Raw genomic sequence first — 57,671 nt, 5'->3', positions numbered from 1 at the left:
CCGTAGTGAAAATTAGAAAATAGCTTATTGATACGCAAGGAATCTATGTTTAGCACTTTTTTTCAACGAGAATTAAGATAGAGTATAGCGTCGTGCATCATACCAGGGCACTTTTGATGCCCTGGTATATCTTACCCTGTAAACCCCTTATAAGCTTTTACAAATATACTTCGTCATTACTTTACTCCTGTTTCGCCAGTTCTTCCATTTGATTTTCGGTATAGGGCAGATCGGGAGGAGTGGCACTTCCAAAGATTTTTTTACTGCACGAAGCATGAAAATCAGTTTCCGTTGTTCCTAAAAGTTGATAACAAGACAAACACCTTTTCATAGTCTTTCCTTCTCTTCAACAGGGTAGATGCTTACCGCTCCAATACAATCTCTGCAACAAGCCAGCAATAATCCCATTCGATCACGTGGATTGAGTTTCCAGTTTCTTTGGGCAATGTCCAGCAGCCATCCTTCGGGAATCAGGCCGTCGAAGAAGGGGAACAGTACTTTATCGGTAAAAGCAACCTGTTGTAAGGGCAGCTTAAGGCTGATCGGCTCGGGTTTATCTCCCTCCAAATACGTTTTGTCATATTCAAAATGATACCCGTTTTCATCCTGTATCAGCCACCCTGCGGTTAAAGCGTGGAATTTGACTTCAGCCTTTCTCCTCAGTCAGTAGTTTACGGTTAAGGGGTACCGCCCCTGTCTCATACCCAAATAAGTGTAACACTTGGTTTACCTTGTCCATTCGCAAGGTTTGTTTACCCTGTTCTAGTTCACGAATAAAGCGAAGGCCCACCCCAGCTTTCTCTGCCAATTCGGGCTGAGTCAGTTTGGCAGCATTACGCTTTTCTTTAACGAATTTACTTAAAAGCATAATTACAATATGTTTATACCTTTTAGGGTGTAAATACAATATTTTTGTTATTATTTATACCCTAAAAGGTATAAATAATAAATTGTCTTTGTCTAATTTATACTTCTCTATTTCTTTGAACTTTTAGTGCTTGATTCTAGCTCTCACCTTGGCAAGTATTTGCTTGATATTTTTGAAAGAATGGAGTTTTAACAATTATAATAAATTTTTAGTTGAATGTTGAAAAGCTAGGTGGTTTTACTGCGATCATAGGTCATGGAAAGCTTGGTCTCCACTTTTTTAAAATTACTCCATTGAATCTGTGCCACATCCTTGAAGTTCATCCCGGAGCAATAGTAACTGAATAAAAAGAATTGCTGAGTGTGATAAAGGCTACTTCCCTGTTCCAATTCCAAGGCTTCAATTTTCTTTATCTCTTCTTTTGTAATGGCGCGTTTGCGGGTCTGCTCCTTGAACCGAGATACCTTGTATTCGTCGTAAGGGTAGTAGTTTTTTTTTGTATATCCTTCTTTGATTGCTTTATTAAAGAGAGAACGCAGCATCCGAAAATAGACACCTATAGAATTTGGAGAAATCATCTGTTTATGGAAGTGATGTTCCCACTTTCGCAGAAAATTATGGTCAATGTCAGTAAAGGCAAAATCTTTGTTTTTGGTAAATTGCTTCAACACTCCTCGCAGGTCTTTGTGTGATGTTGCATAACTTACACGCCCTTCCTCAATAAGACGTTGAATAACCATTTCAAGATAATCAGGACCGTGTTTTTTTTAGTCGCAGCTCGGTATTTCTGCTCTACTTCCTGCAATGTGAAATCCCATTTTTCGTCTTCTAAGTTAAGAACGAGTTTTTGGGCTTCGTTTTTTTTGATGATGATGATTTCGAGTTGGGGGTAATTGGGATGTTTCCGTTTGGGGAGTTCTTTGGCAAAGTCCCAAAGATCGGAATCACAGTTACGGCCTACAGAAACATACTTGGGTTTTTGGTCTTTGATAAACGAATCATGATGGGATGTTCTCCGCTTTTGAGTATACTTTGTAGTATAGAGGGGCAGGATTTAGCGCCGATTTTGGAAAAAGTCCCCGATGAATTTTATGATTGGGTGAAAGAAACCCACACGCAACTTTTGACGAAATTTGCCGAAATTGAAGCAATCTGGAAAGCTAATTTTCGAATTTTAGAAACCCGCAAAGACACCACACTGTATTTTCAAACCTGTCGTTATCCGGCGGTTTTGTTCAAAATGTTTGACCAAAAACCGTATGACGAAATTATCTAGAAACAAATTCGGCCAACTTTTAAGAAGCCGTTTGCCAATTTATGATGTCTAAAAAATGAAAAAAGTAATTTTACTAAGAGGCTTGCCTGCGAGTGGAAAATCCACCCTAGCCCGACAACTGTTGGATGAAAATAAAGGCATGTACAAGCGGCTCAACAAAGACGAACTCCGCGCCATGCTCGACAACAGCGAGCATTCAAAACACAATGAGAAATTTGTAGAACGTGTCCGTGATTTAATGTTGGTGGAAGCCCTGCGTGATGGAAAACACGTCATTATTGATGATACTAATCTTTCGGAGCGGCCCGTGGAGCGGATTCGTCAGGTGGTGGAAAAATATACCAAAGACACGGGTGAGCAGGTAAAAATTGAGATTCGGGAAATGAACACTTCGTTGGAAGAAAGCTTGGCTCGGGATGAAGTGCGGGAGAAGAAAGTAGGCCGCGAGGTGATTTTGCGGATGTACAAAACCCACGTGTTGGGCGATGAGCGCGGGCCGCATTATCAGCCCCAAGACCCAAGTTTACCGCCTGCTATCCTGTGTGATTTGGACGGCACGTTGGCTATTTTGAGAAACCGAAGCCCTTACGATTCCATGTCGTGCGAATTGGATGACCTCAACCAGCCCATTGCCGAAATCATCAAAACGTATCATACCTTAGGCGTTAAAATTATCCTGATGTCGGGCCGAGAAGAGAAAGCGCGAACGCCAACACTCAATTGGCTGAAATACAACAACATCCCTTATCACGCGCTCTATATGCGTACGACGGGAGATATGCGCAAAGATGCAGTTGTCAAAAAAGAGCTTTACGAAGCGCACATAAAAGGGCAATATTTCGTACAGTTCGTGCTCGACGACCGCAATCAAGTCGTGGATTTGTGGCGCCTGGAGCTGGGTTTACCGTGTTTGCAGGTAAATTACGGAGATTTTTAATTCTGTGGAAGGTCAGACGATAGTCAGACCAGATAGCTCTGTGTGCTATCTGCCAGGCGCTGCGGATTCTATCAAGCTTAGTATTTTGTTTTGAAAGAGATACATCTAGTAGTTGGTTGCCAAAAAATGCTTTTTAAAAGCAGAAATAAACCAACGGCAACTCCATGATTCGGAACGTATCTATATTACTCTGTTTTCTGCTTTATCAGTCAGTTTACGCCCAATCTCCCAAACCCAACATTCTCTTCCTTTTTGCCGACGATCTCCGCGCCGATGCTTTGGGTTGTTACGGCAATCCTTACGTCCAAACGCCCAATCTCGACCAATTGGCGCGCAATGGTATGTTGTTCAGCGAGGCGCATATTTTGGGGGGTAATCACGGAGCCGTTTGTGCGCCGAGCCGCGCGATGTTGATGAGTGGAAAAGGCTTTTTTAGAGTAACTGACAAACTAAATGGCGTGACTACGTGGCCGATGCTACTGCGCCAAAATGGCTATTCTACGTTTATGACGGGCAAATGGCACAACGAACCCGCCGCCGTAGGAGCGAGTTTTATGGAAGCCAAAAACGTGATGCTCGGCGGAATGGCCGACCATTATCAAACTCCGATGTGTGATTTGAAACCCGACGGAACCTTTACGCCCCCCATCAAAAAAGGATTCTCTACCGATCATTTTGCCGAAACGGCCATTCAGTTTTTAGACAAACAATCGGCCAATAAACCTTTTGCCACGTACGTAGCGTTTACGGCCCCGCACGACCCGCGCTCGCCTTTGCCCGATTATCTCAAGCGTTACGGAACGGCACCGCTTCCGCCAAACTTTATGCCCGCGCATCCCTTCAATTTTGGCAGCGATATGACCGTGCGCGACGAGATGCTGGCCGCTTATCCGCGAACCACCGAGGTTATCAAATCACAGCTCACGGAGTATTATGCCATGATTACGCACTTGGACGAAGCCATTGGGAAGATTCTGGCGAAGCTGAAAGAGAAAGGATTAGACAAAAATACCATCATTGTTTTTGCCGCTGACAACGGCTTGGCGATGGGCAGTCATGGCCTACTAGGGAAACAAAATCTTTACGAACACAGCATGAGAGTGCCGCTGATTATGAGCGGAAAAGGAATTCCTAAAAACCAAAAAAGTGACGCTTTTGTGTATCTTTTCGACCTGTTTCCGACAATTTGTAAAATGCTCAGCATAGCCGCTCCCAAAGACTTAGAAGGGAAAGATTTGTCGGGAATTATTCAGAACAAAACCCCATCGGTGCGTGAGCAAGTCTTTACGGCCTATACGTTCTCGCAGCGCGCTATTCGTGATCGACGTTGGAAGTTGATTCGTTATCCAAAAGTTGATTTTGTCCAACTATTTGATTTACAAACTGACCCGCACGAACTCAACAATCTGGCTCAAAAACCCGAATACACTGCCAAAGTAAAAACAATGATGGAAGACCTAAGAAAACATCAACAACTATACGGTGATACTTTCCCGTTGACTGCAGCTGAGATTTCATCACAAGTATTTGATTACAAAAACGTTGTACGCAAACCCGATCAATGGCAACCGAAAGAAGTCTTGGAAAAATATTTTAAAGATTAATCTATCCTTGCGTCCATTGCGAAAAACCATGGCAGTTAACACTATTTTTTTTTCGCAATGGTTTAGAAAGGGGCGCAAAGTAAATCAATCCCTTATGAAACACTTAGTCTTCTATATTTTCGCCCTCTTTTCTTTAAAAGCAGTGGCTCAAAACCCTGATTTTAAGGGCAAAAAACTGCATCTGTATCTGCTCGTTGGTCAATCAAACATGGCAGGACGCGGCAAGGTGGAAGAGTCTGACCGCACGCCACATCCGCGGATTTGGATGCTTAACAAAGACAATCAGTGGGTGCCTGCCGTTGCGCCCATGCACTTCGACAAACCCGAAGCGGGCGTTGGGCCAGGGCTGGAATTTGCCCGCGTAATGGCCGACGCTGATACGTCTGCTGTGATTGGTCTGATACCAGCGGCTGTGGGTGGGTCGGCCATTGACTCGTGGCAACCTGGTGGCTACCACGACCAAACCAAAAGCTATCCCTACGACGATGCCCTTCGTCGGGCGAAAGCAGCGCTACCAGCGGGGAAATTGAAAGGCATTTTGTGGCACCAAGGCGAAAGCGACAGTAAACCCCAATTGGTAGGAAGTTACACCCAAAAATTAGAGGCGCTCATCAAGCGTTTTCGTAAAGAATTATCGGCCCGTAAGGTGCCGTTTGTGGTTGGTACGTTGGGTGATTTCTTCGTGAATCGTATTCCAGAAGCAAAAGACATCAATGAACAACTTCGCCAATTACCTAAAAAAGTTAAACACACGGCCTGCGTTGAAGCCGCAGGATTGGCGGAGAAAGGAGATAAAACGCATTTTGACGCACCTGCCGCCCGCGAATTGGGCCGCCGCTATGCGGAAGCGATGAAACGTTTTTAAATCAGTAAATTATATTAAATCAACCCTTTAACTCATTGAGTTTACAAAGCAAATTTAAAGACGCATGAACCGACGGGAAGTTCTTAAAAATGTCACCTTGGCCGCAGGTGGATTCGTCGTTTTGCCCACTTGGGCGGAAGCGTGGAGCCCGAGTAACATCCAAAGGTGGGCGTTAAATCTTTCGCCTCAACAAGAAGCGTTGCTAGTTTCGGTGGTAGACACTATCATTCCAACAACCGATACTCCTGGAGCCAAAGACTTGGGTGTGCCAGATTTTATCCAAAAAATGTTGGTGGACTGTTACGAAAAAGGCGTGCAGGAAAATGTCAAAAAAGGCCTTGAAAAGACCGATGCAATCGCCAAAGATCGCTATCTCCGGGCCTTCGTTGATTGCAACTCCCTCCAGCGTAAAGACGTTTTGGGTAAGGTAGCAATGTCGACCGACCAGATGCAAAAAGACTATTTGACACTTGTAAAATCACTGACAATTCTCGGGTTTACCACCTCCGAATACGTTCAGACCAAACACCTGAAATACAATCAAGCACCAGGGCATTATTACGGGTGTGTACCAGTTCAGTAGTGAGTATTGGGATTTTTCTCTTTACTGAAACCCCAATGTTAGTACTCAATACCCAAGACTTTATACCCCATGTTGTTTACTCAATACTCAAATGTCATATCTTAATATAGATTCCATCAAAGACCGTACCTACGACGCCATCGTGATTGGTTCAGGAATCAGCGGCGGCTGGGCAGCGAAGGAGTTGTGCGAAAAAGGACTCAAAACCCTTGTTTTGGAGCGTGGTCGTGATGTACAACACGTAACCGATTATCCAACCGCCAATAAACATCCGTGGGAATTTGAGCATCGCGGTCAAGTGCCGTTGGAAATCCGCAATCAATACCCCAACGGCCGAGCGAGTTTCATGCGCGAAGAAACCATGCACTGGGCCTTAAAGCCTGGTGAACAGCCGTTTGTGGAAGAACAGCCGTTTCAGTGGACGCGCGGCTACCACGTAGGCGGCAAATCGCTATTGTGGGCGCGTCAAACACAACGTTGGTCGGACTTTGATTTTGAAGGCCCCGCTCGCGATGGGTTTGCGACCGATTGGCCCATTCGCTACGCCGATATTGCGCCTTGGTACAGCCACGTTGAAAAATTTGCGGGAATTTCGGGAAATAAAGACGGTTTGCCAGAATTGCCCGATGGTGAGTTTTTGCCACCCATTGAATTGAGTTGCATCGAAAAACATTTTCAGGAGGCCATCACCAAAAATTACAAAGACCGCCACGTGATTCAGGGGCGTTGTGCGCACATAACCGATCCACAGCAAATCCACTACGACCAAGGCCGCGCCAAATGTCAGCACCGTTCGCTCTGCAACCGTGGCTGCCCGTTTGGTGGCTATTTCAGTAGCAATGCCTCCACTTTACCGTGGGCGGCCAAAACGGGCAACATGACTTTGCGCCCGCATTCGGTGGTCCATTCCATTATTTTTGATGAGAAAAAAAAGCGTGCTTCGGGGGTACGTGTTGTAGACGCGAACACGAGTGAGATGATAGAATTTTATGCCAAAATCATTTTTGTCAACGGATCGGCGCTCAACAGCAATTTGATTTTGTTGAATTCTATTTCAAGCCGTTTCCCCAACGGCCTGGGCAACGACAGTGGCACCTTAGGAAAATACATTGCGTGGCATAATTATCGCGGCCGCATAAACGCCGAATATGAAGGCTACTATGATAAAATGACCGACGGCAAAAACCCCAGCAACGCATACATTCCGCGTTTTAGGAATCTACACAAACAGGAAAGTGATTTTCTACGCGGCTATGCCACGGGCATCGGTGGCGGGCGGGGACGCCTTACGCGACAGGCCGAAATCGGCGAAGAGCTCAAAGATGCGCTCCTGCATCCGCAATTGGGCAACTGGAACATCAGCGCGTGGATGATGGGCGAAACCGTGCCCATTGAAAGCAATCACGTCCGTTTGGATCCCAACCTAAAAGACCCTTACGGAATCCCCCAGTTAGTGACGTCGGTGAAGTGGACGGAAAATGACGACAAAATGGTGAAAGACTACCTCGAACAACTCACCGAAATGTTTACGTTGGCGGGATTTAAGAACATTCGGGGGGTGGATACCCACGCTAACCCAGGTTCAGATATTCACGAAATGGGGGGTATTCGCATGGGTAAAGACCCAAAAACGTCGATGCTAAACGAATGGAATCAGGTACACAGTTGCAAAAACGTATTTGTCACCGACGGTGCATGCATGACCTCCACTGGCACCCAAAATCCGTCTCTGACCTACATGGCTATTACCGCCCGCGCGGCCGATTATGCCGTGAAGCAACTGAAAAAACGAAAGTTATAATCCCAATCCTCATTTCTCGGTGTAACTCCGTTTCTCGGTGGTAAAAAAAACAGTAACTAACTCAAAATGAATACAATGAAAAAAACAACCATTTTATTAAGCCTTGCTCTTTTACTTGTCAGTGCCATTGGCGAAGTTTTTGCCCAAAAAGGCAAATTATACACGTTCCCCATTGGAATGCAGGCGTACACCTACCGCGCCAGTTTTCCTAAAGGCGTAGCCGCCACGCTCGACACGCTTAAAATGTTGGGAGTCACCGAACTAGAAGGCGGAGCCGCCAAAGGCACCACGCCCGAAGAATTTAGAAAAATGTGCGAAGAGCGCAGCATCAAAATTCCCGGAACGGGCGGAGGCTACGAACAATTGGTAAAAGACCCCGCCGCGGCGGCCAAAACGGCCAAATTGCTAGGTTCTAGCTACCTTATGTGCGCATGGATTCCGCACAAAGTCAAAGGTGGTTTTACGTTTGAGGAAGCCAAAAAAGCCGTGGATGATTTTAATATGATTGGCAAAGTGCTGAAAGAAAACGGCATCACCTTTTGCTACCACAACCACGGCTACGAATTCCAGCCTTACGAAGACGGAACGTTGTTTGACTACATTGTCAAAAACACCAACCCCGAATATGTATCCTTTGAATTAGACATTCTTTGGGCATTTCACGGTGGAGCTGAGCCCGTTAGTTTGTTAAAAAAATACGGAAAGCGCTTCAAGCTCATTCACCTCAAAGACCTCAGAAATGGCGTAAAAGGAGATTTGACGGGCGGCACCCCCTTGATAAACGACGTAGTGTTGGGCACAGGGCAAGTTGACGTGGCTGGTGTAATTAAGGAAGCCAAGAAAATCGGTATTAAGCATTATTTCATCGAAGACGAAAGCCCCACTTGGTATGAGCAAGTGCCAAAAAGCATTGCGTATTTGAAGAGTTTATAATTCTCAATAGATTTTAAGTAGAGCCTCCTATACTCATTGATAGGGGGCTCTACTTTTTTGTTTTTATTGTATCCCTAAGTAGCAACAATTTTTAGGGATATTTTTTTTAAGATTAGAATTATTTCAATATTATTGCTCTCAACAACTCTCTAACAACAGCGTTAAAATCTTCTCTGGTTTATAGCCCCCTTGATTTCAAAACATTGAAGCATCCGCTTTTGTTTTTGAGTTGAGTAAACCATTTCAATATAAACTAAATCGTCAAATTCATGTTAAAATTTACCTATTTTTCGAAGGCAAGGCTAGTCTTTGCAACGGGGATGTGGTTACTAACCGCAATTGCCTTTGCCCAAAACCAAGTCAGCGGAACTGTCAAATCCGCTGATGGCTCCCCTATCCCAGGAACGAATGTCGTTGTGAAAGGCACAACAATAGGCACCACCAGCGGGGCGGATGGAACGTACTCAATTACGCTCCGTCAAAACAACGCGACGTTGGTCTTTTCTTCCATTGGTTTTCAATCGAAAGAGGTGGCTGTTGGCAACAACAGCACCATTAATGTAACACTCATCGAAGACGTTTCAAACCTTCAGGAAGTCGTTGTGACTGGTTTGGCGTCGAGCATCAAACGTTCTAATCTGGCCAACGCCGTAGCAACTCTTTCGGCCAAAGACCTCATGGGGACGACCCAAATCCAAACGGTCGACAACGCATTTTATGGAAAACTGCCGGGGGTCAACATGAACACCAACGGTGGCGCCCCAGGAGGTGGGGTTTCGATTCAGTTGCGGGGTATTTCATCGCTAGTAGGGGCCTCTCAACCTCTTTACATTATTGACGGAGTCTATGCCAACAACGGGGTTAATCGTTCGGGTCGTGCCTCGGTAACAGGCGCAGGGGCAGAAACCCAAGACGATGCTTCTAACCGTATTTCTGACTTAAACCCCAACGACATCGAAAACGTAGAAGTCCTCAAAGGGCCATCGGCGGCGGCTATCTACGGTACCCGGGCCAATGCTGGGGTAATCATCATCACCACCAAACGCGGTAGTGCAGGCAAAACAAAAGTATCGTTTGCCCAAGACTACGGATTTGCTACACCACAGCGCCTGTTTGGGGTGGACAACTGGACGGAAGCAAAAATAAATACATTTTTTGCCGCCGCTCGTCGCCCAATAGAATTAGAGCGTTTTCGCGCAGCCAATGGCCAAACCTGGGATTATGAAAAATATTTTTACGGAAACACGGCACCACTTTCCAACACTCGTTTGGGGATTTCGGGCGGGAGCGACAAAACCAAGTTTTTCATTTCGGGAGCTTTGACCGACGAAAAAGGCATTGTTCGCCGTACGGGCTTTAAACGCTATTCGTTACGCGCCAATATCGACCATAAACTGACCAACGATATTACCTTATCCGTAGGGTCAAACTACATCAATACCAACTCCGACCGGGGTTTTACGGGAAACCAAAATAACTCAGGGGCGAGTATTGGGTACAACATCGCTTACGTCCCCAATTATTATAACCTTTTCCCCGATGAAAGCGGTCGCTACCCCGACAACCCTTACTTTTCCGAAAATCCCATAGCAGTGACCGACCGTGGTATTAACAACACCAATGTCAACCGATTTATTCAGTCGTTTAACCTGACGGCGAATCTTTACAAATCAGAAAAATCACTACTGAAATTGGTAGGACAAGGAGGCTTGGACTACACCCAAGGAACTACTTTTGTTTACCTTCCCGAAGATTTGCAATTTCAACGCGCCCAAGGAAACCCTGGCGATGTGATTTGGGGGAAAACCGAAAACGTGAATACCAACTTTCAAACAGCATTGGTTTATAACTGGAACATTGGGAAAGTCAATCTTACGTCGCAGGCAGGTGCGGTGCGGCTTAACTTCCGCGAAGACCGCTTACTCAACCGCTCGCGTGGATTGGCAGGAGGTCAAACCAACTTACGTCAGGGAACAGTACAAGAAATTTTTGACCAACGTTTTCAGACCATTACCGACGTAGGGGCGTTTGTTCAACAAGAAGCCAACTGGGATGATAAAATCATCGCTACGGCGGGCGTACGTTGGGACAAATCAACCCTTATTGGCGATGCCGACAAGTTTTGGGCTTTCCCGAAAGCATCTTTGGCCATCAACATTGCCAACTTTGACTTCATTCGCTCGTCGAGCTTATCTTCTGTTTTCTCGCAAATCAAGCCACGCGTTGCCTATGGACAAACCGCTGGGGTACCAGGTTTTGGAACCACATTTACGCCGCTCAACTCGGCCAATATCGGCGGATTGCTAGGCTCGGTGGTGACCACTGCGGCGGGCAATACCGCCATCGAACCTGAACGGGCGGGTGAGTTGGAGTTTGGGTTGGATTTAGGATTATTTAACAACCGAATCCAACTAGAAGCGACCTACTACGATAAGCAAACCCGTAGCAATATCCAGAATTTACAACTTTCTCCGGCAGTGGGTATCAGTACAATACCTACTAACTTAGCCCAACTCCAAAACCGTGGCGTAGAACTTTCGCTGGGGGGGACCATTGCCCAAAAAGAAAAGTTTCGCTGGAGCTCGCGGGTATTGTGGTGGAAAAACGACATTCTGCTCACCAAGTTGGGGATTCCAGCCTACAACTCAGGCGCTTTTGGGGTAACTTTAGGGACGTTCCTGTACCAAGAGGGCTTTTCACCTACCACCATCGTGGGAACACGCCCAGCACGTGATGCCAATGATACGCCTGCTGCCGAAGGTGTGCGCACAGGAGCCTATATTTTAGGAAACAACCAGCCTGACTTCCAGATGTCGTGGAGCAATGAAATCAACTTCTTCAAAAACTTTGATTTCAACATGCTTTGGCACTGGAAAAAAGGCGGTGACAATATCAACCTGACCGAGTTTTTGTGGGATGGTGGCGGAACTTCTCCTGACTGGGACGATGACGATAACGGCGACGGCGTGCCTAATGGCCGTCAGCGGGGCTTAGCTCCTCACAACGGTGCCGACCGATGGGTACAAGATGCCTCTTATCTTCGTTTGCGCGAGGCCGCATTGTACTACACCGTACCCACCACTTCCCTGAATAAGTGGTCCAACAATAAAATATCACGGGTGCGCGTAGGCTTTTCTTGCCAAAACCCATTGACATTCAGCAAATACCGTGGCTACGATCCCGAGACTTCTACTTTTGGATTACAAGCCGTAGCATCGGGGGTAGATATTGCTCCTTATCCTACTCAGCGTCGCTTTTTTGGTCATTTAGTTGTTGAATTTTAATGCGTTACGGACATGAAAAAAATACACTTATATACTCCGATTTTTGCAGGGCTGTTGTTGATGATGAGTTCTTGTAACTTTTTCAGCCTTGATACTCCCAACGACCCCAACAACCCTTCGCTGGGAAGTGTGAGTCAAAACGCTTCTCGTACCCAAGTGCAAAACTTGGTGACGGGGTTGGAATCACGCCACCGTGATTATCTCTTTACCGTGACAATGTTGTTCGGAACAATGGGGCGTGAATTGTGGTACTTAAACGCCTCTGACCCTCGTTGGCAAACCGATTGGCTAGGCATGAACGGGCGTCAGGCAACAGCCAACATGTTTGGGTATTTGAATACGTATCAGCAACCTTATTTTGCCATTCGTCAGGCCTTGACGGTGATTGATGCCGTTAACAATACCAATACTTTTACGACCGAAGAAAAAAATGCGGTTTCGGGCTTTGCCAAAACCCTCATGGCGTACCAATACCTGATTGTGGCAATGGGGCAATACGAAAATGGAATTCGAATTGATGTCAAAGACCTTCAAAATCCAGGGCCTTTCTTACCGCTTGCGGAGTCTCTTACCCAAATCAAACGCATCTTGGACGAAGGCAATACCGAATTGAGCGGTGCTGGCACAGGAAATTTCCCTTTACGTTTGACGTCTGGTTTCACAGGAAATGGCTTCGGAACCATTGCGGGACTGCGTCAACTCAATCGTGCCATTGCGGCGCGCTTAGCCGTGTATCGTCAGGACTGGCAAGGTGCTTTGGATGCAGTAGCCGCATCCTTTTATAATGCAACTGGTAGTTTAGAGGCTGGGCCGGCCCATACCTTCGGAGCGCCACCAGATACGTTTAACCCGCTGTTTTTTGTCAAAAATGCCAATGTAAGTACCATGATGGTGGTACACCCGTCGGTGTTGCGCGATACCATTGCAGGAGATGCCCGCGTACGTGCGAAGTTTTTCCGTCGTACTGCGCCAGTATCAGTTACCTCAGATGGAACACCTCTCGCGGGTTTGTACCAAGACAACCGTTTTGCCCTCAACACCTCTGAGGTGAAATTTTTCCGTAATGAAGAGCTGGTACTGATTGCTGCTGAGGCCAACGCCCAACTCAATAAAACCCCAGAAGCAGTGGCGGCAATCAACCGTATTCGTACCGCTGCGGGTATTGGCAACTACACGGGCGCTACGACCAAAGACGCCCTTATTGACGAAATCTTGTTCCAACGCCGTTATTCGCTTTGGGCCGAGCCTTGGGGACATCGTTGGGTAGATTTGCGTCGTTACAATCGCCTCAATGCCGCAAACGTAGATGTCACCATTGACCGTGGTACAATTTTCAGGCAACTGGCCCGCCCGCAGGCCGAAATCAACTGGGATGAATACGTAAAAACGCGGTAATTTACGGTTTACCCATAATCAATAAATCCCTGCTACGTGAAGTGGCAGGGATTTATGTTATTTGTTGACTTTTTAACCACAACTTACTCATGATCTATAATGCCTAACTCCCACTGATTTTCGGTCATCTTCGCCGTTTCTCTACCCCCACTCACTCACAAGATTTATAGCTTCGAACAGAAGTTAACTTCTCATCAGAATGGCGCATTGGGCACAATATGCCCCAGTTTTGCTGAAATAATTACACAGTCTTGGCCCAGCGAACATTGGTCTTATTTTTTGTCTTGCTTCCATTTTTATGAATTGGTTAAAGAAAACTCAAATACAATGCTTTCTGAACGACTTAATTTATCTGGAAAAACAGCCGTTGTAACGGGTTCGAGTCAGGGGATTGGCAAAGCAATTGCCATTGCGCTTGCCGAATACGGCGCCAATGTAATCATCCACTATCGCCGTGATAAAAAAGAAGCTCAACAAGTAGCCAAACAAATCAACCAACCCAAAGATAAAGTACAGATTGTAAAAGCTGATTTTTCAAAACCCGACGGGCCCCAAAAATTTTTCCAAAGCGTTTCTAAAATAACCGATACCGTTGATATTTTGGTCATCAATGCTTCGGTACAGGTGGCCAAAAATTGGCAAGAAGTGACGGAAAGTGAGTTTGATTTTCAGGTCAATGCAAATTTTAAATCTACCCTTTTATTGATGCAGCAGTTTGCACCTGCCATGATCAAAAAAGGCTGGGGGCGAATTCTGACCATTGGCAGCGTGCAGCAGGTTCGGCCCCATCCCGCCATGATTGTGTATGCCGCCACCAAGTCAGCGGTTTTTAATTTAGTAAAAAATGTAGCGCTTCAATTGGCCGATAAGGGGGTTACGGTCAACAATTTAGCACCCGGCATCATTGATACACCCCGCATTCAGGCACCTGTTCCTAAAATGGAAAAGCGAATTGCCGAACGTATGACTACCCCCGAAGGTGGCATGGGGCAGCCCGAGGATTGTGCAGGCATGGCTGTATTTTTATGCTCAGACGCGGGGCGCTACATAACGGGGCAAAATCTGTTTGTGGATGGGGGCATGAGTTTATAAAATGGCCCGCAGCACTTCCCGTTTCCATTTTGGCCCAGGGTGTTTTTCAACGGTAAAACCCGCCGCCCTGAGGTTGCGTTGGACGTAGCTTTTGGAACAGTAGGTCGTTAGGTTGCCGTTTTGTCTTAACAGCGCAGCCAATTGCTCAAAAACCTCCCGCTCCCAAAGTTCTGGCTGGGCCGACGGAGCAAAAGCATCGTAATAGATGGCATCAAATTGAAGGGATGTCTCGAAATCTTGAAGCCTTGTTCGGTATTTTTCAAGCGTAAAAAACGGAGAGAGTTGAACAGGCCGTTCCCATACCGCTTCGTGAAGTTGTATCAATCGGTGGGTTTCCAATAACCCGTCGTAATTCAATTCCCTGACCAGCTCATCTGCTAACGGATGCGCCTCAACGGTCACGTAGCGAACGGGCACCTGCGCTGTTTCGGCCTCCAACCACGTGAGCAACGCATTTAGCCCTGTACCAAACCCCATTTCAAACACAGCAAGAGGATCCGAAATTGGGGTTAACCGATAATGGCGAATGGCTTCTTTCAGGCCCAAATCAATGTAAATTGACTGCGATTCCTGCAAGGCACCGTTGACCGAATGGTAATACACGTTGAGCGTTTCGTTCCATAATGTATGCGAGCCGTCGGAGGTGAGAATACGTTGAATACTCATTTTACTAGTGCATTTTCCGAAATGCCGCCAGTCCGCCTTTTAGGTTTTTCAGATTCATAAAACCTTGCTGTTCACGCAGTTGTTGAATGGCTTTTTGGCTCCTCATTCCGCTTTGACAGTGAATAACAACCATTTTTTCGCGACTTATTTGACCCGTAAAATCCGTCAACACCGACAGAGGCATCAACTCTCCACCCAGGTTATCAACGGCGTATTCATTGGCCTCACGCACATCTATCAACTGAAAATCAAGGTTGTTTTTCAGCATCTCAGCCAGTTGCTCGGGTGTAACTTCCATTTCCCAATCTGGAGTTTTTATGCCGCAAAATTCATCATAATCAATCAATTTGTCAATGATAAAACGCGCGGGCAAACGGGGTATTTTTATAATTCTGGTCGTCAAGGTAAGGGCATCCATGACAAACAATTTACCCACCAATGGCTCGCCAATACCCGCCAAGAGTTTAATGGCTTCGTTGGCTTGCAAACTCCCAATGATGCCCGGCAAAACGCCCAAAACCCCCGCTTCGGCGCAGTTGGGCGCAAGTTCGGGAGGTGGTGGGGTGGGAAATAAATCGCGGTAGTTCGGGCTATTTTGGTAGTTGAATATGGCAACTTGCCCTTCAAAACGATAAATAGCCCCATAAATAAGCGGTTTGTTCAACAGCAGACAGGCGTCATTTACCAAATAGCGCGTCGGAAAATTATCTGAGCCGTCAATAATGAGATCGTATTTTTCTAAAATGCCAAGTGCATTTTTAGACGTAAGCTGCTCAAAATAAGGCTCAATCGTACAAAAAGGATTCAGGGATTGCAAGCGTTTGGCAGTTTCTTCCACTTTGGCCTTGCCGATTGATTCTGTTCCGTACAAAATTTGCCGCTGAAGGTTGCTTTCATCAACCCGGTCACCGTCAATAATGCCGAGCGTGCCCACACCAGCGGCTGCCAAATACAATAAAATCGGGCTACCCAGTCCCCCGCATCCAATCACCAGCACCCGCGCCGCTTTCAGCCGTTCTTGTCCTGCCAACCCAAATTCAGGAATCAGTAAATGGCGATTATAACGACCTAATTCGTCCGTAGTCAGCATTTGTTAAATTTTGTTAAGACCCCTATTAAACCTTCTGGCAAAGATTTTTCTCTAAGCTAACGTACAAAAGCCTAAGCAGTCACAAAACAAATGTTAAACCTTAAACTAAAAGTTCCATGAAAATCAAAATGTCTTGGAAAAGCCTGACCGCTACCGCTGGGGTAGCGTTGATGTTGATTGCCTGTAACAAAGAAAACACCGGCCCGACGCCCGAAGAAGAAATCATTGCCGCCGAAGACAATCAGTCAATTATTGACGAAACAGAAGCGGTTTTTACGTACAATGATGAACTATTCGGGGGGCTTTCTTCGCTTCGAGAGTCAGCCGAAACTGGCACCGACAGCGTTGGAAACCCAGGAAAACGCCCACTCAAGGCCGACAAATGCGCGACCGTTTCCCGCAGCGAATCCAACGGTATTATTACCATCGTGGTTGATTATGGTACCGCCAAACAATGCGAAGGCCGAAAAGTAGGCGGCAAAATGACCATTCAGATCCCCGTAAAACCGCCAAGAGATGCATCTGGCTTGTTTACCCAAAACATTACGTACGAAAATTTCCAGCGTGGCCCACGCATTATCAATGGAAAACATACCATCAACTTAGCACTTGAAAACGGCCGTGTGGTAACCAAAGAGGACTTTACCGAAACCACCATCACCACCGAAGACGGTAAGACGATTACTTTCAGCAGTACCAAAACCCGAAAAGAAGACGCCAAAGGCACTCCGCTCAACCGTGCCGATGACGAAATCCTCGTTACGGGCAGCACCACCGCCACGGGCAGCGATGGCAAAACGTTCAAATCAACCATCACAAAGGTTCTCATTACAAAGGTAGCCTGCCGAGGCACAGGCGGAATTTTCCCCGTGTCGGGTACCATTGAGATTGAACGCCCCGACAAACCCAAAACGGTGGTTGATTACGGCGACGGCACCTGCGACCGCACTTACACTGTTACCTCCGACGGAAAAACCATCACTAAGAGCCGTAAATAAGCGCTGAGTAATAGGCACTATAGACCAGTTTTTTTGTTTGACAACCGCCTTGTTTTTGTCGGTTGTCAAACAAAAAACATCAATCTTTTATCTTTACTTTATTTTCTGCTCTTTTACCGAAGCCCCCACCGCAGGGTTACACGCCCGCGTCTCGGCCAGAAATACGCTTCCCTGTTCCGCCAAAAAACCTGCCTGCAAATTCACCGTTATTCCCGCCCGATACACCACGTTGGCACCCGACTGAATTTTATTGGTTGCGGTTACCACTTGAGTAGCCTCATAAACCTTGTTTTGCCCGTTTGCAATCGGATTTGTAAGGGTATATTGGTGAGGACATAGTACTTCAAACGTTTGCTCAGTAAAGGCTCCATTTTGAGTGTAGGTTCCCTGATAAAAAGCCCTGACCCGGACCGTACCACCGTCGCCAGTCAAGGTTACCGTATTTCCTGACAAAGTTGCGGGGCCCGAAATCAGCAAATACTGGATAGTTCCCCCCGCAGGCATCGTACTTGCAGTGAGGGTAAAAGGGGGTTCAGTCGCCTGTTTATCAGAAATATCAGTAAAGGCAATACTATAATTAACAATGCTGCGATTTACGTCAAATATCCTTTCAACTGGCAGCGCGGGGCGGTAGGTGCCATTGCCGTGCTGCGTTGCCCTTAGTTCAACCTTTCCCGGTTTTCCAGTCAGGGTGACCGTATTGCCGATAACGTACGCTGGCCCTGAGGTAACGAAGTAATTAACGGGCATTGCTCCTACTGAAGAACTGGCCGAGGCCATCAGCGTATTGGTGGTTGTATTTAATGTAATGTTTTGATTCGGAATCGGGCTAAAACTGAGGGTCTGAGCTGACCCACTACACGCCACTTCAATGTCTTTACGCAAGGTCGTTGATAATCCTTCTGGGTCTGTCACCGTCAGGTAAATACGGTACCAGTACGTCGCATCTCCTACTTCACAAGTCAAGGCGTCCAAAGTTGTATTGATTGAATTGCCCACTAATGCGGGATTGCGATGCTCATGTCCATTATGAGCCAAGCCCACAATCCAACTAAACGTAAGACTGTCGGCAGGCGACTGGGCATCAGACGCCGTTGCTGACAAAGTCAAGGGATACAACTGCCCCTCAGGAATTTGAATCAAATTATCCAAACTACTACTTTCAATCACAGGCGGAGTATTGTTGACATAAATATAGATGGAATCGCTACTACTCAGTGCCCCGCTTCCGCCTGCGTTGTCTTTCACGGTCAATTTTACCTTGTATTTTTTTCGCGTATTGGCGGGAGGCCTAAAAACATAGTGGGGTGCTAAACCTGTACTAAAAGCCGCTCCATCGTCTATTTTCCATTCGTAGGTTAAGGCTGTTGCTTCTGGGTCGTATGATTTTATGGCCGTAAATGCCACGGGCAACGGCGATATACCAGCGGCAGTATCGGCCTCTATTTTTGCAATGGGGGGAATATTGCCAGTGTTATAACTTAAACGATGTATTTCATCGCAGGGCAGGCCATTTCCCGTCACATAATATAGTCCCTGATCAGAACTATTGTAGGCCAAATGCACTATCTGATAGGTAGTGCTCATAAAATGGGTGATAGAGGCTGGTTCGTAATTTTGATTCAGCTTCAAGACCCGAATCCATTTACCCCCAAAATCGGCCATAAATAATGCATTTTGGTACGCCGCTGGAAAATTAGTTCCTGCATAAAAAGTCCCTCCCATCGTAGAGTTTCCCGTAAATGTGGGTCCTGTGTACGGAAAAGACGGGGTGCCAATCTGAATTTTTGTCGTTTGATTCAGGCACACATTTGCGGCGGTTGATAGCTCTCGGTATTCTAAAATAGGTTTGCGGTAAGTAGCTGGGTCATAGGTTAAATTATCATAATCGAAATTTACCCGGTCAATGCCTTCATAACGCGGCCAACCAAAATTTTGATTAGGTCCAGTCACGGTATTGATTTCTTCGCGGGTAGTGTTTCCCACATCGCCAATCACCAATACTCCCGGGCTTGCATCTTCTGGATGGTGGCTCCCTGTACCCGGAATTAAGTTCATTTTAAACGGATTTCGCAGGCCTTTGGCCCAAAGACGAGAAGCTGGCGCTCGCGGAGTAGCTGAATTATACAGTGGATTTGAGGGAATTCCGTTTCCAGTAGCGGGGTCAATACGAAGCACTTTTCCATTATGTGAATCATCGCGCTGGGAGCGGTAAGCTCCGATATTATGCTCAGCCGTGATAACCCCCGCATTGATTGCTAACTGATAACTACCCCGGTTGCCCTCGTCTACGCCCGCCGAAGCCCCGTCGCCTGTTGAAACCAAAAGCGTACCATCACTGCCAAAAACGAGCGAGCCGCCAGCGTGGTTAATGCTGATAATCGGTATTCCATCAGCAGGGCTTGTTCCGATCAACACCAATCGACTATTGGGATTCACGGTTGTAAAACTTGGACTTGCTCCAAGGTCTGCGGTGTAACGGGTCACCCTAACAATCGACCCCGTTTGCTCTGGTCCATCGCCGCCATCCGTGCCATTCAATAAAAACTGGCGATTAACCGCGTACATAAGATAAAAGTAGCCATTTGTCAGAAAATCAGGATCTAGCACCAGCGATACTAGTCCTAAATCACTGTTATTAAGCACTTCACCTGAAATATCTAGCAGCAAATATTTTTGTTGAAATGTGCCGTTTGCTGCAAATCGAAGGGCCCATACTTTTCCGCTACTTTCACAGGCATACATTTGTCCAGCTGCATCAAAAGTCACTCCTATGAGATTCGCAAGACCCACATCAACTCCACCTTTCACCTTCAGTTGGTCCTGAAAACCAGACGGTTGGGCATAGGTGCAAATACCCAAAAATATCCACCCTACCAATATACCCGCAAGAATCAATCGGCAATTCATCCCCATATTTTTATCCAATAAAGCCATTTCTTTTATCTAATGCGTTGTTTTGCAAAACTTCACAAAATAAAATGATAAATTCTTAATGAAGAATAATACCTCCAAAAGATAATGGCAGGCCACTGGAGAATTTAGGGACAAAAAAAATGGTTTTTAAGCATTATGCTCAAAAACCATTTAGGCAAAAGGTACTTAATGAAGGGTGGGTTAATAATTCACTAGTTGAGTAAACTTTTTTACGTTGTCGGCGAGTTGGGCTACCGCTCCCAGCACAATGATGGCGGGGGAGCCTATGCCTTCAGCCTGTACAAGTTGTAGAATATTTCCAACTTTGCCCGTCACAATTTTTTCATCAGGGCGCGTACCGTTTTGGATAATGGCCACGGGTAATTCGAGCTTACCGAGTTGGGCGTAGGTTTCTACTATCTCTGAAAGTTTGTGCATCCCCATCAATACCACCACCGTGGCCGACGATTGTGCCGCGAGGGCCAAATCATTCGAGAGTTTGTGGTCTTTGGTAGTGCCCGTCACCACCCAAAAACTCTCGCTCAGGCCGCGAGTGGTCAGCGGTATGCCAGCCAAGGCAGGAACGGCATAACTGCTCGAAATACCCGGCACCACCTGTGTTTCGATGCCGTGGCGCTGCGCGTATTCCAATTCTTCATACCCTCTACCAAAAATAAACGGGTCGCCGCCTTTAAGGCGAACTACGTGGCCATATTGCTGGGCATATTCTACAATCAAATGATTAATTACATCCTGATTACAACTATGCTGGGCAAAGCGCTTTCCGACGTTGACAATGATACATTCGGGCTTGCAATACTCCAACAACTCAGTGCTTGCCAGCGCATCATGTAGTACCACATCCGCAGATTTTAGGGCTTTAATACCTTTGAGGGTTATTAAATCCGGGTCACCCGGTCCCGCACCTATGAGCGTAACTTTCATATCTTAGCTATCTTTTCCAAATTCTACCAGCGCTAATTCAGGCTCACCTTCGCTCTCCAATTGTTGCTGACGAATTTGATTTACTTTTCCAATAAAATGCGCGGCTTTGGCCACAAACCCTTCGGCAAACTCCTGCGTGGGTTCGTTCTTATTGATACTGAATACCAACTCTTTAAACGAAACCCCTTCGGAAAGATCATTAAACTCAGCGCCAAAATGCTCGTCAAAATCCTTCACAATGCCGTATTGTGTATTGGTCGCCACTCCTTTGCTCACCAATAATGCTTTGGCACCCGTTACAAATACGTTGTAAGCGTGATAAATGGCATCGGCCCAAATTTTCTTTTCGAGGTTTTCATGGGCCCAGCTAAGTTTGTCGTTGGCCTCAATAATCGTCGTAGCCACCAAATCAATCAACACGCTGGCGCACTCGCCCACCCCTACTTCGGTTTGGAAAGGCTCTTCGTGGTCCCAATCTACGTAATCACTGCTAACTACCGTGGTCAAATCAGCCAACGGTTTGAGCATGGAATAAAAATATTTGTTGCCCTGACGCAGGAAATAATCATTGTAATATTCTCCCTCAAAGGCGTTGGTTTCATAATCGTTCAACAACGTCCGTAAAGCCGCAGGGCCACGTTTGGTGGGAAGTTTGATGACTTTGTCGCCCATCATTCCTTCACCCGCTCCATTGAAGCCTCCACCCAACAAAACCTGCAATGCGGGCAATACGAGTTTGCCGTTTTTGATGGAACTGCCATGAAAACCAATGTTGCAGGCACTGTGTTGGCCACAGCCATTCATACAACCGCTGATTTTGATTTTGATGTCGTTGTTGTAAATAATATCAGGAAACTCTTCCTTCATCATCGTTTCCAACACACGGGTAATACCGTAGCTGCTCGAAATCGCCAGATTACAAGTATCGGTACCTGGGCAAGTGGTAATGTCAGCCGTGGTATCAAAACCAGGTTCTGCCAAGCCCAATTCATTGAGTTTTGCATAAACAGCGGGCAAATCTTCAGCTTTCACAAAACGAAGAATATACCCCTGATTGACCGTTACCCGAATATCATCGGCGGCGTATTCACGTACGATGTCTGCCAATTTACGCGCGGTGGATGAGTGCATATCACCCAACAACACCCGCAATTGTACGGCGTACCAGCCTTTTTGTTTTTGTTCAAAAACGTTGGTCTTAAGCCAATGCACGTAAGGGCTGTTTTGTTCGGACTCGGCGGCAATCAAATCTTCGCGGGTTAGCTTGCTTTCATTTGCCTTTAATAAATCATTTGCCGCAAAGGCCAAAGGCTCAATGGCATATTCTTTGTTTTTAAGGGCCTTTTGCTCCTCTTCTACCCTTTTTAAAAACTCCTCCAAACCAATATCAGCCAACAAAAACTTCATGCGCGCTTTATGGCGACGTACGCGCTCGCCATAGCGGTCAAATACCCGAATCACAGATTCGATAAACGGAATCACGAATTGTTCTTCCAAAAACTCATGGGCTACCTTGGCCAAAAGCGGTTGCGCGCCTAATCCTCCACCCACCAACACCTTAAAGCCGTTGATTTGGGTGCCATCTTCGGCGAGCTTCGCTACTGGAATCAACCCTACATCGTGCATAAATGCATAGGCCGAATCTTTCGCAGATGATGACACCGCAATTTTAAACTTACGACCCATGTCCTGACAAATCGGATTGCGCAGGAAGTACTCAAAAATAGCATGGGCGTGGGGCGTAACATCAAAAGGCTCTTCGGGGTCAACACCCGCCCGCGCGGAGGCCGTTACGTTACGAACGGTGTTGCCGCAGGCTTCGCGCAAGGTAATATTTGCATCTTCCAACTCCGCCCAAAGCGCTGGTGAATCTGCCAATTTCACAAAGTGAAGTTGAATGTCCTGACGTGTAGTTGCGTGCAGGTTTCCTGTGGCATATTTATCGGAGCAATCGGCAATGCGTACCAGCTGGTCGGCCGTGATACGCCCGTAAGGCAATTTGATGCGAATCATCTGCACTCCGGGCTGACGCTGTCCGTATACCCCACGGGCCAGACGAAACTTACGAAACGCTTCTTCGGGTACTTCACCGCTGCGAAATACACTAATTTTACTTTCCAGCTCCAATATATCGCGACGGGCGGCTTCGCTAACGTTTGGTGAGAATGGGATTGTCATAGTACCTATATTCTATCGACTTAATATTTTTATTTTTAAACGTAAAAAGGCTTTTAGAGCCTTTGGAGTAATAGTTTTGGAGATTCCCTACAGTTATATTATTAAATTATAGGTGACTCAATCCTATTGAATTACTATTGTTATGCAAATTTGGTTGATGCTCAGCTAAAATCCTAATCAAGAATCATAAAAAAAAGAATAGGCCATAACCGAAAGTTATCTCTTTTGGTTATGGCCTATTCTACAAGGTGCTAAAAGTGCTATTGGTCTAATACTTCACAAGCCGTTTTCGGTCAACGAAGTCACCTAACTGCAGGTCAATAAAGTAAGAACCCGCGGGGTACATGCGAACATTGATAGACTGACGGAATAAATCGCTGGTTTTCTCAAATTCGCCCCGCCAAACTTCCTGCCCAGTGATGCTTCGCACTCGAAGCGTAACCTTTCCTCTCAACCCATTGGTAAAGCTGACCTCGGCGACTCCATCCGTAGGGTTGGGACTGATAGTAAAATCTTTTTCGGGCAATGTTTCATTGGATAAAATCTGGACATTGCGCACGTAAATAGTGGCACTGGCTGAATCCAAGCACACGTCAGAGCCCGTCCCTTTGACCAGATACGTAAGCGTACGACTTGGACGGGCAATTACCTGCGGCCCGAGCGTCGCACTGAGTCCCTCAGAAGGCGACCAATTGATGACCGATGCACCCCGGGCCTGCAGCGTTACGGCTTCGCCGGGATTAATAAACTGCGCCGAAGCCTGTATTTGAACCGAAGCTTTCATCCCTACCTGTGCAGTAATGTTATGTGCCACGTTAAGACCCGTACGGACAATGTAGCGATCCCAGTTTCCGCTTGAATTTCTCTCCCACGAGGTCGCATTGAGCGACTCCCCATTGAGGGTAGTCGTGAGCGCAACGGTATCTCCCGCTACGTAATCCAATTCAATGCCAATCAAGAATGACAAGTTATTTTGGCGCGACAAATCAATATTTTGGTCAAACACCACGGTGGTAGCACGGTTGTTTCGAACATCATCCAAAATCCGTCGAAGCGGAACCTCCTTGGTCGTTAATTCAGAACCCGGTCCTCCCTGAAAACCGCGTGCATTCCATACTTTCACCCGCACAACTGCCTCTGTTTCATTTCCTCTGGCGGCTTTTGCCACGCCAAATTTAAGCGAAGCCCCCCGCAAGTTGGTATAGCCAAGCGTGTTGGGGAACAGTTCGGCCACGGCCTGCGTTCGTCGACTGTTTTGCCCCGATACATATCCCGTGCCCGTCGATTGTCGAATGACCGTGCCTGTACCCGTAAAATTGGTTACGGTAGCACACAACCCTGCATTTACAACTTCAATGTACTGTGTTTTTGTCAACGGTGCAGAAGCCCCCGACGCATTTGAAACCGTAAGCGTCACTTTAAACTTGCCCGCAGTTCGGTAGGTTACCGTTGGATTTTGCTCGGTAGCAACCGCGGGGTCTCCACCTTCAAACTCCCACTGCCAAGCCGTTGGGAAATTGGTAGATAAATCCGTAAATTTTACTTGTGCTCCCAACAATACGACACGGTTTTCTGCTTCAAAGTTGGGTGTAGGCCTTCCCACCACCAACTGGCCACACACATTAGAAGTCAATAAACTAGCGCGTCGAGGGCTTATTTCCATCACCGCCCGCATCCGAGTTTTCTGGTCTCTGGTAAAGATATTAAAACACGCATCATCTGAATAATCCATGTAGTTTTCCACCATGTTGGCGGTTCCGCAACTCATCCGTCCTTTCTGGCAACCACGGCTTTCAGAGGCCTGAGAAGGTGTATCCGCACAAAAATCGTCGCCGCAGTTAGAATCGCCCCAGATATGGCGCAGCCCCAACCAGTGTCCAGTTTCGTGCGTGAGGGTACGTCCTAAATTATAGGGCGCTCGCAGAAGGGAGAAATTTCCTTTTTGGGCATTTCCAAAATTAGCATAGTTTATCACGACCCCATCGGTACTGGCTGCGCCACCGCTTCCCGGAATCCCCGAAAGGTTGGAATTGCTTGGAAATTGGGCATAACCGAGGAGATTATCATCCTGAGCAGCAAAGTCCAACACCCAAATGTTGTAGTACTTGTTGGGGTCCCATGAGGTCGTGGGCTTCAACGAACCTTCAATGTCGTTCCGCGCCCAGTTGGTACGGTTGCCGTTTACGCGGTCAATGCCTGGCTCGGCCATGCGCTGCCCCTGGGGGTTAAATTGAGCCAAACAAAACTCTATTTCAATATCTGCTCCGCGCGAGTCGCTGTTAAAACCATTGGTATTGACCCGACGTCGAAAATCCTCGTTAAGGGTTTCAATTTGGGCCTGCACCTGCGCCTGACTTATATTTCGACCCGTCCCGATGGCTTCCCCACTGTGAATCACGTGGACAACAATTGGAATCGTAATAATCTCGGCCGCTCCCCTTCCAGAAGCCATACGGGCTTTGATTTGAACCATTTTTCGCTGCAAATCCCGCTCAAACTCATCCAACGAGCCTTCCGAAGGATTCCGCAGTCGCAGCAAACTGTCCATTTCCATCGTAGCGCAGGGTTCTGTGCGGCGCTGCGCTTGGGCAAAAAAAGATAAAAGCACCAACAGGCTTAAAAAGGCGCGAGTACATATTTTCAACATGCTACTTACTGCTTGAAGTGAATGAGAAACGGTAACTGGCATCAATATCTCCAAAATAATACTCCAGTACCAGTGAATTTTCGGTCAACGTTTTGATAACAAAAGGCAGTTTGAATCCGCCGAATATACGCGGAATCCCTATCTCAAGGGTAGCGTTGGCATTGGTCAATTGCCATACATCCGTGATTAAAATTTCTGGCTCAGTCGTGCGGCATTTGGTGGCGCCGTTGCTGTACTCCATTTTTTTCTCCTCGTTGGCATAAAATACAAATTGATCATCCAACTCGCATGGATCCAACACTTGATTCCCAGGCAATTCAAACGGGTCTTTTTCATCAATGATGGTCAGCGAGCTCAGCACCCACGCTTTCTTTTCGGTCCCTGTCAGCAATTGCGTATAAGTCAACGGCTTAGGTTCAATTTTTTCAGAACAACTACTGCTCAACACAGCCAGCAGGCCAAAAATGGCAGTATAGCGAATATAGGTTTTCATTTTTTTGCGATTTTCAGAGAACAATTCAGTTAGCATCCACCCTACTGCGGCACATAAATCAACGGTAGGTTAATAATACTGTCTTTTCTATTACTTAGTTTGTAGACTTTCATTCTAATGCTGAGGCTGATTTGCTTATTGACTGGATTCCACACACCCGTTCCGGAGAGGGTATCGTAGCCACTCGCAAACTGCGGAATCACTTGTTGCGGAATGGTGAGTGTGTTGTTTCCATTGTCAATAAAATCAAGCGTAGGGCGCTCCGCTTGAAACCCAACGGGGCTGTCCCAATTGAAAAACTGCGGGAAGCCTAACAAACCTACATTGATATTGGAAATCGTATACCGCTTGCAATCTGCGCTGGAAATTTCAATATCTGCCAACTGAAAGGCCTGATTCCCCACGGGCAGTCGGCCTGTATAAATGCCATCCATAATACAAGCATCACGAATGGTAAAAACCATCTTATTGCCTAAACCTCCCTCACCAAATCCAACCTTAATTTTATCGCTGGGCGAAACGCCAGCAATGGTAAATTCAATGGTGCTGGATTCCAGAATATTATTGGCATTGTTGAGGAGGTACAGCGTAATCTCACCAAAACTCTGATTTACGGGGATAATCACAGTGCCCTTGTTTCCTTCAATTCGATAATCGCGGCCTTCGCGCGCGGTTCCACCGATGGTATATTGAACGTTGATGGACTCATTGAGCACCTTACCTCCGTTATGCACCCGAATTTTGATGGCCTTAGAATAGCTCTCCTTAAAACTCAACGTGGAATCCGTAAAGCGTACGAAATTTGCTCCTTCGTAAATGATCCTTTGTTCTTCACAGCCTGATAACCAAAGCCCCGCCAAAAGAGTCACTACCAACGCTGTTAAATGAGAAAATGTGTATTTAGTATTTTTCATATTCAATTTTTTTTCCGAAAACGTCATATCAAATCAAGCCTTCTGTTTGGCTTAATAGCCAGGGTTCTGCTGTCCTACCAACGAAGGGTTGCGTTGGATTTCGGTCTGAGGAATAGGCCACAGTTCGTATTTTGAGGTCCAGTTTGGCGAAAAAGCCGACATAACCACCTGCGCACGCCCAGTACGTACCAAGTCATACCAGCGGTGGCCTTCAAAAGCCAATTCATACAATCTCTCCCGCTCAACCAATAAAAGCGCTTCTGCCTGGGTAGCCGTTGTAAGCAGCGTAGGCTTATCGGCAGCTGCCGAGTTTTTACCAGCCCGCGTACGTAAAATATTCAAATCATTCAGCGCGCCTGAAGTTCCCGTAATTCTTCCCTGCTGTGCCCTTGCTTCGGCTCGAATGAGGTACATTTCGCCCAGTCGAAAAATCACAATGTTGTTGTTATCCTCATCGGGGGTGCCGTATTTACGAACACTCCAGCCGTTGTCTCCCCCTCCCTGCTCATTAAAATCAAAATCTACGGTTGCTTCCCTTTCGCCCGCATCGCGTGAGATGATTTGGGTAATAAACTGGTTAGAAGGAATTACTTCCCGGCGACCCACCAACAGATTATTGAGGCCAAAAGCACTCGTACCGGGGTCGTCGGAAGCGGTATAGCCTACTTCAAAAATAGATTCATTGTTAAAGTCTTCAGAAACCACATCCGAATAATTGACCAATTCATAAGCAGTAGAATTAATCACAGTTGTAGCCAAAGCCTCGGCCTGAGCCCAGTTTTTTTGGTACAGATAAAAACGCGCCAAAGCTGCCCGTGCGGCGTTTTTAGTGGCATAGCCTGCAAAAACGGGGCGCCCATCAGTAGGACTTCCTTCGGGCAAATCGGTCAGGGCCGCCTGAAAATCAGCCAATACACTTTCCATGATGGTCTCCTTACTTGCCTTTGAGACCGTTTTATTTACATCAATATCAGTCGAGGTAACATTCGGAATACCCCCAAAGGTAGTAGCACCGATAAAATTGGCCATGCCACGCAAAAAACGGGCTTCAGCCGTGACCGTTTTACGCTGCGCTTCACGTACGCCAGGCACAGAAGGCAGTTTTTCGAGCAAAAAATTACAGACGTAAATCGTGTTAAAAACACCGCCCCACAGCGCCCCTGCTACACCATTGGCAGAGGTAATCTGCTTGTTGCCCAACTCCTGATAATCCGTAAACGTACCGTTATGCTGAATATAATCAGCGGTAAAATCCCCTACAATCACTTTTGGCGCGGCAGTACCTCTAAAGGCGGCATAGGCTCCCAAACGTACCGTAGCTACATCACTGGCTTGGTTTAGCACAAACTGGTCGGCCAAGATATCTATCGGTCGCGGTTCCAGAACTTCCCTGCAACTGCTTAACCATAAACCCATCGCCATAACCAAAGAAATATGATATTTATTCATTTTTGACACCATTGAAACATTGTGTGAAGAAATCGGATGTGTGTTTTAGAAACCAATTGTTAACCCTACCGTTATGTTGCGGGTTTGGGGTAACGTAAAAAAGTCAATACCCTGCGCAGAAGTAGACCCATCCAACGTACTTACTTCAGGATCGGCACCTGAGTAAGCCGTTAAGGTCCAAAGATTGATGGCCGAAGCGTACAGGCGGGCCGTTCTGACTTTGACTTTATTCAGCCACCGCGAAGGGAAATTGTAACCCACCGCCACATTCTTGAGGCGTAGATAAGAACCGTCTTCCAGAAAACGACTGCTATGAAAGTTATTGTAAGTATTGCCCAATTCGTAGCGCGGCACATCCGTTACATCGCCAGGTTTTTGCCATCTTCTCAGAGCCGCTCTTACCTGATTGTTTTCGAGGTTGGCTCCGTTATCGAGAAGCGTTACATTAGAAAAATTCAGGATTTTGTTGCCGTACATAAATTGGAGAAATACACTCAAATCAAAATTCCCCCACGTAACGCGGTTAGTAAGCCCTCCTACCAGCAGCGGTTGGGCGTTGCCAATCACCTGAGCATCATCAGGGCTGATTTTTCCATCCTTATTAAAGTCTTCGTAGAGGGCGTCGCCAGTGGCTACATCTACCCCCTGAAATTTAAGCCCCCAGAAAGTTCCGAGCGGCTGGCCTGGCAAAATCACATTGGTTGCACTGACTCCGTTGGCGGTATATCCCCGGAAGAGTGGTTGATCATCGACCAATTCCAATACTTTGTTTTGGTTATGCGAGATATTAAAGTCAGTATTCCAACGAAGCCCTTGGTTGGCACTACGGTCGATGTTGACCGTCGAAATCGTCAGCTCTAATCCACGGTTAGAGATAGAGCCGATATTTCCTTGAAAACCGCCAAAACCAGTGGTAAGCGGTAGCGGCTGATTAAACAAAAGATTGTCCGTAACGTTATCATAAGCTTCCATGATCACACTCAATCGACCACTCCACAGCGAAACATCCAAGCCTACGTTGGCTTCACGGGTACGTTCCCATTGCAAAAGCGGGTTGTTGAGGTTGTTGGGACTCACCCCCGTGGCACCACTGTACGTAGATGCCGCCCAAGTACCAAGGTAAGTAAAGTTTCCGATGCGTTCGTTACCCGTGTATCCATAGCTTCCTCTCAGCTTCAAGTCCTGAATAAATTCCAATGATTTCATCCAAGGCTCTTCCGAAACCCGCCACCCGAGCGAAAGAGAAGGAAAATAACCAAAGCGACGATTAGGCCCAAAACGCGATGAACCATCGTAACGTGAGGTAAACGTAAACAAGTACTTTTCCATGTAATCGTACCGTACTTCACCAAAACCCGAGATAAGGCCATTTTGGGCAAAGCCCGAACCTGCCGCATCCTGTACCCCCGATGAATTGATATAGGTAAAGTCGTCGCTTGGAAAAATACGACCAGAAGCAAAAGAACTCCGATTTTTAGTCTGGAGAATTTCCGTTCCGAGCATGGTATTGAAGTGGTGCTTACCCCCCAAATCAAAAAGATAGGTAAGTGTGTTGGAGTTCAAAATCGTAAAGAGCGTATTGGTAATATACACACCATAACCCTGACCACCGATGGCGGGCAAAAAGCCTCCGATAGCCGTAGCAGATGATTCATACTGGTCTTCTTCGGAGTTGTTGTAATCTAAACTCAATTTACTATTGAGTTTTAAGTTTTTGATAATTTCGTATTGCCCGCTGACCCCCGCGAGGATTTTGGTGCCGTAGGTGCGGAAACGCGGCAACACCGCCTGCGCTACGGGATTGAAGTTAGGAAATCCTGCATAATTCGGGTCGCCAGGCGTGTAGAGTTTTCCTTGCTCGTTGTAAGGAACAAAATAGGGCAAGCTTTTAATCGCCCCTGAATAAACCCCGTCCAAAAAATTATCGCCTTTTACGCGGTCATTGGTCGTAAAGCCCAGCGACATATTGGTGCTGATGGTTAATTTTTGACTGGCTTTGTGGTCCACATTGAGCGCACCTGAGTAGCGGGTAAAACGGTTGTTGAGCTGAACCCCTTCTTCATCCCGCAAACCACCGCTGAGATAAAAACGCGTTTTGTCGTTTCCTCCCGTGGCCGAAATTTGATACTGCTGATAAATTCCACGGCGCAAGATGGCATCCAACCAATCAGTATTAACACCGTCGGTGACCCCCGAAATCAGTCCACGTTGGTCGGGGTCTTGACCCGCATTGATAACGGCTTCTCGCTGCAACTGCAACAACTCTGACGAATTCAGCAAATCTACTTTCTTTATAATATCCACCACTCCGCGCTGGGCATCGAGTGTGATTGTAGTCCGGGAGTTGGCCTTTCCGCGCTTGGTCGTAATCAATACCACTCCGTTGGCGGCCCTTGAACCATAAATTGCTTTGGCGGAGGCATCTTTCAGGACTTGAATTGATTCAATATCGTTGGGGTTTACAAAAGTAAGGGTGTTGTCGTTTTGACCACCAAAACTTCGTCCCGACACCGCCTCATCCATCACTGGAATTCCATCCACCACAAACAAAGGGCGGTTAGAGGCCGAAATAGAGGTATTTCCCCGAATTCTGACCGCTACCCCTCCTCCGGGCGTTCCCGACGATTGTGTCACCTGTACACCCGCGGCCTGTCCTTGCAATGCCTGATCAAATCCTGCAATCGGAATATCCTTAAATTTGGCCGCCGAAACGGAAGTGATGGATCCAAGGATATCTTTCTTTTGGGTAGAATTATAGCCCGTTACGACTACTTCATTGAGTTGAGTCGGGTTTTCGGCGAGTTCAACATTGATAGTTGTGCGATTATTGACGTTGACCTCCTGGCTAAGCATTCCAATAAATGAAAATACCAACGTAACTTTGCCAGCAGGAATACTGATACGGTAGCTGCCGTCCGCGTCGGTATTGGCTCCCGAAGGTGCCCCCTTGAGCGTAACGTTTACACCGGGCATGGGCTGGCCGTCTGTTGCCGAAGTAACTTTTCCAGTCACAGTACGGTTTTGGGCAAACGCTCCCGTACCGAGTAGAAAAAGGCAAAAAACAATGAGTAAAGACTTTCGTAACAAATGGTTCATGTAAAAGTATTTTGAAATATAGGAATTTTCGGACGGGTTACTGGTTTGATGTAGATACTGGGCGAAAATTTAGATAAAAAATTTGGGTCAAAACACGCTTCGCCAAATTATTTATAATTTTAAAAACGAAACATCAGGGCGAATGTTTTACAACTTCATTCATCTAATTTTGAATCATGGAAAAATACAATAAAATATTAATTGGGATATTTCTTGCGGGCTTTGGTTTACTGAATAATGAATCACTGGCGCAAAGTTCTCTTTTTATTTTTTACGACACCGAATGCCCGATTTGCCAAAAATCCAGCAAGCGACTACAGGAAATGTACGTTAAATTCGGCCAAAACGTTGCGTTTAAGGCAGTTTTTCCCACTAAATCTATCAAGAAATCAGCGATTCGCCAATTTAACAAAGAATATAGTTTTACCATTCCTTACGTAATCGACAAAAACCATACCCTTGTTGAACGTTATGACGCAAAAACAACCCCAGAAGTGGTACTGCTTGATAAAAATGGTGTGGAAGTTTACCGAGGTGCTATCGACAACCAGTTTTTTGGTTTAGGAAGATACCGCCCCAAAACCACCGAATTTTACCTCCAAGATGCGCTCGAAGCATTGGCCGCTCATAGGCCCGTGTCACCCAACCGCACCGAAGCCGTGGGCTGCCTCATTAACCGCAAAAAAAGAGAAAGCGCAAGCCAATCATTATGAATTCAACCAAAAAAAAACCACTTTCTCTCACCATCATCAATCGGCATTATCCTCCCAACCCAGGTATAACGGGGGAATCAGCGTGGGATTTAACCAAATATCTGATTGAAAATCACGGCATTGACGTCCGAATTGTCCACGTAAAACGCAGTGATTTAGGCGGTGGGCAAGTTCGTCTACCCATCGGCAAAACGTTTCAAATCTCCACCCTATATAAGGGGAACAAAGGAATTCTAAAGTTAGCGGCTGGTTTTTTTGATGGCTTATTCTTGCTCCTCAAAACCCTGCGCGTGCGCCGGGGGCCCGTGCTGTGCATGACCAGCCCCCCGCTATTGCCTTTTTGGGCTTCTTGGTTGCTACCTTTATTCGGGATTCGGTGGGCATTGTGGTCCATGGATTTATTTCCCGAAGGCTTTGTCGCCGATGGTGTCATCAAAAAAACGAACCCTATTTATCGCTTTGTGGAATGGGTAACCTACCGATTTGCGCCTGCTCAACTTTTCGCACTGGGGCCAAATCAGGCCGCCTACATCCAAAAAAAATACCGTAAATCGCTCCCTACCACAATTCTCCCCTGCGGCGTATTGCTCGACCAACCCCACGACCCAACGCCGCCCGAATGGCGCAAAGCAGACGGAAAAGTTTACTTTGGATACGCTGGAAACCTCGGAGATGCCCACTCGGCTGATTTCCTCTTGGCTTTTATAAATCACTTTGACCCTCAGAAACACCACCTTATTTTAGCCGTTTACGGTACTAAATCTGCCAACATTCTGGCCGTTGCAGGTACGAAAAAAGGCATTACTATTCTCAAAAATGTACCAAGGAGCCAATTACCTTACATTGATGTTCATTTAGTTAGTTTGCTCACAAAATGGACCCATATTGCGGTACCCTCCAAGGCAATTAGCTCGATATGCGCGGGCGGCGCCATTTTATTTTGCGGAAATAAAGAAGCCGATACGTGGGCATTATTGCAGCGAGCAGGTTGGTACATCGACGAAGAGAGTGCCATTATTCCCCAGATAACCCACTTTTTGGCCCAACTCACGCCCGAAGAAGTAGCACTCAAAAAGAACGAGGCGGAGTCTCTTACCACAGAATTGAAACAGATGCTGGTAGCCGCGTACGAAGAAGTCGCGATTTTCAGCGGTTTTTTATCCTATTCGAAAAAAAAAATTATCCCAAATTGTGACTTATATACCAATACTTCGTCTGAGCCGAAAAAATGACACGAGATTTTCGAAATCGCTCGGTTTCCTCTGTTTCTTATTGGCTTTCTCGTTGGGAAACCTCATTTTTGCATAAATCAATAACCTATTCAACATGCCACTTCTTAAAGTAGCCGCCGGAACCATCAACACCACCCCTTTGGCGTGGAAAGAGAATAAAAAACACATTATAGAATCTATAGAAGAGGCTAAAAACCAACACGTTAGTTTATTATGTCTTCCTGAACTTTGTATTACAGGTTATGGTTGTGAAGACGCCTTTTATAGCCCCAATACCCTCTCCCAAGCCATTGAAAGCCTTCATGAAATCGTGGCGCATACATCGGGCATTGCGGTATCGGTAGGATTACCAATGCAATTCAACAGCAAAATCTACAATACTGCCTGTTTTATTGTCAACAAACGGATTCTAGGGTTTGTGGCCAAACAGCACTTGCCCAATTACGGCGTTTTCTACGAAGACCGGTGGTTTCACCGCTGGCCTGCCAATGCGCGCGATGAAATCAAAGTCCGGGATTTCAGCTATCCTTTTGGAGATTTGGTGTTTGATGTATCGGGTATCCGAATAGGCTTTGAAATCTGCGAAGACGCTTGGGTGGCACAACGCCCCGGGCGCAATCATTTTGACCGCGGAGTCGATGTTATTCTGAACCCCAGCGCCAGCCCGTTTGCTTTTCACAAATTCATCACCAGAGAGCGCTTTGTCATTGATGGTTCACGCTCCTATTCATGCAGTTATGTATACACCAACCTGTTAGGAAACGAATCAGGAAGACTCATTTTTGACGGCGATGCCATGATTGCTTCCAACGGAACCCTTCTGGCCTCCAGTCCGCGTTTTGGCTACCACGATTACCACATTACGTCGGCGGTGATTGATACTGATGTAACCCGACTGTCGCATTCACAAATCAAATCAGCGCTGCCAACGGGCAATTGGAAAGTTGTGGATACGTTTGAATGGCACGAAGCCGCCCCTGCCTATCAAGTAGCTGAATTAGAACCTTTTGAGCGAGAAGGCTATTTAAAAGAAGAAGAATTTGCGCGAGCCGTATCGTTGGCGCTGTTTGATTATCTTCGCAAATCGCGCTCTCAGGGTTTTACGGTTTCACTCTCGGGCGGTGCCGATTCCTGCGCCTGCGTGGCATTATGCGGTCTGATGATTCGATTGGCCGATGAAAGTATCGGTCTAGCCGCTTTTAAACAAAAGCTAAGTTATATCAAAAAAATCCAGCAAGAAACCACCGAAGAAGGCATTGCCAAACACCTGATTCACAGTATTTATCAAGGTACGGAAAATAGTTCAACAGATACTTTAGAATCGGCCAAAAGTCTCGCGGACTCTATCGGTTCTACCTTTTATAACGTCAATATCAACGGGCTCGTTGAATCCTATAAAGATTTAATCGAACAACAAATAGGACGCGACTTGACCTGGGAACAGGATGACATTCCGCTTCAAAATATTCAGGCACGGGTACGTGCCCCAGGCGTGTGGCTGTTGACCAACTTATACGGACATCTTTTATTGGCCACTTCCAACCGGTCTGAGGTGGCGGTTGGCTACTGTACCATGGACGGCGACACCGCTGGTAGCATCAGTCCGATTGCAGGAATTGACAAATTCTGGCTTCGCCAATGGCTCGTTTGGCTCGAAACCATTGGTTGCCACGTCAAAGGAAAAAACATCAAAATTGAAGGACTGAAGAAAGTAAACAGCCTGCAACCCACCGCCGAACTCCGCCCGCAATACAAAATGCAAACGGACGAAAAAGATTTGATGCCTTATGAGGTCTTGGATGCCATCGAAAAGGTGGCGATTCGTGACAAAAAATCGCCGATTGACTGTTTCCGGTTTATGGAAGTACGCTTTGCCGAGCAGTACACACGTGATGTCTTGTTTACATCTGTCGAGCGCTTTTTCAAACTTTGGAGTCGGAATCAGTGGAAACGTGAACGCTATGCACCGAGTTTTCATTTAGACGACCTCAACCTTGACCCTCGTTCGTGGTGCCGTTTCCCTATTCTATCTGGTGGATTTGAAAAAGAATTGGAGGAATTAAGCGCCTATTACGAAGGCAAAAATCACAAAGGACGCAAAGGAAAAATTGGGTTTTAAGGATTGACACGATTTCTGGATTGACTCCCGTCCATCTTGAAATCGTGTTTTAAAATGACAATTAAAACATGCCAAATCGCACCCTCAACGCTCGCAAACGTATTGCCTTGGTGGCCCATGACCACAAAAAGGCCGATCTGATTCAATGGGCCTCTGCTAACAAAGAACGGTTGGTTTCACACGAGTTATATGCCACTGGCACCACTGGGAAATTGCTTCAAGTGGCCTTAGAAACGTCCGTTACTTGCCTGTTGAGCGGCCCGCTAGGCGGAGATCAACAGATTGGCGCGATGATTGCCGAAGGAAAAATTGACGTGTTGATTTTCTTCTGGGACCCCATGTCGGCCCAGCCGCACGACCCCGACATCAAGGCTTTATTGCGCCTGGTAGCGGTGTGGGACATCCCCATGGCCTGCGACCGCGCCACCGCCGATTTTATCATAGCGTCTCCCCTCATGAGCCAGCCCTACGAAAGCATTTTGCCTGATTATGACGCTTATCTGAAACGGAAGGTTTGAGGTACAAATAGAATTGGGTAGTTTTGCGGGAAATATCATCCGCAATGAAGATTCTTGTTCTCGACAATTACGATTCGTTTACGTATAACCTCGTTTACATCTTACGCGAACTGCACGACGACGTGGAGGTTCATCGTAACGACAAAATCGCGCTCGAAGACGTAGCGCAGTACGACAAAATTCTGCTTTCGCCCGGGCCGGGCATTCCGTCAGAAGCGGGAATTATGCAGGATTTGATTCGTACCTATGCTCCCACCAAAAGCATTATGGGCGTGTGCTTGGGCCATCAGGGTATCGGCGAAGTGTTTGGCGCTACGCTCAACAACATGGCGGATGTACTACATGGCATCAGCGATAAAGCCATCGTTATCGACCCAACCGAGCCATTATTTAAAGGTTTGCCCCAATCCTTTCAGGTAGGCCGTTACCACTCGTGGACGGTGGTAGGCGAGACCGTTCCCGACACCATGACCATCTCTGCCGTGGACGAACACGGTGAAGTAATGGCACTGCACCACAATACTTACGACGTGCGGGGCGTACAGTTTCACCCCGAATCGGTCCTGACCGAGCACGGCAAAGAGATGTTAAAAAACTGGCTTTCTATTTAAATAACCATTCAGGGAGCAAAAGTTAAAAACCACCCTGTTTGGTGTTACTACTGTGTATGACTATTGACCAATTATTTGACTCTTTTAACACATTACGCGTCCTGATTGTGGGCGATGTAATGCTAGATGCCTATATCTGGGGCAAAGTAGACAGAATTTCGCCCGAAGCACCCGTGCCCGTAGTGGTAGCGCAGCGTCGCGAATATCGCTTGGGCGGCGCAGGGAATGTAATTCTTAACGTTCATGCCTTAGGCGCCGAACCTATCATTTGCTGCGTCATTGGGCAGGACACCGAAGGAAAAAATTTACTGGGCGAGTTGGAGAAACGAGGCCTTCGTACCGACGGTATTTTGCAAAGTCCTGACCGCATCACGACCGTCAAAGAGCGCATCATTGCGGGGTCGCAACAAGTTGTGAGGGTAGATACCGAAACCGACAAAGTCATTACACTTGAAGAACAGTCTCAACTGATTGAAAAAGCCAAAGCCCTGATTCCCGACTGTCAAGTAGTTCTTTTTCAAGACTATGACAAAGGTGTTTTGTGCCCAAATGTCATCAAGGAAATTACAGATTTTGCCAATTTACACGGCATCCCGACGGTGGTTGACCCTAAAAAACGCAACTTTTTGGCCTACCAAAACGTAACCCTCTTCAAACCCAATTTGAAAGAACTGAAAGAAGGTTTGAAAGTAGAGTTTGATGTAAAGAAAGAAGATGAGCTCCGGGCCGTAGTGAAGAAATTACGCTATGAACTCAACGCAAAAGGCGCGTTTGTGACGCTATCGGAACGAGGCGTTTACATTGATTTTTTAGACCAACAACACCGCATTCCTGCCCACCAACGGGAGATTGCCGACGTATCGGGCGCGGGCGATACGGTCATCAGCATTGCTGCTTGTGCGGTAGCGCTGGGGCTTGCACCAAACATCGTCGCCGAGCTGTCGAACCTTGGCGGTGGTTTGGTCTGCGAACATATAGGAGTAGTACCTATTGACAAAGAAACGCTGAAAGCAGAGGCGAGAAAGAGTTTAACAAATTAAAAGAGGGACTATTACTATATGATACCTGATTATCAATCAATAATGCTTCCTTTGTTAACACTTGTTTCCGATAAGCAAGAGCATAAATACCGTGACGTAATTGAGTCTTTATCTGCTTATTATAAATTAAGCGATGAGGAGCGTAAAGAACTCTTAGCAAGTGGACAACAAGCTATTTTTGATAATCGTGTAGGTTGGGCAAAAACGTATTTAAAAAAAGCTGGTTTACTCGACTCCCCAAAACGAGCAACCATAGTAATAACTCAACGCGGGATTGATACTCTCAGTAAGAGCTTAAACCGAATTGATGTTAAATTTTTAAAACAATTCCCTGAATTCGTTGATTTTCAGACGGCTAAACGAGACGAAATTCCTGACGAAGGGATTCTTATCCAAGAAATAAGTGAACAGACTCCTGAAGAAATTTTTGATAACTCTTATCAACGTATTCGAAAAACATTAGCAACCGAATTATTAAAAAGAGTACTTGAGCTACCTCCTTCTTTTTTTGAAAAAATGGTAGTTGAGCTTTTAGTCAGAATGGGATATGGTGGTTCCATTAAAGATGCAGGAAAAGCAATAGGGAAAAGCGGCGACGAAGGTATAGATGGTACTATTAAAGAAGATAAATTAGGGCTTGACATTATTTACATCCAAGCCAAACGTTGGCAATTAGGAAACGTAGTGGGTAGGCCTGAAATTCAAAAATTTGTGGGTGCTTTAGCTGGGCAAGGTGCAAAAAAAGGAGTGTTTATAACCACTTCCAGTTTTACAAAGGAGGCTCTTGAATATATGCCGCGGAATGAGACTAAAATTGTTCTCATAGATGGATCACAATTATCACAACTAATGATAGACTACAATCTAGGTGTGGCAACTCATCAGATTTATGAACTAAAAAAAATTGACAACGATTACTTTGGTGAAGAATAACAAAAGTAAATTGTACAAGATTGAATCTCTCAATGACTCACATAAAAATCGGAACGCGCGGTAGTCGCTTAGCCCTTTGGCAGGCTTATTACGTCGAAAATCTATTACAAAAAGGAGGACTTACGACCGAAATCGTCCTCATTGATACCAAAGGCGACCAAATTTTGGACCGTTCACTCTCCAAAATCGGGAGTAAGGGCGTGTTTACTCAAGAATTGGAAGACCAACTTCGCGACGGTCGCATCGACATTGCCGTGCACAGCGCCAAAGATCTGCAATCTGAACTCGACGACGACCTGCAACTCATCGCCTTTACCGAGCGTGAGCGTGTCAATGATGTCTTGGTGAGTCACAACCAAAGCCTATCTTTGGGCAGCGGAGAGCCCTTTGTGGTCGGAACTTCTTCAACGCGGCGCGTGGCGATGCTCAAGCATTTTTATCCGCACATTCACACCGTTGATATGCGCGGCAACCTTCAAACCCGCCTCCGTAAGTTGGAAGAGGGCCAATGCGACGCCATTTTGTTGGCTTACGCGGGCGTTCACCGCATGGAGTACGACGGGCTGATTGCCGAGCACCTTTCGCTAAACGAATTTACTCCCGCCGTTGGGCAAGGAAGTGTGGCAATTGAGTGCAGTCAAAACTTGGAACATGAAAAACGCGACAAAGTACGCGCGTTGCTCAACCATCCCGCAACCGAAATCTGCCTCTTGGCCGAACGGGCCTTTTTGCGCCGATTGCAAGGCGGATGCAGCGTTCCAGTCTTTGGTTTGGCATCGTTGGAAAATGAAACCGTTACGATGACGGGCGGCGTAGTTAGTTTGGACGGAAGTCAAATCCTAAAACAAACCCGCAGCGGTGTGGCTGCTTCTCCCGAAGACATTGGCATCCAATTGGCGGAACTGCTTTTGAGCGACGGTGCCGCTGAAATTTTGGCGGCTATTAAACAAAATTCCTAATTTGCCTTTCGATACGCTGCATGAAAAACACGCTAACCCACTTACTCAACTACCAAACCCTCGACCGCCAAACCGCTTACCAAACGCTGCTCGGAATAGGTCAAGGAGAATATAACACCTCACAAATTGCCAGTTTTCTGACGATTTTTGCACTGCGTGGCATCACCGTAGAGGAGCTAACAGGCTTCCGGGATGCTATGCTTCAACTATGCCTTTCGATTGATTTAGAAGCCTTTGACCCCATGGATGTTTGCGGTACGGGCGGCGACGGCAAAGATACTTTCAATATTTCTACGTTATCGGCTTTTGTGGTGGCCGGAGCAGGGCAGCGAGTGGCCAAACACGGCAATCACGGTGTATCGAGCTTAGTCGGTTCTTCTACGGTACTTGAACACCTCGGAATTAAATTTTCCAATGACCCCGACTACCTAAAACGTAAAATCGAAACCGCCAATATCTGTTACCTTCACGCACCGCTGTTTCATCCTGCCATGAAATACATCGCCCCCATCCGGAAAGAGTTGGGCATTCGGACGTTTTTTAACATGCTGGGCCCACTGACAAACCCTGCGTTCACCAAAAAACAGCTTGTAGGCGTATTTAGTCTTGAATTAGCGCGGCTTTATGCCTATCTTTACCAAGGTTCTGGCCATCATTATCTGATTGTTCACGCATTAGACGGTTACGATGAAGTGTCTTTGACGGGTGATTTTAAAATAATAACCGCTCAAAACGAGCAAATTTTGACGCCTATTCACCTCGGCTTGGATGTCCTTGCGCCTGCCCAACTCTCGGGCGGTGATACCTTGGCCGACTCCGCAAAAATTTTCTTAAACGTACTGAACGATGAAGCCACTTCTGCCCAAAAACAGGCGGTATTAGCCAATGCAGGTTTGGCCCTTTACGCCGCTAATCCTGCGCTTTCGTTAACCGACGCCATAGCTGTGGCCCGTGAGTCACTGGAAAGTAAACGAGCGTTGGCCTGCTTTAAAAAGTTAATCGAAGATTGATATGAGTACACTTAGCTTCAGCGATTTAGATCCAAACGGCATTTATACATACGCCGACTACCTGAAATGGACTTTTGACGAGCGCATTGAACTCATCAAAGGAAAAATCTTCAATATGTCGCCTGCGCCCGCCAGAAGGCATCAGAAAATTTCGGGAAAGTTATCATTAACAATCGGTAATTACCTTGAAGGAAAATCTTGTGAAATGTATACCGCTCCCTTTGATGTAAGGCTCACGCCGCTGAAAGGAAAAAAGCGCAAAGACAATCAAATCTATACGGTGGTACAACCTGACATCTGCGTTATTTGTGATGTAGATAAACTCGACGACCGAGGCTGTATTGGCGCTCCCGATTTAATCATAGAAATCTTATCGCCCGGAAATACGAAAAAGGAAATGAGCGACAAATTTCAGGTCTATGAAGAAAACGGGGTAACGGAATATTGGTTGGTGGAACCCAACGACAACGTAATTATTGTTTACGTACTGAATGATGAAGGAAAATACATTGGCTTGAGGCCGTATACAGAAGATGACGTAATTACTTCAAGTATTCTTCCGGGGCTTGAAGTATCTGTCAGCAGAATTTTTGAACCATAATGAACATTTTAGATAAAATAGTAGCCCACAAACGCATCGAAGTAGCCGAAGCTAAATCAAAAGCAAGCATCGCTGACCTCGAAAAAGCGCCTCTATTCGGCCGTAAAACATTATCGCTGAAACAAGCATTGACCGCCGAAGGGGCTTCGGGCGTTATTTCGGAATTTAAACGTAAATCTCCCTCCAAAGGCATCATTAACGCTGGTGTATTGCCCGAAATCGTCACCAAAGGCTACGTAGAAGCAGGTGCCTGCGGCTTATCGGTGCTGACCGATACCGAATTTTTCGGAGGTACTTTTGACGATTTCGCCAAAGCCCGCGCCGCCAATCCTTCAACGCCCATGCTTCGCAAAGACTTCATGATTGATGAATACCAGCTGTGGGAAGCCAAAGCCATCGGTGCCGATGTGATTTTGCTCATTGCGGCCTGCCTAACGCCCGCCGAAGTTCGGCAGTTGGGTCGTAAAGCACAAGAATTGGGCTTGGAGGTATTGCTCGAAGTACACGACCGTGAAGAATTAGAACAAAGTGTGTGCGAATATGTTGATATGGTAGGCGTAAATAACCGTAACCTGAAAACATTTGTCACTTCGATTGAAACTTCTTTGGAATTGGCACAACTTATTCCCGATAATTTCGTCAAAATATCAGAAAGTGGGTTGAAAGATGCCGAGACGATTTTACAATTACGAGAGGCGGGTTATCAGGGTTTCCTGATTGGTGAATCTTTTATGGTTACCCAAAATCCCGGATTGGCGTTGAAAGAGCTGATTGGCCGCTTTCAACTCACAAGTAATCAATAACTAACCGACTAGCCGGATGATGAAAATTAAAGTGTGTGGAATGCGGGACACGGCCAACTTGGCTGAATTAGTGGAATTGAAGCCTGATTTTATCGGATTCATTTTTTATGATAAATCGCCCCGGTTTGTGGGGGAAAACCTCGACGAAGAGTTCATAAAAAGTATTCCAAAACCCATCAAAAAAGTAGGTGTTTTTGTCAATGCAAACCCGGACTATATTCTTCGGATGGCAAAAAAATATGATTTGCAGTACGTGCAACTCCACGGCCACGAAACTCCCGATTTTTGCCGTACCATCAAAATGCGCGGCGTTAATATCATCAAGGCGTTTTCAATCGAATCTGATTTTAATTTTGCAACGCTTAATAACTACAAGCCCCATTGCGACTACTTCCTGTTTGACGCCAAAGGAGCCAATCCTGGCGGCAACGGAATCACGTTTGATTGGAGTGTTTTGAATCGTTACGACAACGACCGCCCATTTTTCTTGAGCGGTGGGCTTTCATTGGAAAATATCGTTCAGGTCAATGAATTAAAGGCGAAAATCTATGGTTTGGATGTAAACAGCAAATTTGAAACCGCTCCGGCGGTGAAAGATATTGACGCCCTGCGCCAACTGTTTGAGTTGATTCGCCCGATTGAAGAAGAGGAAGAAATAGAAGCGTAAATATACTTTTGAATAACGTTCAGCTCCCGCGAGCTGAGCCAAGCACTATTCGCACACATGACCGCACTACAAAATCAATCCGCCTATCAAGTCAATGAGCGCGGATATTACGGACAATTCGGTGGCGCTTATATCCCCGAAATGCTGTACCCAAACGTTGAAGAACTCCGCGATAATTACCTAAAAATCATCGCTCAGCCCGACTTTCAGGAGGAATTCCAAGGGCTCCTCCGCGACTACGTGGGTCGCCCAACGCCGCTCTATTTAGCGCAGCGTCTTTCCGACAAATACAACACCACCATTTACCTCAAACGCGAGGACCTTTGCCATACGGGGGCGCACAAAATCAACAATACCATTGGGCAAATCTTGCTCGCAAAGCGGCTCGGTAAGCAAAAAATCGTGGCCGAAACGGGAGCGGGCCAACACGGCGTAGCCACGGCCACCGTGTGCGCGCTGATGGGCATGGAATGCATCGTATACATGGGAGAAATCGACATTCAGCGTCAAGCACCCAACGTGGCTCGCATGAAGATGCTCGGCGCGGAGGTTCGTCCCGCAAGCAGCGGTTCAAAAACCCTCAAAGACGCCACCAACGAGGCCATGCGTCACTGGATCAACAACCCTACCGATACACACTACATCATCGGTTCAGTGGTAGGTCCTCACCCTTATCCCGACATGGTGGCGCGCTTTCAGTCCGTTATTTCGGAAGAAATCAAAAAACAATTGTTGGAAAAAACAGGCTCCGAACTCCCCGATTACGTCATTGCGTGCGTGGGCGGCGGCTCCAACGCCGCGGGTGCTTTTTATCATTTCTTGGATGACGAGTCCGTAAAACTCGTTGCCGCCGAAGCAGGCGGACACGGAATCACGTCGGGCTTGTCGGCCGCTACCACATTTTTGGGTAAAATTGGCGTTTTACACGGCAGCAAAAGCATCTTGATGCAAACCGAAGACGGACAAGTAGTAGAGCCACATTCTATTTCGGCGGGGTTGGATTATCCTGGCATTGGGCCAATGCACGCGCATTTACACGACAGTCAGCGGGCGTTGTTTTATGCCATTACCGACGACGAATCCATCGCTTCTGCCATGGAACTTTCCAAGTTGGAAGGAATCATCCCTGCGCTTGAAAGTGCCCATGCCTTGGCGGTACTGCCTTACTTGAAAGCGGCCCCTAACGAAACGGTAGTGATTAATCTATCTGGTCGCGGCGATAAGGATTTGGCTACTTATATGAAGTATTTGTAAAAAATAAAAAAGGGTAGTAGAAATGTCTTTACGTCGATTTTTCGCTACCCTTTTTCTTCTCTCCGTTGCGGCTTTTACGCTGCTGATGCTGACCAAAGTCGTGCCGTATCTGAGTTTTGAACCAGATATCGACTTTCTGACCACCAAAACCGACCGCGTTTTGGCCCGTCAAGATTTCCAATTTTCCTTTTATATCCACATCGTAAGCAGCTTGTGGGTCATTGGTATTGGAATATCCCAATTCATTCCTTCTTTTTTAAAAAAATATTCTAATTTACACCAAACGCTTGGGAAAATTTACGTATTTTCGATACTGTTTCTGGCGGCTCCCTCGGGGTTGGGTTTGGCTATTTATGCCAACGGCGGCCTACCCGCCAAAGTAGGTTTTTCGTTGCAATGCGTGGTATGGTGGCTCACTACATGGGCGGCATGGCGTGAGATTCAAAAAAAGCGCTGGCAAACACACATCGAATGGATGATGAGAAGCTACGCCGTTACCCTTGCCGCGATGAGTTTACGCGTTGGGAGTTATGCGTTGGTCTTTTTCTTCCACACCAAACCCATCGAAACCTACCTGACGGTGGCGTGGTTGTCATGGGTTGGAAATTTGGCAATTGTGGAAGGATTAATTTATGCAGGAATGAGCGAACGGTTATTAAAAATGCTACAAAAGTGAGTAAGTTTGGTCCAGTGGCCTTTTTTATACAGACAAGACAATCAATGAATCATTTCCTTTCCCTGTTTTTTTTAGTTTTTGTGGGTTTTTCCTGCACCCGCAAAGCCAACGACAATTCAAAACCAACCGCCGTTCCTATCAAGCTTATCACGCACAAAGAGGCGATTGATTCGCTGCGCAAAGACACTACGGCACCGTTGCAACCCCTCAAAATCACTGAACTGTCGGGCGAAACGGCCACCACTTTTTTCACAGATAATGACTTGTCCCCTCTATTGTTTGATGCGAGCCCAGAGGGTGGCTACTCCAATCGTTTTGACGGTTTTTACGGCGACGACCACCACCGAATTGAATTCTATTTTTCAGAAGTAAAACGTGATTCGATTCAGTCAAACGTCTATCATGTAGCTGGCAAAGATCGTTTCAAGAAGAATACCACCCCTTTCACGGGCACCATTACCTTCACAAAATTGGCCACTTTCAGCGATCCAAACCTCAACGACGACCTATACCAACACGAGGCATTTGAACTCAAAGAAGCGTATATTTCAGAGGCTACTTTTGAGCTGAAGGAGAACACCCTAACCAAAGGTTCGGGGATTTTTTCGGGTAAAATGCTGATGGATTTTTACAAAAACCAAGGTGGAGAGATTGCCCTTTGGTATTTTTCTGCCAACACACCCGCGCAAGCAAGTGGGTTTAAATTTGAAGGAACTTGGACCAATTATAAAAACACTTTAACCAAACCAGTCGTATGGGCAAGAGACCTTTTTGCGTTTGCTAACGATATTTTAACTGATTTTTCCATCGGAGAACGGGAAGTTGAAGTCAATAAAAAATACCGTCATCTAGGATGGGATAACTACTGGGAAAACGACGAATGGTGGCACGACGGCCCCGCAATTCAGTAGCTTTTACAGAACTTTTTTAGTAATTTTCGCATTAACAAAACACTGTATTTCCTTTTAAACACAAACAGACAACTATGGCGACATTAACACTCATGGAAGTTTCCGAAATGCGCGTGAAACTCAAAGCCCTTGAAAAACAAATCGCTTCGGGCGAATTATCATTATTTGACCGCTGCGAAGTGGAAGACGAGATTCTGGAATTGAAAGAAAATCTGGGAGAATTTGAGCGTAGTGTACGCGACGACAGTGGTGAGTGTATCAACTGTTCAGGCTAGTTTTTTAGTTTCTATACTTATATAAATTCATTTTGTGTTAATTCTGCTTACATGAAAACTAAATTCTTAGCTCTTTTTTTAACCCTTTTTGCGTTTGGTGCTATGGCCCAAAAATCTGACAAAGTACTGCGTCACGTGGTGATGTTTAAATTCAAAGACACCGCCACCCCTGCACAAATCAAATCGGTAGAAGATGCATTTCGTAAGCTTCCTACCCAAATCAAAGAAATTAAAGGGTATGAGTGGGGAACCAACAACAGCCCCGAGGGTCTGGCACAGGGCTTTACCCATTGCTTTTTCCTTACTTTCAATTCAGAAGCCGACCGCGCAATATATTTGCCACACCCTGACCACAAAGCGTTTGGAAAAGTGTTGGGGCCTTATCTCGACAAAGTCTTGGTGGTTGATTACTGGACCCAGAAATAAAGCCCGCTGCGGCGTCGCAGTGGCGCACCACCCGCTCCAAAAGGGACTTTAAACAATTATTTTTTATTGAACTTAAAATCCCCTTTGGGGAAATAGGGGCTCATGATTGCATACTTAAACGGCAAACTTGCTCATAAAGACCCCGCTTATATCATCATGGATGTAGGCGGGGTTGGTTATGAAGTAAAAATCTCTCTGCAAACCTACGCAGCCCTGCCCAACCCTGGGGAAGTTTGTAAGGTAATCACCTATCAGCAAATCAGGGAAGATTCTCACGTACTTTATGGTTTTGCCGAGCCCACCGAGAAGATTCTATTTTTGGATTTAATCAGTGTATCGGGGGTAGGTTCTGCCACCGCACTGATTATGCTATCGTCTTTATCGGCCGCCGAAATCAAAACGGCTATCGTCAACGAAGACGTAAAACTGATTCAAACCATTAAGGGAATTGGTGGTAAAACAGCGCAACGGGTCATCATTGACTTGAAAGATAAAATCAAGAAAGAAGGCATTATTGCTACGCAGCCCAATATCTTTATTACGGCCAATAGTCAAGTAAGGAGCGAAGCGATTGCGGCCTTAACGATGCTCGGTATTCCCAAACCTACCGCCGAAAAGAGCGTAGATACCATTCTCAAACGCGAAGGCGACCAGATTACGGTTGAGCAATTGATTAAACTGGCATTGAGGTAAATCGCAGGAGACTACCGCAAAATCCGCAGTTTCGCAAAGCTCAGCAACAGCGTTTTTTCGCCAACAGTATCAAACTGAATCACGGCTTTGCGGTCGGTGCCGTTGATGTCCATTTTCTTTACCGTTCCTTTACCAAACTTGGGATGTTCTACCCGATTGCCTTCTTCCAAAGTTGACGTATCGCTCGCTACAAAGTCGGTAGAGGCTGACTGAGGTACGCTCGTAGCCTGCGTAGAAGGGCGTTGTCCATTTGCCAATCGACTGGCGGGTGTGGTCGGGCTTCCTTCACTAGCGGGCTTTTGTACACTGCCAGGAGTTGGCGAAGGTTTCCGAATAAAATTCATGGCCGTCGGCTCAACGTTGTTGCGATATTCGTCAAAGCCTCCCGAACGGCGCCCTTTGGACGTAGTCAAAAAACGTTGGTCTACTTCGTATAAAAAACGACTTGGTTCGCACATATTCAATCGCCCCCAATTGTAGCGGCTTTCGGCGTAGGAAAAGGTAAGCTTGTTTTCGGCACGGGTGATGGCCACGTAAAACAATCGGCGTTCTTCTTCCAAATCTTCGCGCTTTTCGAGCATCATCTGGCTCGGAAAAAGTCCTTCTTCCAATCCTACCACGTACACATTTTTAAACTCTAAGCCTTTGGCACCGTGAATCGTCATGAGCGTTACGCGGTCGGTATCGCCATCGTCAGACTCATCGGCATTGGTTAGCAATGAAACCGTTTGCAGAAACGAACTGATGGTTTTGTCCTCATTTTCAGCATTATCCACAAACTCCTTAATAGCATTCAGCAATTCCTGCACGTTTTCGTAGCGGCTCAGGCCCTCCACGGTTTTGTCTTCGTACAATTCCTTCAAAATACCCGACGTCTTGGCCACGTGTGCCGCAACGGTATAAGCATCTTTGCCTTCCTCAATCAGCAGTTTAAAACTCTTGATAAGAATCGCAAAGCTTTCAATCGGTAGGGTAGCTCGCCCCGAAATGTACTTGGTGATGTTGGAAACCACCTCCCACACTGGCACTTGGTTTTCGGCGGCCGTCACCGCAATTTTAGCCACGGTCGTGTCGCCAATCCCGCGCTTGGGCAAATTGATAATACGCTTAAAGGCTTCTTCATCGCTTTGATTCACCACAAACCGCAAATACGCCAGCAAATCCTTGATTTCTTTTCGTTGATAAAAGGAAAGCCCGCCAATGATGCGGTACTTGATATTCTGCCTACGCAACGCCTCTTCAAACGACCGTGATTGGGCATTAGTGCGGTACAAAATGGCAAAATCGGTATTGCGCAGCCCTTTGTTTACTTTTTCTTCAAAAATCGCCGACGCAATCAGACGCCCTTCCTCATTGTCTGAACTCGCTTTTACTACCTCAATCAAGCCGCCTTCTTCATTGGCCGTAAAAACGTTTTTCTTCAACTGTGCTTTATTGCGGGCAATGACCGAATTGGCGGCGTTGACGATGGTTTGGGTGGAGCGGTAGTTTTGCTCCAGCTTGACCACTTTTACTTCGGGAAAGTCTTTCTCAAAATTGAGAATGTTCTGAATATTCGCCCCGCGAAAGGCATAGATACTCTGGGCATCGTCGCCCACCACGGCAATATTGCGATGTACCGCCGCTAACTTTCTGGTAATGAGGTACTGCGCCACGTTGGTATCCTGAAACTCATCCACTAATACGTACTGAAATTTGTGTTGGTATTTGTTCAGCACTTCGGGAAAGTCACGAAACAGCACGTTGGTATTGTACAATAAATCGTCAAAATCCATGGCGTTGGCCTGAAAACAACGCGTAGTATAGGCCTTGTACAAGCGTCCGATTTCGGGAAGCTTAGCGGCTTCGTCGTCAGCTCTGAAAAGTTTATTGGCTAGGTAGTCATCGGCTGAAATCAGGTTATTCTTGGCCCCCGAAATACGGTTAAAGACAACGTTTGGTTTATAGGTTTTATCGTCCAGATTCAGCTCCTTGACGATGCTTTTGATAAGCGATTTTGAATCGTCGGTATCATAAATGGAGAAATCGGAAGTATAGCCTAAATAGCGTGCTTCGATGCGTAAAATTTTGGCAAAGACGGCGTGAAAGGTTCCCATCCAAATGTTACGCGCCTCAAAACCAACCACTTTCTCAATCCGGTCGCGCATTTCGCCCGCCGCTTTGTTGGTAAAAGTCAACGACAAAATCCGAAACGGGTCAACGCCATTTTCAATAAGGTGGGCAATTCTGAGTGTCAATACACGCGTTTTTCCCGAACCCGCTCCCGCAATAATCATCAAAGGCCCTTCGCCGTGCGTAACGGCCTGCGCCTGTGGTTCGTTCAACCCGCTTAAATAACCTGTCATTGGAAAAGAATCAATTTTATGAAAACAAAGAACAAAGTTAGGGAAAAATGCCCTCTTTCGGGCGTGCCTCCGTCATGAATGTATCGGTTTTAAGGAAAGACCCCGAATCAACGCCTGATAGTATCAACTGATACGGCTCCAATTGGTGGATTCTTTGTGCAAAGAATCAATGTGGGAGCGAATAGGCTCGTTTTTGGGAAGAATGAAAGTGGGGTCTTCGTTCAGAATACTTTCGGCAGCGGCGCGGGCCGCCTTTAAAATTTCTCCATCTTTGGCCAAGTCAGCAATCAAAAGGTCGAGCAAACCACTTTGCTGCGTACCAGCCAAATCGCCCGGGCCACGGAGTTTGAGGTCTACATCGGCAATTTCAAACCCGTTGTTGGTTTGGCATAGTGTCTCAATGCGCAAGCGCGTATCCTTACTAAGCTTTACACCCGTCATGAGTACGCAATAACTCTGCTCCGCACCGCGCCCTACGCGACCGCGCAACTGGTGCAACTGAGAAAGCCCAAAACGCTCGGCACTTTCTATCACCATTACACTAGCATTGGGTACGTTTACCCCTACTTCTATCACCGTAGTAGCGACCATGATTTGGGTTTCACCCCGCACAAAGCGCTGCATCTCATCGTCTTTCTCGTAGGCCAGCATTTTACCGTGCACGATGCTCACGTGGTATTCTGGAAACGCCCGGCTGACGCTCTCATAGCCGTCCATGAGGTCTTTATAATCCAGTTTTTCCGACTCCTCAATGAGCGGATACACCATGTACACTTGCCGACCTTTCTTGATTTCGTCGCGCAAAAAACCAAACACGTTGATGCGGTGCTGGTCGTAGCGATGTACGGTTTTGATGGGTTTTCGTCCCGCAGGCAGCTCATCGATGATGCTCACATCCAAATCTCCGTAAAGCGTCATGGCCAACGTGCGTGGAATAGGCGTGGCGGTCATGACCAATATATGCGGCGGAATTGTAGGATTTTTAGCCCATAATTTGGCCCGTTGGGCCACGCCGAACCGGTGTTGCTCATCAATGATACAAAGTCCCAAGTTTTTGAACTGAACGGGGTCTTCGAGCAGGGCGTGTGTCCCTACAATGATATGAATGTTTCCTTCCGCCAAATCGGGGAATATCAGTTTTCGTCCTTTTTTAGTAGTAGAACCCGTCAGTAGGGCTATTTTTAGCCCCAGGGCTTCGGCAAACCCTTTCAGCCCTCGGTAATGCTGGTCGGCTAGGATTTCGGTGGGAGCCATGATACAGGTCTGTGCACCGTTGCCGATGGCCATTAGCATCGCAATAAACGCCACGATGGTTTTGCCGCTGCCCACGTCGCCCTGCAACAGGCGGTTCATGTGTTTACCCGTTTTAAGGTCGTCGTGGATTTCACGCAATACCCGCTTTTGGGCGTTGGTCAGTTCGAAGGGCATACTACCTTCTGTATAAAATCGCTTCACCAAATCGAGATTCGTGAAAATCTGTCCTGGATACTCGGTTTTGTGAAGAATTTTATTTTTGATTAGCCGTAACTGATTATAGAACAGCTCCTCAAATTTGAGCCTCCGCAACGCCTGATTCAGTGCTGCTTCGCTCTCAGGTAAGTGGATATTCCACATGGCATCAGTTTTGGAAAACAGCCTGAACTTCCGCACCAGTTCTTCAGGCAATGTTTCCCGAAAATGCGGCGTGGCCTGCTCAAGCAGCGTCCGCATTACTTTACTCAAAAAACGACTATCGAGGTGTTTTTTACGAAGGGTTTCGGTCAGGTTATAGACTGGCTGAAAATACCCCCCGTTTTCATTTTCGGGGTTGATGGTCTCAATTTCGGGGTGGCTAAAATTGAAGCGCTGCCCATAACGCTGGGGCTTGCCGTAAGCAATGTATTCTCCGCCTTCTTTAAAATGCTTAAGATGCCAGTCGATGCTCTGAAAATACACAAATTCTACCACGCCCGTACCGTCCGTAAATTCGACGGTCAGGCGGCGTTTAAACCCCTCGCCTACTACCACCATACTCCGAATACGACCTTTGAGCTGTACCGCCGTCAGTTCTTCCGTCAACTCGTTGATGCGGTGAAAACGACTGCGGTCCTCGTGCCGAAACGGGTAATATTGGATTAAATCACCAAAGGTAAAAATATTGAGTTCTTTGTTGAGCGTAACCGCCCGTTGGGGGCCTACACCTTTTAAAAACTCAATTTTTGTATCAAAAAAATTTGTAGTAGTTCGTTGGTTCATGGGTGCTGTCGCACGTTTAAATCTCTTCCATATAATCTGTCGCAGAAGGGTTGCGCTTTTCGTGAAGAATGTCCAAAATCACAACAATTTCATTATCTACGTAAAAATACACTTTATAGCTTTTCATGATTTTTACATACCGAAAGACCTTATTAGATTGAGTTATCTTAGCTATATTAAATAACTGAGGATTCTCGCAAACATCAGCCATTATACTAACAATATCTTTTTGACGCTTTTGGCTGCTTTGATACGATTGCTATAGAATAAATTCGTTAATTTCCTTAAAATGCTTACGGAATCTCTCCGTTATTTCAATCCGATAAGGAGTTACTTCCATTGACTCATCTCTTTTTTGAACTCTTCAAAAGAAATTCGTTTATCTGTCAAAGCTTCCTCCAAATGGGCTTCCAATTCATCTTCTGTCATGGGTGCTCCCCCCACAGGTAACTCTATTTCCTCCCACCCCTCCGATACTTCTATTTTTTCCACCTGAAGGCGTTTAGCCAACTGAAGAACCAATTCAACATCTTCCGGCTTGAGAATTTCTAACCTTACAACAGTCATAGCTTTATCATTTTAAAGTAAAAATAGCCCTTTAACAGTATTTTTCCAACAAACTTACGTTTTATCGAAAATGAGTTCACCACTAATTGTTTGATGCAATGAACCGCCGTGAAGCCATCTCTCAACTTTCTGTATTGACGACTGCCACGCTGAGCGCAGGAGGTGCTTTCAGCATGACGAATCGCAGCAATTATCAAATCGGAGCCTGCGACTGGTCACTACGCCTTAACTGCAATCCCGCAGCATTTGACTACGCAAAAAAAATAGGCCTGGAAGGCGTACAGGTAAGCTACAATTCCAAAACTGATCTCAACTATTTGTCACGTTCCGAAAATCGGCAGGCCATTCTCGCCGCTTCTCAGCGTACAGGGGTCAAAATTGCCAGTTTAGCCATCGGAATGCTCAACGACGTACCGCTCAAATCAGAAGCAAAAACGGTGGAGTGGGTCAGCGAAAGCATCGATGCCGCCAAAGCGCTGGGCACTAACGTGATTCTTCTGGCCTTCTTTGGCAACGGTGATCTTCGTAAAGACGATGCTGGCAAAAAAGTAGTCATCGAACGGCTAAAGCAACTTACCCCCAAGGCTGAAAAACAGGGCATTATCTTAGGTATTGAGTCTTATTTAAGCGCGGAAGAGCACATTGAAATCATTGATACCGTAGGCTCTCCCAATCTACAAGTCTATTATGACCCACGCAATTCGGCCGATGCTGGCTATGATATTTACAAAGAAATTCCGCTGCTGGGCAAGCGTAAACTGATTTGCGAAATCCACCTGAAAGACAACGAGTTTTTGCTCGGACAAGGCTCCATGGACTGGCCTCGGATCAAAGGTTTGCTGGATGAATCAGGTTACAAAGGCTGGGCGCAGATCGAGTGGTCGCAGCCCAAAGGCAAAAGCGTAGACGAAACCTATCCGCAGAATGTCAGCTACGCAAAAAAGATTTTCGGTTAATTATTCTCAATCATTGACTCACCCAAAAACAGGCATCACCCTTATGAACCGTCGTGAATTTATCGGGACAACCCTCGCGGGCAGCGCGGCGTTTACCCTGCAAGCCAAGCCGCCCGTGGCCGCGGGAACGCCCCAAATCTATGTTTTCTCCAAAATGTTTCAGTGGATTGAAGGATATGACCAACTCGCCGAAACCATCGCAGGGCTTGGCTTCAACGGCATTGACCTGACCGTTCGCCCGGGTGGGCACGTGTTGCCCGAACGCGTGGAGGAGGATTTACCCAAAGCCGTTGCGGCTTTTAAAAAACATAACCTTGTAGCTCCTTTGATGGTGACCACGATTTTGGACGCCGATGCCCAAAGCGAACGAATTTTAAAAACTGCGCAATCACTCGGCATCAAGCATTACCGCATGGGTTGGTATCCCTACAATATGAAGCAAGACATCGCTGGCCAAAGCGCGGCTTTTGGTCAGCGGATGAAGGCTGTGGCGGCCTTGAACGAAAAATACGGCATGGTTGGGCACTACCAAAACCACTCAGGCAACTACCACGGAGCACCAATTTGGGATGTATACGAACAACTGCAAACCATTAAATCCAACGCCATAGGATGTCAGTACGACATCAACCATGCCACCGCTGAAGCGGGCGGCTCTTGGGAAACGGGCTTTCGTCTCATTGCACCGCACGTCAAATCCATTGCCATCAAAGATTTTTTCTGGACCAAGAAAAACGACAAATGGGGCAAACAAGGCTGCCCGCTGGGTGAAGGCGTGGTCAATTGGTCCAAATACCTGGAATTGCTGAAACAATATAATATTCAATTGCCCATCACGATGCACTATGAATATCCATTGGGCGGGGCCGAAAACGGGGCTAAAAAACTCAGCATCAGCTCTCAGGAGTTACTGACGGCGATGAAAAAAGATTTGACCTTATTTAAGCAATGGTGGACGGAAGCAAAACTTTAGTTGATACCTTTGTCGAAATTTTCAGCAATGAGGTTGAAAACCTATTTCAACCTCATTGCCTTTGACAAAGTGATGTATGCAAATTATCATTGACGGACTAGGGAAGCGTTTTAACCGCGAATGGATTTTTAGAAATGTAATGCTTGAACTCAACGCCGGAAACAGCTATACGTTTGTAGGCCCCAACGGCAGCGGAAAATCCACCTTACTCCAAGTTATTTCGGGCGTAATGCCCCTGACCGAAGGAAAAATAACTTATCAATTATCAAATAAAATCATCGACGAAGACGATTGGTACCGCCAAATCGTACTCGCGGCTCCTTATCTTGAGCTAATCGAAGAATTCAGTCTGGTCGAATTGCTCAATTTCCATGCGGGCTTTAAGCCTTTCAAAGCGGGAATTACCAACCAAGAAATCCTCCAACGTCTTGAATTGGACGCATCAAAACACAAAGCTATCAAGTATTTTTCGTCGGGAATGAAGCAACGCCTCAAATTGGCACTGGCCTTTTATTCCGATGTTCCCGTGGTGATGCTGGATGAACCCACTTCTAACCTCGACGCCAAATGGTCGGCGTGGTACCTCCAAGAAGTACAGCGTTTAGCCCCCAGCCAACTGTTATTGCTCTGCTCCAACGTTCCTGCCGAATACGATTTTTGTGACAAAGTCATCAACGTTGGCGATTATAAGCCTACCCAATAAATACAGACGTTGACCAATATGCACTGGCAAATTCTGTGCATATCGGCCAACGTCTACTAGTACTTTCTCAATACTTCTGCTACCAGTAATTCCCGATTCCAACAATGAAAACCGATAAAATAACGGTAGCAATGCCCAGAATAATAGTGCGGTACGTTATTGAAGAAACACCCTTCCATTCTTTGAAGTAAATCCCCCAAACGTTAGACACAATGATGATACATGCCATGTGCAGAATCCATGAGCTGGCTCCGTTGCCGAGTTTACTTTCACCCATCCCGTAGAAAAAGAACTGCAAAAACCACGTTGTACCGGCAATGGCCGAGAACATATAGTTAGTTTTGAGCGGGGCTTTAGCGTTGGTATAATCGCCGAAAGTACGATTGCGGGTATTTAAAATCATGCACCAGATAAAATTTGTAGTAAGCCCACCCCACAGCAGCGGCACAAAAATGACGTTATTCTGAAACAAAGGGTTACTACCGTTGACCAATGCGGCCTCGGCCATTACTTTTCCGGCTTCAATTCCAAAGTTGAAACAGGCACTCAGCACGCCTGAAATGGTTGCCACGATTATCCCTTTCCAAAAATCAAACTCTTTGACACTTTCTTTCTTTTCTGCATCTGAAAGTTCATTTTCTTTCATTACACCCGCTTTACCGCAGATGTAAATCCCTGCCAAACAAACCGCTACGCCCAGCAATACGATTTGCCCGCCCGTGCTTCCCAACATACTCGAAAAAGTTCCTTTAGTGTCGTCAGTAAACAAATCGCGGTAAATCGGCGGAATCAACGCTCCGAAGGCTGAACAGAAGCCCAATACAATAGCCATGCCAAGCGACATACCCAGGTAACGCATGGTCAAGCCAAAGGTCAAACCGCCAATGCCCCAAAGTACGCCTAACACGTACGTCCAAAACAGCGTAGTACTGTCAGTGTTACGAATAATGTCCATGAAGTTTGGCACAGTCAAATAGGCGGCAATGAACGGTGCCAATAACCACGAAAACAGCCCGCCTACAATCCAATAACTCTCCCACGACCAATCACGTACTTTTTTGTAAGGAATATAAAAACTACCGGAAGCAAAACCCCCGATGAAGTGATAAATAACACCAAATAATACCTGCATGATGAAAGGGTTTAGTACTACGTCTTTTTTGTCGAAAGATACAGCAAGCGTTTTTCTACCTTCACCCTGTACTCTCCTGTTTGCAAACCAGTTGCGAGTAAAAACCGCTTACAGGCTGCTTTTTTCTAACAAATTCTTTCTTCACAAACCTATGAATTCCAAAAACAAAAAAATGGTTAACCGTCGTGGCTTTCTGAAAGGAAGCGCCGTAACCGCCGCAGGATTTATGATTGTACCCCGTCATGTACTCGGCAAGGGCTTCGTGGCTCCCAGCGACAAGCTAAACATGGCCGCCGTGGGATGCGGCGGCAAAGCGGGGGTCAATATTCCATTAGCCTACAACAATGGCTCAGACAACATTGTGGCACTTTGCGACGTGGACGACCGCCAAGCTGTGAAGTTTCGTAAGCAGTTTCCCAATGCACCCTACTATAAAGATTACCGCAAGATGTTGGAAAAAGAAGCCAAAAACATCGACGCGGTCATTGTCACTACCCCTGACCACATGCATTACGTCATCGGCAATGCCGCCATGCAATTGGGCAAACATATTTACCTCGAAAAACCCCTCACGCACGATATTTGGGAAGCCCGAATGCTGACCCAACTCGCCAAAGAAAAGAAACTTGTGACTCAAATGGGCAACCAAGGCTCCAGTGGCAAAGGCACCCGCCAAACCGAAGCCATTGTCCAGTCGGGTATGATTGGAGAAGTACATACCGTGGAGGTTTGGACCGACCGCCCCGTGTGGCCGCAGGGGGTAAAATCGCCCAGAGACAAAAAAGAAACCATGCCTATTCCTGCCGAGGTAGACTGGGATTTGTGGCTCGGCACTGCTCCTTACCGCGAGTACCACGAAGCTTACATGCCTACGCGTTGGCGGGGTTATTGGGACTTTGGTACGGGTGCCCTCGGCGATATGGGTTGCCACTTTATGGATGTACCGTTTCGTACCCTCAAATTGGGGTATCCTACCTCCGTTGAATGCTCGGCGAGTTCGGTATACGCCGATTTTTTCAAAGAGGCTTTCTTTGGAGATATTGGCCCACAAGCCACGTCAATCCATTTTAAATTTCCCAACCCAAGTTCTAAGAAATATCCCGAATTAAGTCTTTCGTGGTACGACGGCGGCATCCGACCCAAAATCCCCGAAGGCTGTGTTTACGAAAAAATATTTGCCAGTATTGACGGCGGTGTTATGTTTATCGGAACCAAAGGAGTACTCGCTTGTGAGCTGTTTGGCAACAATCCTAAGTTGTTTGTTAAAGGACAATTACAGGACGTAAAAT

Annotated in this window: 52 protein-coding genes (1 of these 52 running past the window's edge); 33 read left to right on the top strand and 19 right to left on the bottom strand. The window is 46.5% G+C overall.

Annotation, left to right across the window (positions count from 1 at the left end):
- A protein-coding gene (locus GVN20_RS27610) for a DUF11 domain-containing protein (protein WP_166561432.1) crosses the window boundary here: on the top strand, positions 1-23 show its final stretch. The gene continues 1,240 nt to the left of window position 1, outside the view; only the last 23 of its 1,263 coding nucleotides appear in the window; its start codon lies off the left edge, out of view; its stop codon occupies positions 21-23.
- Positions 24-181: 158 nt separating this feature from the next.
- On the opposite strand, the gene GVN20_RS27605 is transcribed toward GVN20_RS27610, so the two are convergent.
- The 5 genes from GVN20_RS27605 to GVN20_RS30205 all read right to left on the bottom strand — a co-directional run bounded on the left by GVN20_RS27605 (position 182) and on the right by GVN20_RS30205 (position 1,859).
- Positions 182-331: a hypothetical protein gene (locus tag GVN20_RS27605; protein ID WP_229599212.1), complete on the bottom strand. Its 150-nt coding sequence runs from the start codon at positions 329-331 to the stop codon at positions 182-184.
- On the bottom strand, positions 328-663 hold the full coding sequence (locus GVN20_RS27600; RefSeq protein ID WP_166561440.1) for a HipA N-terminal domain-containing protein: 336 nt from the start codon (positions 661-663) through the stop codon (positions 328-330). The genes GVN20_RS27605 and GVN20_RS27600 overlap by 4 nt, the downstream gene beginning before the upstream one ends.
- On the bottom strand, positions 647-868 hold the full coding sequence (locus tag GVN20_RS27595; RefSeq protein WP_166561431.1) for a helix-turn-helix transcriptional regulator: 222 nt from the start codon (positions 866-868) through the stop codon (positions 647-649). Before GVN20_RS27595 ends, GVN20_RS27600 begins: the two co-directional genes overlap by 17 nt.
- 227 nt (positions 869-1,095) lie before the next feature.
- On the bottom strand, positions 1,096-1,608 hold the full coding sequence (locus tag GVN20_RS27590; RefSeq protein ID WP_166561430.1) for a site-specific integrase: 513 nt from the start codon (positions 1,606-1,608) through the stop codon (positions 1,096-1,098).
- On the bottom strand, positions 1,572-1,859 hold the full coding sequence (locus GVN20_RS30205) for an Arm DNA-binding domain-containing protein (RefSeq protein ID WP_409033851.1): 288 nt from the start codon (positions 1,857-1,859) through the stop codon (positions 1,572-1,574). Before GVN20_RS30205 ends, GVN20_RS27590 begins: the two co-directional genes overlap by 37 nt.
- Positions 1,860-2,199: 340 nt before the next feature.
- Here GVN20_RS30205 and GVN20_RS27580 point away from each other — a divergent pair, with 340 nt between their 5' ends.
- The 9 genes from GVN20_RS27580 (at position 2,200) to GVN20_RS27540 (ending at position 14,638) form a co-directional block, all read left to right on the top strand.
- On the top strand, positions 2,200-3,081 hold the full coding sequence (locus GVN20_RS27580; RefSeq protein WP_166561429.1) for an AAA family ATPase: 882 nt from the start codon (positions 2,200-2,202) through the stop codon (positions 3,079-3,081).
- A gap of 164 nt (positions 3,082-3,245) precedes the next feature.
- Positions 3,246-4,685 (top strand): sulfatase-like hydrolase/transferase, encoded by a 1,440-nt coding sequence (locus GVN20_RS27575; protein ID WP_166561428.1) that lies wholly within the window; start codon positions 3,246-3,248, stop codon positions 4,683-4,685.
- A gap of 94 nt (positions 4,686-4,779) precedes the next feature.
- Positions 4,780-5,550 carry a sialate O-acetylesterase gene (locus GVN20_RS27570; protein WP_166561427.1) on the top strand — a complete coding sequence of 257 codons (771 nt, stop codon included), beginning with the start codon at positions 4,780-4,782 and terminating at the stop codon, positions 5,548-5,550.
- 64 nt (positions 5,551-5,614) lie between these two features.
- Complete coding sequence (locus GVN20_RS27565; RefSeq protein WP_166561426.1) at positions 5,615-6,133, top strand: gluconate 2-dehydrogenase subunit 3 family protein; 519 nt, start codon at positions 5,615-5,617, stop codon at positions 6,131-6,133.
- A 91-nt stretch (positions 6,134-6,224) separates the two neighbouring features.
- A complete protein-coding gene (locus GVN20_RS27560; protein ID WP_166561425.1) occupies positions 6,225-7,934 on the top strand; it encodes a GMC oxidoreductase in 1,710 nt (569 codons plus the stop codon).
- A gap of 75 nt (positions 7,935-8,009) precedes the next feature.
- Positions 8,010-8,867, top strand: coding sequence for a sugar phosphate isomerase/epimerase (locus tag GVN20_RS27555; RefSeq protein WP_166561424.1), 858 nt, complete (start codon positions 8,010-8,012; stop codon positions 8,865-8,867).
- A 269-nt stretch (positions 8,868-9,136) separates the two neighbouring features.
- Positions 9,137-12,151, top strand: coding sequence for a SusC/RagA family TonB-linked outer membrane protein (locus GVN20_RS27550; protein ID WP_206023387.1), 3,015 nt, complete (start codon positions 9,137-9,139; stop codon positions 12,149-12,151).
- A 12-nt stretch (positions 12,152-12,163) separates the two neighbouring features.
- Positions 12,164-13,546, top strand: coding sequence for a RagB/SusD family nutrient uptake outer membrane protein (locus GVN20_RS27545; RefSeq protein ID WP_166561423.1), 1,383 nt, complete (start codon positions 12,164-12,166; stop codon positions 13,544-13,546).
- A 327-nt stretch (positions 13,547-13,873) separates the two neighbouring features.
- A complete protein-coding gene (locus GVN20_RS27540) occupies positions 13,874-14,638 on the top strand; it encodes an SDR family NAD(P)-dependent oxidoreductase (protein ID WP_206023386.1) in 765 nt (254 codons plus the stop codon).
- Here GVN20_RS27540 and mnmD read toward each other — a convergent pair.
- Complete coding sequence (gene mnmD / locus GVN20_RS27535; protein ID WP_166561422.1) at positions 14,633-15,304, bottom strand: tRNA (5-methylaminomethyl-2-thiouridine)(34)-methyltransferase MnmD; 672 nt, start codon at positions 15,302-15,304, stop codon at positions 14,633-14,635. The two genes, GVN20_RS27540 and mnmD, sit on opposite strands and share 6 nt — an antisense overlap.
- A 4-nt stretch (positions 15,305-15,308) precedes the next feature.
- Positions 15,309-16,394: a molybdopterin-synthase adenylyltransferase MoeB gene (gene moeB, locus GVN20_RS27530; RefSeq protein WP_166561421.1), complete on the bottom strand. Its 1,086-nt coding sequence runs from the start codon at positions 16,392-16,394 to the stop codon at positions 15,309-15,311.
- A 116-nt stretch (positions 16,395-16,510) separates the two neighbouring features.
- Between moeB and GVN20_RS27525 the strand changes: the two genes are divergently transcribed.
- Positions 16,511-17,392, top strand: a complete 882-nt coding sequence (locus tag GVN20_RS27525) for a hypothetical protein (RefSeq protein WP_166561420.1) — start codon at positions 16,511-16,513, stop codon at positions 17,390-17,392.
- 93 nt (positions 17,393-17,485) lie between these two features.
- Here the strand turns inward: GVN20_RS27525 and GVN20_RS27520 are convergent, their stop codons facing one another.
- The 8 genes from GVN20_RS27520 to GVN20_RS27485 form a co-directional block, all read right to left on the bottom strand.
- Positions 17,486-20,329 (bottom strand): PQQ-dependent sugar dehydrogenase, encoded by a 2,844-nt coding sequence (locus GVN20_RS27520; protein ID WP_166561419.1) that lies wholly within the window; start codon positions 20,327-20,329, stop codon positions 17,486-17,488.
- A gap of 180 nt (positions 20,330-20,509) precedes the next feature.
- Positions 20,510-21,253: a uroporphyrinogen-III C-methyltransferase gene (gene cobA, locus GVN20_RS27515; RefSeq protein ID WP_166561418.1), complete on the bottom strand. Its 744-nt coding sequence runs from the start codon at positions 21,251-21,253 to the stop codon at positions 20,510-20,512.
- A 3-nt stretch (positions 21,254-21,256) separates the two neighbouring features.
- Positions 21,257-23,431, bottom strand: coding sequence for a HEPN domain-containing protein (locus tag GVN20_RS27510; protein ID WP_166561417.1), 2,175 nt, complete (start codon positions 23,429-23,431; stop codon positions 21,257-21,259).
- Positions 23,432-23,699: 268 nt separating this feature from the next.
- On the bottom strand, positions 23,700-26,078 hold the full coding sequence (locus GVN20_RS27505; protein ID WP_166561416.1) for a M43 family zinc metalloprotease: 2,379 nt from the start codon (positions 26,076-26,078) through the stop codon (positions 23,700-23,702).
- 1 nt (position 26,079) lies between these two features.
- Entirely contained in the window at positions 26,080-26,571 is a 492-nt protein-coding gene (locus tag GVN20_RS27500; RefSeq protein WP_166561415.1) for a lipocalin family protein, read from the bottom strand.
- Positions 26,572-26,612: 41 nt separating this feature from the next.
- Positions 26,613-27,485 carry a hypothetical protein gene (locus GVN20_RS27495; protein ID WP_166561414.1) on the bottom strand — a complete coding sequence of 291 codons (873 nt, stop codon included), beginning with the start codon at positions 27,483-27,485 and terminating at the stop codon, positions 26,613-26,615.
- 51 nt (positions 27,486-27,536) lie between these two features.
- Positions 27,537-28,934: a RagB/SusD family nutrient uptake outer membrane protein gene (locus GVN20_RS27490; RefSeq protein ID WP_229599210.1), complete on the bottom strand. Its 1,398-nt coding sequence runs from the start codon at positions 28,932-28,934 to the stop codon at positions 27,537-27,539.
- 45 nt (positions 28,935-28,979) lie between these two features.
- The gene (locus GVN20_RS27485; RefSeq protein WP_166561412.1) at positions 28,980-32,030 is read right to left on the bottom strand and encodes a TonB-dependent receptor; all 3,051 of its coding nucleotides are present in this window, start codon (positions 32,028-32,030) and stop codon (positions 28,980-28,982) included.
- A 176-nt stretch (positions 32,031-32,206) separates the two neighbouring features.
- Here GVN20_RS27485 and GVN20_RS27480 point away from each other — a divergent pair, with 176 nt between their 5' ends.
- From GVN20_RS27480 to ruvA, 18 genes are all read left to right on the top strand, one after another.
- Entirely contained in the window at positions 32,207-32,743 is a 537-nt protein-coding gene (locus GVN20_RS27480; protein ID WP_166561411.1) for a redoxin domain-containing protein, read from the top strand.
- Complete coding sequence (locus GVN20_RS27475; RefSeq protein ID WP_229599209.1) at positions 32,740-33,975, top strand: hypothetical protein; 1,236 nt, start codon at positions 32,740-32,742, stop codon at positions 33,973-33,975. Before GVN20_RS27480 ends, GVN20_RS27475 begins: the two co-directional genes overlap by 4 nt.
- 94 nt (positions 33,976-34,069) lie before the next feature.
- Complete coding sequence (gene nadE, locus GVN20_RS27470; RefSeq protein WP_166561410.1) at positions 34,070-36,094, top strand: NAD(+) synthase; 2,025 nt, start codon at positions 34,070-34,072, stop codon at positions 36,092-36,094.
- 68 nt (positions 36,095-36,162) lie between these two features.
- Positions 36,163-36,612, top strand: a complete 450-nt coding sequence (locus tag GVN20_RS27465) for a methylglyoxal synthase (protein ID WP_114460173.1) — start codon at positions 36,163-36,165, stop codon at positions 36,610-36,612.
- Between the two features lie 44 nt (positions 36,613-36,656).
- Positions 36,657-37,223 (top strand): aminodeoxychorismate/anthranilate synthase component II, encoded by a 567-nt coding sequence (locus tag GVN20_RS27460; protein ID WP_166561409.1) that lies wholly within the window; start codon positions 36,657-36,659, stop codon positions 37,221-37,223.
- A gap of 56 nt (positions 37,224-37,279) precedes the next feature.
- A complete protein-coding gene (locus GVN20_RS27455; RefSeq protein WP_166561408.1) occupies positions 37,280-38,263 on the top strand; it encodes a bifunctional heptose 7-phosphate kinase/heptose 1-phosphate adenyltransferase in 984 nt (327 codons plus the stop codon).
- Positions 38,264-38,305: 42 nt separating this feature from the next.
- Positions 38,306-39,196, top strand: a complete 891-nt coding sequence (locus GVN20_RS27450; RefSeq protein ID WP_229599208.1) for a restriction endonuclease — start codon at positions 38,306-38,308, stop codon at positions 39,194-39,196.
- Positions 39,197-39,228: 32 nt separating this feature from the next.
- Entirely contained in the window at positions 39,229-40,155 is a 927-nt protein-coding gene (hemC, locus tag GVN20_RS27445; protein ID WP_166561406.1) for a hydroxymethylbilane synthase, read from the top strand.
- Positions 40,156-40,175: 20 nt separating this feature from the next.
- Positions 40,176-41,165 (top strand): anthranilate phosphoribosyltransferase, encoded by a 990-nt coding sequence (gene trpD, locus GVN20_RS27440; protein ID WP_166561405.1) that lies wholly within the window; start codon positions 40,176-40,178, stop codon positions 41,163-41,165.
- 1 nt (position 41,166) lies between these two features.
- Positions 41,167-41,766 (top strand): Uma2 family endonuclease, encoded by a 600-nt coding sequence (locus GVN20_RS27435; RefSeq protein WP_166561404.1) that lies wholly within the window; start codon positions 41,167-41,169, stop codon positions 41,764-41,766.
- The gene (trpC, locus tag GVN20_RS27430; RefSeq protein WP_166561403.1) at positions 41,766-42,569 is read left to right on the top strand and encodes an indole-3-glycerol phosphate synthase TrpC; all 804 of its coding nucleotides are present in this window, start codon (positions 41,766-41,768) and stop codon (positions 42,567-42,569) included. The genes GVN20_RS27435 and trpC overlap by 1 nt, the downstream gene beginning before the upstream one ends.
- Before the next feature lie 19 nt (positions 42,570-42,588).
- Positions 42,589-43,236 (top strand): phosphoribosylanthranilate isomerase, encoded by a 648-nt coding sequence (locus GVN20_RS27425; RefSeq protein WP_166561436.1) that lies wholly within the window; start codon positions 42,589-42,591, stop codon positions 43,234-43,236.
- A gap of 57 nt (positions 43,237-43,293) precedes the next feature.
- Positions 43,294-44,490 (top strand): tryptophan synthase subunit beta, encoded by a 1,197-nt coding sequence (trpB, locus tag GVN20_RS27420; RefSeq protein ID WP_166561402.1) that lies wholly within the window; start codon positions 43,294-43,296, stop codon positions 44,488-44,490.
- A 22-nt stretch (positions 44,491-44,512) separates the two neighbouring features.
- Positions 44,513-45,166 (top strand): DUF2306 domain-containing protein, encoded by a 654-nt coding sequence (locus tag GVN20_RS27415; protein ID WP_166561401.1) that lies wholly within the window; start codon positions 44,513-44,515, stop codon positions 45,164-45,166.
- A 44-nt stretch (positions 45,167-45,210) separates the two neighbouring features.
- Positions 45,211-46,077, top strand: a complete 867-nt coding sequence (locus GVN20_RS27410) for a hypothetical protein (RefSeq protein WP_166561400.1) — start codon at positions 45,211-45,213, stop codon at positions 46,075-46,077.
- A 74-nt stretch (positions 46,078-46,151) separates the two neighbouring features.
- Positions 46,152-46,352, top strand: a complete 201-nt coding sequence (locus GVN20_RS27405; protein WP_114068849.1) for a hypothetical protein — start codon at positions 46,152-46,154, stop codon at positions 46,350-46,352.
- A 51-nt stretch (positions 46,353-46,403) separates the two neighbouring features.
- Complete coding sequence (locus GVN20_RS27400; protein WP_166561399.1) at positions 46,404-46,778, top strand: Dabb family protein; 375 nt, start codon at positions 46,404-46,406, stop codon at positions 46,776-46,778.
- A 102-nt stretch (positions 46,779-46,880) separates the two neighbouring features.
- A complete protein-coding gene (gene ruvA, locus GVN20_RS27395) occupies positions 46,881-47,471 on the top strand; it encodes a Holliday junction branch migration protein RuvA (protein ID WP_114460160.1) in 591 nt (196 codons plus the stop codon).
- An 11-nt stretch (positions 47,472-47,482) separates the two neighbouring features.
- Here the strand turns inward: ruvA and GVN20_RS27390 are convergent, their stop codons facing one another.
- The 3 genes from GVN20_RS27390 to GVN20_RS27380 form a co-directional block, all read right to left on the bottom strand.
- Entirely contained in the window at positions 47,483-49,816 is a 2,334-nt protein-coding gene (locus GVN20_RS27390) for an ATP-dependent helicase (protein WP_166561398.1), read from the bottom strand.
- Positions 49,817-49,939: 123 nt separating this feature from the next.
- On the bottom strand, positions 49,940-52,051 hold the full coding sequence (gene recG, locus GVN20_RS27385; protein ID WP_166561397.1) for an ATP-dependent DNA helicase RecG: 2,112 nt from the start codon (positions 52,049-52,051) through the stop codon (positions 49,940-49,942).
- 330 nt (positions 52,052-52,381) lie between these two features.
- Positions 52,382-52,618 carry a hypothetical protein gene (locus GVN20_RS27380; RefSeq protein WP_166561396.1) on the bottom strand — a complete coding sequence of 79 codons (237 nt, stop codon included), beginning with the start codon at positions 52,616-52,618 and terminating at the stop codon, positions 52,382-52,384.
- A gap of 98 nt (positions 52,619-52,716) precedes the next feature.
- Between GVN20_RS27380 and GVN20_RS27375 the strand changes: the two genes are divergently transcribed.
- The 3 genes from GVN20_RS27375 to GVN20_RS27365 all read left to right on the top strand — a co-directional run bounded on the left by GVN20_RS27375 (position 52,717) and on the right by GVN20_RS27365 (position 55,250).
- On the top strand, positions 52,717-53,574 hold the full coding sequence (locus GVN20_RS27375; protein WP_166561395.1) for a sugar phosphate isomerase/epimerase: 858 nt from the start codon (positions 52,717-52,719) through the stop codon (positions 53,572-53,574).
- Positions 53,543-54,547: a sugar phosphate isomerase/epimerase gene (locus GVN20_RS27370; RefSeq protein WP_229599207.1), complete on the top strand. Its 1,005-nt coding sequence runs from the start codon at positions 53,543-53,545 to the stop codon at positions 54,545-54,547. Before GVN20_RS27375 ends, GVN20_RS27370 begins: the two co-directional genes overlap by 32 nt.
- A gap of 76 nt (positions 54,548-54,623) precedes the next feature.
- Positions 54,624-55,250, top strand: a complete 627-nt coding sequence (locus GVN20_RS27365) for an ATP-binding cassette domain-containing protein (protein WP_166561394.1) — start codon at positions 54,624-54,626, stop codon at positions 55,248-55,250.
- Positions 55,251-55,329: 79 nt separating this feature from the next.
- Here the strand turns inward: GVN20_RS27365 and rhaT are convergent, their stop codons facing one another.
- Positions 55,330-56,382, bottom strand: a complete 1,053-nt coding sequence (gene rhaT, locus GVN20_RS27360) for an L-rhamnose/proton symporter RhaT (protein ID WP_166561393.1) — start codon at positions 56,380-56,382, stop codon at positions 55,330-55,332.
- A gap of 151 nt (positions 56,383-56,533) precedes the next feature.
- On the opposite strand from rhaT, the gene GVN20_RS27355 reads away from it, so the two are divergent.
- The coding region (locus GVN20_RS27355) for a Gfo/Idh/MocA family oxidoreductase (protein ID WP_229599206.1) at positions 56,534-57,671 on the top strand (1,138 nt) is incomplete at its 3' end.

The sequence above is a fragment of the Runella sp. CRIBMP genome (genome assembly GCF_009905605.1).
Lineage (GTDB): Bacteria > Bacteroidota > Bacteroidia > Cytophagales > Spirosomataceae > Runella.
Note: the sequence above shows the minus strand (reverse complement) of the source record. Positions and strands in the feature narration are given on the sequence as shown.

Coding starts and splice junctions, on each gene's coding strand:
- GVN20_RS27605 (WP_229599212.1), bottom strand. CDS start 331: ATGAAAAGGTGTTTGTCTTGTTATCAACTTTTAGGAACAACGGAAACT.
- GVN20_RS27595 (WP_166561431.1), bottom strand. CDS start 868: ATGCTTTTAAGTAAATTCGTTAAAGAAAAGCGTAATGCTGCCAAACTG.
- GVN20_RS27590 (WP_166561430.1), bottom strand. CDS start 1,608: ATGGTTATTCAACGTCTTATTGAGGAAGGGCGTGTAAGTTATGCAACA.
- GVN20_RS27580 (WP_166561429.1), top strand. CDS start 2,200: ATGAAAAAAGTAATTTTACTAAGAGGCTTGCCTGCGAGTGGAAAATCC.
- GVN20_RS27575 (WP_166561428.1), top strand. CDS start 3,246: ATGATTCGGAACGTATCTATATTACTCTGTTTTCTGCTTTATCAGTCA.
- GVN20_RS27570 (WP_166561427.1), top strand. CDS start 4,780: ATGAAACACTTAGTCTTCTATATTTTCGCCCTCTTTTCTTTAAAAGCA.
- GVN20_RS27565 (WP_166561426.1), top strand. CDS start 5,615: ATGAACCGACGGGAAGTTCTTAAAAATGTCACCTTGGCCGCAGGTGGA.
- GVN20_RS27560 (WP_166561425.1), top strand. CDS start 6,225: ATGTCATATCTTAATATAGATTCCATCAAAGACCGTACCTACGACGCC.
- GVN20_RS27555 (WP_166561424.1), top strand. CDS start 8,010: ATGAAAAAAACAACCATTTTATTAAGCCTTGCTCTTTTACTTGTCAGT.
- GVN20_RS27550 (WP_206023387.1), top strand. CDS start 9,137: ATGTTAAAATTTACCTATTTTTCGAAGGCAAGGCTAGTCTTTGCAACG.
- GVN20_RS27545 (WP_166561423.1), top strand. CDS start 12,164: ATGAAAAAAATACACTTATATACTCCGATTTTTGCAGGGCTGTTGTTG.
- GVN20_RS27540 (WP_206023386.1), top strand. CDS start 13,874: ATGCTTTCTGAACGACTTAATTTATCTGGAAAAACAGCCGTTGTAACG.
- mnmD (WP_166561422.1), bottom strand. CDS start 15,304: ATGAGTATTCAACGTATTCTCACCTCCGACGGCTCGCATACATTATGG.
- moeB (WP_166561421.1), bottom strand. CDS start 16,394: ATGCTGACTACGGACGAATTAGGTCGTTATAATCGCCATTTACTGATT.
- GVN20_RS27525 (WP_166561420.1), top strand. CDS start 16,511: ATGAAAATCAAAATGTCTTGGAAAAGCCTGACCGCTACCGCTGGGGTA.
- GVN20_RS27520 (WP_166561419.1), bottom strand. CDS start 20,329: ATGGCTTTATTGGATAAAAATATGGGGATGAATTGCCGATTGATTCTT.
- cobA (WP_166561418.1), bottom strand. CDS start 21,253: ATGAAAGTTACGCTCATAGGTGCGGGACCGGGTGACCCGGATTTAATA.
- GVN20_RS27510 (WP_166561417.1), bottom strand. CDS start 23,431: ATGACAATCCCATTCTCACCAAACGTTAGCGAAGCCGCCCGTCGCGAT.
- GVN20_RS27505 (WP_166561416.1), bottom strand. CDS start 26,078: ATGTTGAAAATATGTACTCGCGCCTTTTTAAGCCTGTTGGTGCTTTTA.
- GVN20_RS27500 (WP_166561415.1), bottom strand. CDS start 26,571: ATGAAAACCTATATTCGCTATACTGCCATTTTTGGCCTGCTGGCTGTG.
- GVN20_RS27495 (WP_166561414.1), bottom strand. CDS start 27,485: ATGAAAAATACTAAATACACATTTTCTCATTTAACAGCGTTGGTAGTG.
- GVN20_RS27490 (WP_229599210.1), bottom strand. CDS start 28,934: ATGAATAAATATCATATTTCTTTGGTTATGGCGATGGGTTTATGGTTA.
- GVN20_RS27485 (WP_166561412.1), bottom strand. CDS start 32,030: ATGAACCATTTGTTACGAAAGTCTTTACTCATTGTTTTTTGCCTTTTT.
- GVN20_RS27480 (WP_166561411.1), top strand. CDS start 32,207: ATGGAAAAATACAATAAAATATTAATTGGGATATTTCTTGCGGGCTTT.
- GVN20_RS27475 (WP_229599209.1), top strand. CDS start 32,740: ATGAATTCAACCAAAAAAAAACCACTTTCTCTCACCATCATCAATCGG.
- nadE (WP_166561410.1), top strand. CDS start 34,070: ATGCCACTTCTTAAAGTAGCCGCCGGAACCATCAACACCACCCCTTTG.
- GVN20_RS27465 (WP_114460173.1), top strand. CDS start 36,163: ATGCCAAATCGCACCCTCAACGCTCGCAAACGTATTGCCTTGGTGGCC.
- GVN20_RS27460 (WP_166561409.1), top strand. CDS start 36,657: ATGAAGATTCTTGTTCTCGACAATTACGATTCGTTTACGTATAACCTC.
- GVN20_RS27455 (WP_166561408.1), top strand. CDS start 37,280: ATGACTATTGACCAATTATTTGACTCTTTTAACACATTACGCGTCCTG.
- GVN20_RS27450 (WP_229599208.1), top strand. CDS start 38,306: ATGCTTCCTTTGTTAACACTTGTTTCCGATAAGCAAGAGCATAAATAC.
- hemC (WP_166561406.1), top strand. CDS start 39,229: ATGACTCACATAAAAATCGGAACGCGCGGTAGTCGCTTAGCCCTTTGG.
- trpD (WP_166561405.1), top strand. CDS start 40,176: ATGAAAAACACGCTAACCCACTTACTCAACTACCAAACCCTCGACCGC.
- GVN20_RS27435 (WP_166561404.1), top strand. CDS start 41,167: ATGAGTACACTTAGCTTCAGCGATTTAGATCCAAACGGCATTTATACA.
- trpC (WP_166561403.1), top strand. CDS start 41,766: ATGAACATTTTAGATAAAATAGTAGCCCACAAACGCATCGAAGTAGCC.
- GVN20_RS27425 (WP_166561436.1), top strand. CDS start 42,589: ATGAAAATTAAAGTGTGTGGAATGCGGGACACGGCCAACTTGGCTGAA.
- trpB (WP_166561402.1), top strand. CDS start 43,294: ATGACCGCACTACAAAATCAATCCGCCTATCAAGTCAATGAGCGCGGA.
- GVN20_RS27415 (WP_166561401.1), top strand. CDS start 44,513: ATGTCTTTACGTCGATTTTTCGCTACCCTTTTTCTTCTCTCCGTTGCG.
- GVN20_RS27410 (WP_166561400.1), top strand. CDS start 45,211: ATGAATCATTTCCTTTCCCTGTTTTTTTTAGTTTTTGTGGGTTTTTCC.
- GVN20_RS27405 (WP_114068849.1), top strand. CDS start 46,152: ATGGCGACATTAACACTCATGGAAGTTTCCGAAATGCGCGTGAAACTC.
- GVN20_RS27400 (WP_166561399.1), top strand. CDS start 46,404: ATGAAAACTAAATTCTTAGCTCTTTTTTTAACCCTTTTTGCGTTTGGT.
- ruvA (WP_114460160.1), top strand. CDS start 46,881: ATGATTGCATACTTAAACGGCAAACTTGCTCATAAAGACCCCGCTTAT.
- GVN20_RS27390 (WP_166561398.1), bottom strand. CDS start 49,816: ATGACAGGTTATTTAAGCGGGTTGAACGAACCACAGGCGCAGGCCGTT.
- recG (WP_166561397.1), bottom strand. CDS start 52,051: ATGAACCAACGAACTACTACAAATTTTTTTGATACAAAAATTGAGTTT.
- GVN20_RS27380 (WP_166561396.1), bottom strand. CDS start 52,618: ATGACTGTTGTAAGGTTAGAAATTCTCAAGCCGGAAGATGTTGAATTG.
- GVN20_RS27375 (WP_166561395.1), top strand. CDS start 52,717: ATGAACCGCCGTGAAGCCATCTCTCAACTTTCTGTATTGACGACTGCC.
- GVN20_RS27370 (WP_229599207.1), top strand. CDS start 53,543: ATGTCAGCTACGCAAAAAAGATTTTCGGTTAATTATTCTCAATCATTG.
- GVN20_RS27365 (WP_166561394.1), top strand. CDS start 54,624: ATGCAAATTATCATTGACGGACTAGGGAAGCGTTTTAACCGCGAATGG.
- rhaT (WP_166561393.1), bottom strand. CDS start 56,382: ATGCAGGTATTATTTGGTGTTATTTATCACTTCATCGGGGGTTTTGCT.